The organism is Sphingomonas sp. SUN019, assembly GCF_024758705.1.
In the GTDB taxonomy this organism is placed as follows: domain Bacteria; phylum Pseudomonadota; class Alphaproteobacteria; order Sphingomonadales; family Sphingomonadaceae; genus Sphingomonas.
Genome location: NZ_CP096971.1, coordinates 1,586,419 through 1,643,204, shown reverse-complemented (window position 1 = coordinate 1,643,204; position 56,786 = coordinate 1,586,419). Strand labels below are relative to the sequence as shown.

The 56,786-nt window shown below is 66.2% G+C and carries 53 protein-coding genes (2 of these 53 only partly in view); 22 read left to right on the top strand and 31 right to left on the bottom strand.

Going from position 1 to position 56,786, the window contains the following annotated elements; translation table 11 throughout:
- The 6 genes from M0208_RS08005 to M0208_RS07980 form a co-directional block, all read left to right on the top strand.
- A protein-coding gene (locus M0208_RS08005; RefSeq protein WP_258891185.1) for a hypothetical protein crosses the window boundary here: on the top strand, nt 1-54 show its final stretch. It extends 354 nt beyond the left edge of the window; 54 of the gene's 408 nt are visible here — the last part of the coding sequence; its start codon lies off the left edge, out of view; it ends in the stop codon at nt 52-54.
- Between the two features lie 5 nt (nt 55-59).
- Complete coding sequence (locus tag M0208_RS08000; protein WP_258891184.1) at nt 60-1,205, top strand: acyl-CoA dehydrogenase family protein; 1,146 nt, start codon at nt 60-62, stop codon at nt 1,203-1,205.
- On the top strand, nt 1,202-2,269 hold the full coding sequence (locus M0208_RS07995; protein WP_258891183.1) for an enoyl-CoA hydratase/isomerase family protein: 1,068 nt from the start codon (nt 1,202-1,204) through the stop codon (nt 2,267-2,269). The genes M0208_RS08000 and M0208_RS07995 overlap by 4 nt, the downstream gene beginning before the upstream one ends.
- A 10-nt stretch (nt 2,270-2,279) precedes the next feature.
- Entirely contained in the window at nt 2,280-3,053 is a 774-nt protein-coding gene (locus tag M0208_RS07990; RefSeq protein WP_258891182.1) for an enoyl-CoA hydratase, read from the top strand.
- A gap of 161 nt (nt 3,054-3,214) precedes the next feature.
- Nucleotides 3,215-4,099 carry a 3-hydroxyisobutyrate dehydrogenase gene (mmsB, locus tag M0208_RS07985; protein ID WP_258891181.1) on the top strand — a complete coding sequence of 295 codons (885 nt, stop codon included), beginning with the start codon at nt 3,215-3,217 and terminating at the stop codon, nt 4,097-4,099.
- Complete coding sequence (locus M0208_RS07980) at nt 4,096-4,545, top strand: GreA/GreB family elongation factor (RefSeq protein WP_258891180.1); 450 nt, start codon at nt 4,096-4,098, stop codon at nt 4,543-4,545. Before mmsB ends, M0208_RS07980 begins: the two co-directional genes overlap by 4 nt.
- 225 nt (nt 4,546-4,770) lie before the next feature.
- On the opposite strand, the gene M0208_RS18480 is transcribed toward M0208_RS07980, so the two are convergent.
- Nucleotides 4,771-5,442: a hypothetical protein gene (locus M0208_RS18480; protein ID WP_309546991.1), complete on the bottom strand. Its 672-nt coding sequence runs from the start codon at nt 5,440-5,442 to the stop codon at nt 4,771-4,773.
- A 23-nt stretch (nt 5,443-5,465) separates the two neighbouring features.
- Nucleotides 5,466-6,740, bottom strand: coding sequence for a phosphoribosylamine--glycine ligase (purD, locus tag M0208_RS07970; protein ID WP_258891179.1), 1,275 nt, complete (start codon nt 6,738-6,740; stop codon nt 5,466-5,468).
- On the opposite strand from purD, the gene xseA reads away from it, so the two are divergent.
- The 5 genes from xseA to M0208_RS07945 are packed head-to-tail and all read left to right on the top strand — an operon-like array spanning nt 6,739 to nt 12,567.
- Nucleotides 6,739-8,109: an exodeoxyribonuclease VII large subunit gene (xseA, locus tag M0208_RS07965; RefSeq protein ID WP_258891178.1), complete on the top strand. Its 1,371-nt coding sequence runs from the start codon at nt 6,739-6,741 to the stop codon at nt 8,107-8,109. The genes purD and xseA overlap by 2 nt on opposite strands.
- Before the next feature lie 12 nt (nt 8,110-8,121).
- Entirely contained in the window at nt 8,122-8,322 is a 201-nt protein-coding gene (locus M0208_RS07960; RefSeq protein WP_258891177.1) for a DUF2093 domain-containing protein, read from the top strand.
- Nucleotides 8,319-9,134 (top strand): M23 family metallopeptidase, encoded by an 816-nt coding sequence (locus M0208_RS07955; RefSeq protein ID WP_258891176.1) that lies wholly within the window; start codon nt 8,319-8,321, stop codon nt 9,132-9,134. Before M0208_RS07960 ends, M0208_RS07955 begins: the two co-directional genes overlap by 4 nt.
- The gene (locus tag M0208_RS07950) at nt 9,131-10,582 is read left to right on the top strand and encodes a tetratricopeptide repeat-containing sulfotransferase family protein (RefSeq protein WP_258891175.1); all 1,452 of its coding nucleotides are present in this window, start codon (nt 9,131-9,133) and stop codon (nt 10,580-10,582) included. The genes M0208_RS07955 and M0208_RS07950 overlap by 4 nt, the downstream gene beginning before the upstream one ends.
- Nucleotides 10,579-12,567, top strand: coding sequence for a tetratricopeptide repeat-containing sulfotransferase family protein (locus tag M0208_RS07945; protein WP_258891174.1), 1,989 nt, complete (start codon nt 10,579-10,581; stop codon nt 12,565-12,567). The genes M0208_RS07950 and M0208_RS07945 overlap by 4 nt, the downstream gene beginning before the upstream one ends.
- A gap of 24 nt (nt 12,568-12,591) precedes the next feature.
- Here M0208_RS07945 and M0208_RS07940 read toward each other — a convergent pair whose 3' ends face one another.
- From M0208_RS07940 to M0208_RS07925, 4 genes are all read right to left on the bottom strand, one after another.
- Nucleotides 12,592-12,834, bottom strand: coding sequence for a hypothetical protein (locus M0208_RS07940; protein ID WP_258891173.1), 243 nt, complete (start codon nt 12,832-12,834; stop codon nt 12,592-12,594).
- Nucleotides 12,835-12,971: 137 nt separating this feature from the next.
- Nucleotides 12,972-14,480, bottom strand: coding sequence for a putative 2OG-Fe(II) oxygenase (locus tag M0208_RS07935; RefSeq protein ID WP_258891172.1), 1,509 nt, complete (start codon nt 14,478-14,480; stop codon nt 12,972-12,974).
- A 13-nt stretch (nt 14,481-14,493) separates the two neighbouring features.
- Complete coding sequence (locus M0208_RS07930; RefSeq protein ID WP_258891171.1) at nt 14,494-15,654, bottom strand: aspartyl/asparaginyl beta-hydroxylase domain-containing protein; 1,161 nt, start codon at nt 15,652-15,654, stop codon at nt 14,494-14,496.
- Nucleotides 15,655-15,765: 111 nt separating this feature from the next.
- Nucleotides 15,766-18,813: a TonB-dependent receptor domain-containing protein gene (locus tag M0208_RS07925; RefSeq protein WP_258891170.1), complete on the bottom strand. Its 3,048-nt coding sequence runs from the start codon at nt 18,811-18,813 to the stop codon at nt 15,766-15,768.
- A gap of 218 nt (nt 18,814-19,031) precedes the next feature.
- Here M0208_RS07925 and M0208_RS07920 point away from each other — a divergent pair, with 218 nt between their 5' ends.
- Entirely contained in the window at nt 19,032-19,580 is a 549-nt protein-coding gene (locus M0208_RS07920) for a hypothetical protein (protein ID WP_258891169.1), read from the top strand.
- Nucleotides 19,581-19,593: 13 nt separating this feature from the next.
- Here M0208_RS07920 and clpB read toward each other — a convergent pair whose 3' ends face one another.
- Nucleotides 19,594-22,173, bottom strand: coding sequence for an ATP-dependent chaperone ClpB (clpB, locus tag M0208_RS07915; protein WP_258891168.1), 2,580 nt, complete (start codon nt 22,171-22,173; stop codon nt 19,594-19,596).
- Nucleotides 22,174-22,365: 192 nt separating this feature from the next.
- On the opposite strand from clpB, the gene M0208_RS07910 reads away from it, so the two are divergent.
- Nucleotides 22,366-24,663 (top strand): TonB-dependent receptor, encoded by a 2,298-nt coding sequence (locus tag M0208_RS07910; RefSeq protein ID WP_258891167.1) that lies wholly within the window; start codon nt 22,366-22,368, stop codon nt 24,661-24,663.
- 58 nt (nt 24,664-24,721) lie between these two features.
- On the opposite strand, the gene M0208_RS07905 is transcribed toward M0208_RS07910, so the two are convergent.
- The gene (locus tag M0208_RS07905; protein WP_258891166.1) at nt 24,722-26,329 is read right to left on the bottom strand and encodes an acyl-CoA dehydrogenase family protein; all 1,608 of its coding nucleotides are present in this window, start codon (nt 26,327-26,329) and stop codon (nt 24,722-24,724) included.
- Nucleotides 26,330-26,530: 201 nt separating this feature from the next.
- On the opposite strand from M0208_RS07905, the gene M0208_RS07900 reads away from it, so the two are divergent.
- Nucleotides 26,531-27,304: a class II aldolase/adducin family protein gene (locus M0208_RS07900; RefSeq protein WP_258891165.1), complete on the top strand. Its 774-nt coding sequence runs from the start codon at nt 26,531-26,533 to the stop codon at nt 27,302-27,304.
- Between the two features lie 190 nt (nt 27,305-27,494).
- Here the strand turns inward: M0208_RS07900 and M0208_RS07895 are convergent, their stop codons facing one another.
- The 14 genes from M0208_RS07895 to rimP all read right to left on the bottom strand — a co-directional run bounded on the left by M0208_RS07895 (nt 27,495) and on the right by rimP (nt 41,064).
- Nucleotides 27,495-28,082 carry an urea carboxylase-associated family protein gene (locus M0208_RS07895; protein WP_258891164.1) on the bottom strand — a complete coding sequence of 196 codons (588 nt, stop codon included), beginning with the start codon at nt 28,080-28,082 and terminating at the stop codon, nt 27,495-27,497.
- The gene (gntA, locus tag M0208_RS07890) at nt 28,072-28,764 is read right to left on the bottom strand and encodes a guanitoxin biosynthesis heme-dependent pre-guanitoxin N-hydroxylase GntA (protein ID WP_258891163.1); all 693 of its coding nucleotides are present in this window, start codon (nt 28,762-28,764) and stop codon (nt 28,072-28,074) included. Before gntA ends, M0208_RS07895 begins: the two co-directional genes overlap by 11 nt.
- Nucleotides 28,765-28,887: 123 nt before the next feature.
- Entirely contained in the window at nt 28,888-31,242 is a 2,355-nt protein-coding gene (gene pnp, locus M0208_RS07885; protein ID WP_258891162.1) for a polyribonucleotide nucleotidyltransferase, read from the bottom strand.
- A 154-nt stretch (nt 31,243-31,396) separates the two neighbouring features.
- Complete coding sequence (gene rpsO / locus M0208_RS07880; protein WP_258891161.1) at nt 31,397-31,666, bottom strand: 30S ribosomal protein S15; 270 nt, start codon at nt 31,664-31,666, stop codon at nt 31,397-31,399.
- Nucleotides 31,667-32,671 (bottom strand): tRNA pseudouridine(55) synthase TruB, encoded by a 1,005-nt coding sequence (gene truB, locus M0208_RS07875; protein ID WP_258891160.1) that lies wholly within the window; start codon nt 32,669-32,671, stop codon nt 31,667-31,669.
- Nucleotides 32,672-32,676: 5 nt separating this feature from the next.
- Nucleotides 32,677-33,366 (bottom strand): site-2 protease family protein, encoded by a 690-nt coding sequence (locus M0208_RS07870; protein ID WP_258893197.1) that lies wholly within the window; start codon nt 33,364-33,366, stop codon nt 32,677-32,679.
- Between the two features lie 169 nt (nt 33,367-33,535).
- Nucleotides 33,536-34,105 carry a thymidine kinase gene (locus tag M0208_RS07865; RefSeq protein ID WP_258891159.1) on the bottom strand — a complete coding sequence of 190 codons (570 nt, stop codon included), beginning with the start codon at nt 34,103-34,105 and terminating at the stop codon, nt 33,536-33,538.
- A 31-nt stretch (nt 34,106-34,136) separates the two neighbouring features.
- Complete coding sequence (locus M0208_RS07860) at nt 34,137-34,664, bottom strand: acetyltransferase (protein WP_258891158.1); 528 nt, start codon at nt 34,662-34,664, stop codon at nt 34,137-34,139.
- Nucleotides 34,621-35,001 carry a 30S ribosome-binding factor RbfA gene (gene rbfA / locus M0208_RS07855; protein ID WP_258891157.1) on the bottom strand — a complete coding sequence of 127 codons (381 nt, stop codon included), beginning with the start codon at nt 34,999-35,001 and terminating at the stop codon, nt 34,621-34,623. Before rbfA ends, M0208_RS07860 begins: the two co-directional genes overlap by 44 nt.
- A 122-nt stretch (nt 35,002-35,123) precedes the next feature.
- Nucleotides 35,124-37,910 carry a translation initiation factor IF-2 gene (gene infB, locus M0208_RS07850; protein ID WP_258891156.1) on the bottom strand — a complete coding sequence of 929 codons (2,787 nt, stop codon included), beginning with the start codon at nt 37,908-37,910 and terminating at the stop codon, nt 35,124-35,126.
- Nucleotides 37,907-38,650, bottom strand: coding sequence for a DUF448 domain-containing protein (locus M0208_RS07845; RefSeq protein ID WP_258891155.1), 744 nt, complete (start codon nt 38,648-38,650; stop codon nt 37,907-37,909). The genes infB and M0208_RS07845 overlap by 4 nt, the downstream gene beginning before the upstream one ends.
- On the bottom strand, nt 38,631-38,861 hold the full coding sequence (locus tag M0208_RS07840) for a 4-oxalocrotonate tautomerase family protein (protein ID WP_258891154.1): 231 nt from the start codon (nt 38,859-38,861) through the stop codon (nt 38,631-38,633). Before M0208_RS07840 ends, M0208_RS07845 begins: the two co-directional genes overlap by 20 nt.
- Nucleotides 38,861-40,474, bottom strand: a complete 1,614-nt coding sequence (gene nusA / locus M0208_RS07835) for a transcription termination factor NusA (RefSeq protein ID WP_258893196.1) — start codon at nt 40,472-40,474, stop codon at nt 38,861-38,863. The genes M0208_RS07840 and nusA overlap by 1 nt, the downstream gene beginning before the upstream one ends.
- 2 nt (nt 40,475-40,476) lie before the next feature.
- A complete protein-coding gene (gene rimP, locus M0208_RS07830; RefSeq protein ID WP_258891153.1) occupies nt 40,477-41,064 on the bottom strand; it encodes a ribosome maturation protein RimP in 588 nt (195 codons plus the stop codon).
- Between the two features lie 223 nt (nt 41,065-41,287).
- Between rimP and M0208_RS07825 the strand changes: the two genes are divergently transcribed.
- Both M0208_RS07825 and M0208_RS07820 read left to right on the top strand, forming a co-directional pair.
- A complete protein-coding gene (locus tag M0208_RS07825) occupies nt 41,288-42,409 on the top strand; it encodes a PQQ-dependent sugar dehydrogenase (protein ID WP_258893195.1) in 1,122 nt (373 codons plus the stop codon).
- Entirely contained in the window at nt 42,406-43,593 is a 1,188-nt protein-coding gene (locus M0208_RS07820; RefSeq protein WP_258891152.1) for a PQQ-dependent sugar dehydrogenase, read from the top strand. Before M0208_RS07825 ends, M0208_RS07820 begins: the two co-directional genes overlap by 4 nt.
- Here M0208_RS07820 and M0208_RS07815 read toward each other — a convergent pair.
- Entirely contained in the window at nt 43,590-43,973 is a 384-nt protein-coding gene (locus tag M0208_RS07815) for a PaaI family thioesterase (protein WP_258891151.1), read from the bottom strand. The two genes, M0208_RS07820 and M0208_RS07815, sit on opposite strands and share 4 nt — an antisense overlap.
- A complete protein-coding gene (locus M0208_RS07810; RefSeq protein WP_258891150.1) occupies nt 43,970-44,416 on the bottom strand; it encodes a PaaI family thioesterase in 447 nt (148 codons plus the stop codon). The genes M0208_RS07815 and M0208_RS07810 overlap by 4 nt, the downstream gene beginning before the upstream one ends.
- A 93-nt stretch (nt 44,417-44,509) precedes the next feature.
- On the opposite strand from M0208_RS07810, the gene M0208_RS07805 reads away from it, so the two are divergent.
- Together M0208_RS07805 and M0208_RS07800 are read left to right on the top strand one after the other, a co-directional pair.
- Complete coding sequence (locus M0208_RS07805; protein ID WP_258891149.1) at nt 44,510-45,292, top strand: crotonase/enoyl-CoA hydratase family protein; 783 nt, start codon at nt 44,510-44,512, stop codon at nt 45,290-45,292.
- 73 nt (nt 45,293-45,365) lie between these two features.
- Nucleotides 45,366-45,638, top strand: a complete 273-nt coding sequence (locus M0208_RS07800) for a CsbD family protein (RefSeq protein WP_258891148.1) — start codon at nt 45,366-45,368, stop codon at nt 45,636-45,638.
- Between the two features lie 21 nt (nt 45,639-45,659).
- Here M0208_RS07800 and M0208_RS07795 read toward each other — a convergent pair whose 3' ends face one another.
- The 3 genes from M0208_RS07795 to M0208_RS07785 form a co-directional block, all read right to left on the bottom strand.
- Nucleotides 45,660-46,091: a thioesterase family protein gene (locus M0208_RS07795; protein WP_258891147.1), complete on the bottom strand. Its 432-nt coding sequence runs from the start codon at nt 46,089-46,091 to the stop codon at nt 45,660-45,662.
- Between the two features lie 150 nt (nt 46,092-46,241).
- Nucleotides 46,242-47,024, bottom strand: a complete 783-nt coding sequence (locus tag M0208_RS07790) for an SDR family NAD(P)-dependent oxidoreductase (protein WP_258891146.1) — start codon at nt 47,022-47,024, stop codon at nt 46,242-46,244.
- Nucleotides 47,025-47,135: 111 nt separating this feature from the next.
- The gene (locus tag M0208_RS07785; RefSeq protein WP_258891145.1) at nt 47,136-48,317 is read right to left on the bottom strand and encodes an acetyl-CoA C-acetyltransferase; all 1,182 of its coding nucleotides are present in this window, start codon (nt 48,315-48,317) and stop codon (nt 47,136-47,138) included.
- 80 nt (nt 48,318-48,397) lie between these two features.
- Between M0208_RS07785 and M0208_RS07780 the strand changes: the two genes are divergently transcribed.
- The gene (locus M0208_RS07780; RefSeq protein WP_258891144.1) at nt 48,398-49,060 is read left to right on the top strand and encodes a nitroreductase; all 663 of its coding nucleotides are present in this window, start codon (nt 48,398-48,400) and stop codon (nt 49,058-49,060) included.
- A 127-nt stretch (nt 49,061-49,187) separates the two neighbouring features.
- Here M0208_RS07780 and M0208_RS07775 read toward each other — a convergent pair whose 3' ends face one another.
- A complete protein-coding gene (locus M0208_RS07775) occupies nt 49,188-50,582 on the bottom strand; it encodes a DEAD/DEAH box helicase (protein WP_258893194.1) in 1,395 nt (464 codons plus the stop codon).
- A 295-nt stretch (nt 50,583-50,877) separates the two neighbouring features.
- Nucleotides 50,878-52,032, bottom strand: a complete 1,155-nt coding sequence (locus M0208_RS07770; protein ID WP_258891143.1) for an acyl-CoA dehydrogenase family protein — start codon at nt 52,030-52,032, stop codon at nt 50,878-50,880.
- 152 nt (nt 52,033-52,184) lie between these two features.
- Between M0208_RS07770 and M0208_RS07765 the strand changes: the two genes are divergently transcribed.
- Nucleotides 52,185-53,207, top strand: a complete 1,023-nt coding sequence (locus M0208_RS07765) for a fumarylacetoacetate hydrolase family protein (protein ID WP_258891142.1) — start codon at nt 52,185-52,187, stop codon at nt 53,205-53,207.
- Nucleotides 53,208-53,297: 90 nt separating this feature from the next.
- Here M0208_RS07765 and M0208_RS07760 read toward each other — a convergent pair whose 3' ends face one another.
- Both M0208_RS07760 and M0208_RS07755 read right to left on the bottom strand, forming a co-directional pair.
- Nucleotides 53,298-54,176 carry an ATP-grasp fold amidoligase family protein gene (locus tag M0208_RS07760; RefSeq protein ID WP_258891141.1) on the bottom strand — a complete coding sequence of 293 codons (879 nt, stop codon included), beginning with the start codon at nt 54,174-54,176 and terminating at the stop codon, nt 53,298-53,300.
- Between the two features lie 273 nt (nt 54,177-54,449).
- The gene (locus M0208_RS07755) at nt 54,450-54,806 is read right to left on the bottom strand and encodes a VOC family protein (RefSeq protein ID WP_258891140.1); all 357 of its coding nucleotides are present in this window, start codon (nt 54,804-54,806) and stop codon (nt 54,450-54,452) included.
- Between the two features lie 118 nt (nt 54,807-54,924).
- Here M0208_RS07755 and M0208_RS07750 point away from each other — a divergent pair, with 118 nt between their 5' ends.
- Entirely contained in the window at nt 54,925-55,368 is a 444-nt protein-coding gene (locus M0208_RS07750) for a hypothetical protein (protein WP_258891139.1), read from the top strand.
- Between the two features lie 60 nt (nt 55,369-55,428).
- Nucleotides 55,429-56,786, top strand: partial view of an alpha,alpha-trehalase TreF gene (treF, locus tag M0208_RS07745; protein ID WP_258891138.1) — the 5' portion only. It continues 283 nt past the right edge of the window; only the first 1,358 of its 1,641 coding nucleotides appear in the window; its start codon is at nt 55,429-55,431; its stop codon lies beyond the right edge, outside the window.

The following is a 56,786-nucleotide window of genomic DNA, read 5'->3' as shown; positions in this document are numbered from 1 at the left end:
GAGGCCGACGCGATCGCCTGGCTCGCCGAGCCGCAACTTCCGAAGACGGACTGACCCGAATGACCAACCAATTCGACCTGACCGACGACCAGCGCGAGATCCAGGAACTCGCGCGGCGCTTCACCGCCGATCGCATCACGCCGTTCGCCAGCGAATGGGACGAGAAGCGGCATTATCCGGTCGATGTGTGGAAGGCCGCGGGGGAACTCGGCTTCGGCGCGATCTACGTCGGGGAAGAATCGGGCGGGATCGGGCTCGGCCGGCTGGAGGCGGCGCTGATCATGGAGGCGATGGCCTACGGCTGCCCCGCGACCAGTGCGTACATCTCGATCCACAATATGGCGACGTGGATGATCGACCATTTCGGCGGGCAGGAGATCAAGGACCGCTTCCTCCCCAGCCTCGTGTCGATGGAGAAGATCGCGAGCTATTGCCTGACCGAGCCGGGGTCAGGCTCCGATGCCGCCGCGCTGAAAACGACTGCGCGCAGGGACGGCGATCACTATGTCGTGAACGGCACCAAGCAGTTCATCTCGGGCGCTGGCTATAACGACATCTACGTCTGCATGGTGCGGACGAGCGACGAGAAGTCGAAGGGCATTTCCTGCCTGGTGGTCGAAAAGGACTCGCCCGGCCTGTCGTTCGGCGCGCCGGAGCGGAAGCTCGGCTGGAACGCGTCGCCGACCGCGCAGGTGATCTTCGAGGATTGCCGCGTACCGGTCGAGAACCGCGTCGGCGCGGAGGGCGACGGGTTCCGCTTCGCGATGGCGGGGCTGGACGGCGGGCGGCTCAATATCGGGGCCTGCTCGCTCGGCGGGGCGCAGCGCTGTCTCGACGAATCGGTTCGATACACGAAGGAACGGCAGCAGTTCGGATCGCCCGTGGCGGATTTCCAGAACACGCAGTTCATGCTGGCCGACATGGCGACCGATCTGGAGGCGTCGCGCGCGCTGCTGTATCTCGCCGCGGCTAAGGTGAATGCGGGCGCGCCCGACAAGTCGCGCTTCTCCGCGATGGCGAAGCGGCTGGCGACCGACAACGGATCGTCGATCGTCGACCGCGCGCTGCAGCTGCACGGCGGCTACGGGTATCTGATGGACTATCCGATCGAACGCTTCTGGCGCGACCTGCGCGTCCATTCGATCCTGGAGGGGACGAACCAAGTGATGCGGATGATCGTCGGTCGCGAGCTGACGCGGCAATGACCGACGACCTGCTCGTAGCGATCGACGGTCCGGTCGGTCGTATCCGGCTCAGCCGTCCGAAGGCGATCCACGCGCTGACGACCGCGATGTGCGACGGCGTGCTGGCGGCGCTGGAGGCATGGCGCGGAGACGATGCGGTGCGCTGCGTCATGATCGACCACGCCCCCTCGCCGGATGGCGATCCAAAAGGCGCGCGCGGTTTCTGCGCGGGCGGCGACATCCGGATGCTCGCCGACAGCGGGGCGAAGGACGGAGTGGAGGCGCGCGCGTTCTTCCACACCGAATATCGCATGAACCACCGGCTGTTCACCTATGTGAAGCCGACGATCGCGTTCATGGACGGGATCACGATGGGCGGCGGCGTCGGCATCTCGCAGCCCTGTAAATACCGCGTTGCGACCGAGAACACGAAGCTGGCGATGCCCGAGACCGGGATCGGCCTGTTTCCCGATGTAGGCGGCGGCTGGTATCTGTCGCGGCTGCCGGGGCGCATCGGGCAGTATCTCGCGCTGACCGGGCACCGGCTGGACGGCGCGGAGTGCCTCGCGCTGGGCCTCGCGACGCACTATCTGCCGAGCGCGTCGCTGGATGAGGCGAAACGCCGGATCGGCGAGACGCCCGACGCGATCGACGCGGTGCTGGACGAACTGTCCGCGCCCGCGCCCGATGCGGCGATCCTTGGCGCGCAGGCCGAGATCGACCGGCTGTTCGCCTCGGACGCGCTGGAGGACATCTTCGCCGCGCTCGAAGCAGACGGTGGCGAATGGGCGGCGAAAACGCTGACCACCCTCAAAACCAAATCGCCGCAGACGATGAAGGTCTCGCTCCGCCTGCTCCGCGACGGCGCGGGGATGGCCAGCTTCGCCGACGAGATGAAACAGGAATATGCGGTCGGCGCGCGCGTCGTGCAGCGGCACGATTTCCTGGAGGGCGTGCGCGCGGTGATCGTCGACAAGGACAATGCGCCGCGCTGGGATCCGGCGACGCCCGACGGCGTGACCGACCACGTCATCGAACAGATTTTCGCGCCCTTGCCCGAGGACGAGGCGTGGACGCCCGCATGAGGATATACGCATGAGCTTTGAGACGATCCTGGTCGAACAGCGCGGCGCGGTGACGCTGGTCACGCTCAACCGTCCGCAGGCGCTGAACGCGCTCAATTCGCAGGTGCTGGCCGACCTGATCGCCGCGTTCGCCGCATTCGACGCCGACGACACGCAGGGCTGCGCGGTGCTGACCGGCAGCGAGAAGGCGTTCGCCGCGGGCGCGGACATCAAGGAGATGTCGGCGCAGGGCTTCGCCGAGATGTACGGCGCGAACTTCTTCGGCGGGTATGAGACGCTGACCCGGACGCGCAAGCCGGTGATCGCCGCGGTGGCGGGCTATGCTTTGGGCGGCGGGTGCGAACTCGCCATGATGTGCGACTTCATCCTGGCCGCCGACACCGCCAAATTCGGCCAGCCCGAGATCAAGCTGGCGGTCAGCCCCGGCATGGGCGGATCGCAGCGCCTGACGCGCGCGGTGGGCAAATCGAAGGCGATGGAGATGTGCCTGACCGGCCGCATGATGGACGCCGCGGAAGCCGAACGCGCGGGTCTGGTGTCGCGCATCGTCCCCGCCGCCGAATTGGTCGACGAAGCGGTGAAGACCGCTGCGACAATCGCCGCCATGGCCCCGCTGGCGGTCAAGGCGAACAAGGAAATGGTCAACGCCGCGTTCGAGACGGGGCTCAGCATGGGCGTGCAGTTCGAACGCCGTCTATTCCACGGGCTTTTCGGCAGCGCGGACCAGACCGAGGGTATGGCCGCGTTCGTCGAGAAGCGTGCGGGGCAGTGGACGGGGAAGTAACACCACCGTTCGTCCTGAGTAGCCGCTGAGCGAAGTCGAAGCGGCGTATCGAAGGACAGGTTGTTGCGCGGAAGCGGTGCTTCGATACGAGCCTTCGTTACGCTGCTGACGCAGCTACTCAGTCTCTACTCAGCACGAACGGAATTTTGAGGAACTCGGTTATGGCACGCGTTGGTTTCATCGGGCTCGGCAACATGGGCGGCGGGATGGCCGCGAACCTCGCGAAGAACGGGCATGACGTCCGAGCCTTCGACCTGAGCGAAGAGGCGCTGGCGAAGGCGAAGGCCGCGGGGTGCCTGCCGGTCGCGTCCGCCGCCGAGGCCGCGGATGGCGCGGAGGCGATCGTCACGATGCTGCCCGCGGGCAAGCACGTCGAGCAGGTCTATACCGAAAGCCTGTTCGGCAGTGCGTCGCCATCCGCGATCCTGATCGATTGTTCGACGATCGACGTCGCCACCGCCAAACGCGTCGCCGAGGCCGCCGCGGCGAAGGGCCTGACCGCGGTCGATGCGCCGGTGTCGGGCGGGATCGCGGCGGCGAATGCGGGCACGCTGACCTTCATGGTCGGCGGCTCGGCCGAAGCCTTCGCGCGCGCGGAACCGTTCCTGTCCAACATGGGCAAGGCGGTGATCCACGCCGGAATCAGCGGCGCGGGGCAGGCGGCGAAGATCTGCAACAACATGATCCTGGGCGCGACGATGGTCGCGACGTGCGAGGCGTTCGTGCTGGCGGAGAAACTCGGGCTCGACGCGCAGGCCTTCTACGACATCGCCAGCGTGTCGTCGGGGCAGAGCTGGTCGATAACCAGCTATTGCCCGATCCGCGGCGTCGGCCCGCAAAGCCCGGCCGACAACGACTATCAGGGCGGGTTCGCCGCGGCGCTGATGCTGAAGGATCTGCGGCTCGCGATGGAAGCCGCCGAGCAGAGCGGCACCCAGACGCCGATGGGGGCGAAGGCGCGCGAATTGTACGAGGCGTTCGCCGACGCGGGCCACGGCGGACAGGACTTTTCGGGCATCATCCGGACCCTCGGGCAGCGGACGTGAGCGTCGCGTTCCGGCGCGAGAGCGACGAGGAACACAAGGAACCGCGCTTCGAACTGCCGATCCCGGCGGGGCCGAATCTCGTGACGGCGGCGGGGTTGGCGCTGATCGACGAGCGGATCGCCGCGTTGGGGGCCGAGGAACCCGCCGACGACATCCGTCGCGACGAGATCGCGCGCGAACTGCGCTACTGGAACACGCGCCACGCTACGGCGGTGCTCGCGCCGACACCGCCTGCGGACGAAGTGGCGTTCGGCAGCGTGGTGCGGATCAGGCTCGACGGCGCGGCGCGGACGATCGCGATCGTCGGCGATGACGAGGCCGATCCGGCGGCGGACAGGATTGCATTCTCGGCTCCACTGGCGCGCGCGCTGATCGGGGCGGGGGAGGGCGACACGCTCGATTTCGCCGGGCGCGACGGCGCGATTGAGGTTTTGGGGATCGCTTAGCCACTAACCCTGACGAACCTTAAGCCGCCACGTCCCAGCGGTTAGCGTGAGAAGGTCAGATTCAGTTACCTGACAATCCTCCCCTGCAAGGGGAGGTGGCGCGCAGCGCCGGAGGGGTATCGCGCTATCGAGGGGGTTGTCACCCCTCCGTCAGCGCTTCGCGCTGCCACCTCCCCTTACAGGGGAGGATTGAAGTCGGTGCAAAACAACGTGGCTCTTTGTCGACTAAAGCCGCCCGAACACCGCCTCGAACCCCTTCACGTCGCCCGCCGCCAGAAAGCGCGCCTGTTCGATCCAGCGGTCGCGCGTCATGCGGCCGGTGAACGGCCCCAGCCGCGCGTCGATCGTCTCGGCCTGCGTCGCGTCCAGCGCGGCCATGTCGGCGACCGTCGTGACGCCCAGTTCGGCCAGCCGCGCCGCGACCTTCGGGCCGAGACCCTTCAGCAACGTGACCGGACGATCGCCCGGCGGCGGCCCTGTGGGAACCACGGGTTCCGGTTCGACGGGCGCCGGGGCCGGATCGGCGGCCGTGGCGGGGGAAGCGTCGAGCGGCGCGGCGGCGGGGATCGGTTCGTCGGCCAGCGGAGCGGGGGCGGCCGGCTCTTCGGCCGCCACGGCTGGCGACGGCGCGACGGGCGGTGTCACGGGGATCGGCGCAGCCTTTGGCGCGGGCGCAACCTCTGGCGCTGCGTCGGGCTCTGTGTGCTCCACGGCCCGATCGGCAACGGCGTCATCGCTCGCCTCGACCCGCTCGGTCTCGATCCGGCGCGCCTCGTTGCGCTGCCGTTGCAGCCGCACGCCCCACACGATGCCTGCGATGACGATCGCCGCCACCAAGGCGATGATCGCCAGTGCGCCGGTCGTGATCACCCCGGTGTCCGCAACTCTCGGTCCCATCAAACGCTCCTTCGCGGCTGGCCTTACCCTGCCGGTCCGTCCTGTCCAACCACCGCGCGCCAGCCGATGTCGCGGCGGCAGAAGCCGGTCGGGAAATCCAGCGCGTCGACAGCGCGATACGCCGCCGCCTGCGCGGTCGCCACGTCATGGCCGGTCGCAGTCACCGCCAGCACGCGCCCGCCCGCTGCGACGACGCCTTTCCCCTCCGCCTTCGTGCCCGCCTGAAACACCATCGCTCCGGTCGCCTCCGCCGCAGCGATCCCGCGCACCGCGCCGCCGGTTTCGGGGGCACCGGGATAGCCGTTCGCGGCCATCACCACGGTCAGCGCGACCGCATCGTCGAACGCCGGGGCCGGCAGGTCGGCCAGCCGTCCCTCCGCCACCGCCAGCAACGTTTCCAGCAGGTCGCCCGCAAAGCGCATCATCAGCACCTGGCATTCGGGATCGCCGAAGCGGACATTATATTCGATCAGCTTCGGTCCGTCAGCCGTCAACATCAGTCCGGCGTACAGCACGCCCACATAAGGCGTTCCCGCGCCCGCCAGCGCATCGATCGTCGGGCGGACGATCTCACCCAGCGCGCGTTCCTCCAGATCGGGGGCCAGCACGAACGCCGGGCTGTACGCGCCCATCCCGCCGGTGTTTGGGCCAGTATCGCCGTCGCCGACGCGCTTGTGGTCCTGCGCGCTGCCGAATGCGGCGGTCGTCGTACCGTCGCACAGGACGAACAGGCTCGCCTCCTCGCCCTCCAGGAACTCCTCCAACACCGCTTCGGCCGGACCATCGGCGAACAGATCGGCAATCGCGGCTTCGGCCTCCGCGCGGCTCATCGCGACCGTCACGCCCTTGCCCGCCGCCAGCCCATCGGCCTTGATGACGACGCGTTCTCCGAAATCGTCGAGCGTCGCCAGCGCACCGTCTTTCGACGTCACGCGGAAATAGCGCGCGGTCGGGATGCCGACGCGCGCGCACAGATCCTTGGTGAAGCCCTTCGATCCCTCCAGCTTCGCCGCCTCGCGGCCGGGGCCGAACACGGGAACGCCGATCGCACGGATATTGTCGGCCAGCCCGTCGACCAAAGGCGCTTCGGGGCCGATCACGACCAGCCCGATCTGGTGGCGGCGGCAGAAATCGATCGTCGCGCGGTGATCCGCCGGATCGAGCGCCGCGATCGTCGCGTGCTCGGCGATGCCGGGGTTGCCGGGCGCGGCGAAGAGCGTATCGAGGCGGTTCGATTGCGCGATTTTCCACGCGAGCGCGTGCTCGCGCCCACCCGAACCTATCAGCAGGACGTTCATGGCCGATCCCCTCTTCGACGTGCAGCCCGCGCGGCTGGTAGCCGAGCAGGTGCCGGGCGACAACGCCGCGGCGATGAGCGTCGGCGAACTGTCGCAAAAGCTGAAGCGGATTGTGGAGGGCGAATTCGGCCACGTCCGGCTGCGCGGCGAGATTTCGGGCTACAAGCGCGTCGCCTCGGGTCACGCCTATCTCGCGCTGAAGGACGACAGCGCGGTGATCGATGGCGTGATCTGGAAGGGGCAGGCGGCGGGTCTGGCGTTCCGCCCGCAGGACGGCGTCGAGGTGATCGTCACCGGACGGCTGACGACCTATCCGGGGCGATCGAAATACCAGATCGTGATCGAGCGTATGGAGCTGGCCGGCGCAGGCGCGCTGATGGCCTTGCTCGAAAAACTGAAGGCCGAACTGGCGGCGGAGGGGCTGTTCGCGCCCGAACGCAAACGGCCGCTGCCGTTCCTGCCGCGACGGATCGGCGTCGTCACCTCGCCGACCGGCGCAGTCATTCGCGACATTCTCCACCGGCTGGAGGATCGCTGTCCGACGCATGTGCTGGTCTGGCCGGTGAAGGTGCAGGGCGACGGGGCCGCGGCGGAGGTCGCCGCGGCGGTGCGCGGGTTCGATGCCCTGCCAGCGGCGTTGCGTCCCGACCTGGTGATCGTCGCGCGCGGCGGCGGCTCGATCGAGGATCTTTGGGCGTTCAACGAGGAGATCGTCGTGCGCGCGGTCGCCGCCTGCACGATCCCGATCATCTCCGCGGTCGGGCATGAAACCGATACGACGCTCTGCGACTATGCCGCTGATCTGCGCGCGCCGACCCCGACCGCGGCGGCGGAGATGGCGGTGCCGGTGCTGGCCGACCTGCGGCTGACAATCGCGGGCCATGCGCAGCGCGCCGAACGCTGCGCGCGGCGGCACGTCGAACGTGCGCGCGAACGGCTGACCGCGCTCGCCCGGTTGCTGCCGCCGCGCGACCGGTTGCTGGGGCCGCAGCGCCAGCGGCTCGACGATGCTGGAATGCGGCTCGATCGCGGGCTGGAGCGGCGCGTCGCGCGCGACCGCAGCCAGCTCGACCGGGCGGGCGGGGCATTGCGGCCCGCAGCGCTCCAGCGGCGTGTCGATAGCGCACGGCAACGGCTGATCGACGTCGGGCGGCTGCTCGATTCGGTCAATCCCGACACGATCCTCGACCGCGGCTATGCCCGCGTCACCGCGCGCGACGGCGCGACGTTGACCAGCGCGGCGGCGGCGCGGGCGGCGGGAAACCTGACGCTTCATTTCAAGGACCGCGAGACCGTTGACGCCAAGGTTGAGCGCAGCGCCAAGCCCGCCTATCCTGCCGCCAAGCCCGATCAACCGACCTTGCTGTAGAGACCCCGCGCGATGCTGATGTCCAACACCGACCGCCCAGCGCGGCTGCACTATATGGCCAACGGTTTCCGCGTGCTGGCGCCCGGCGACCACGTCGTCTGCGCCGCGACCGGCGCGCGGATCGCGCTGGAGGATCTGCGCTATTGGGACGTGGCAGGGCAGCGCGCCTTCGCCAGCGCCGCGCTTGCGATGGATGCGCTCGCCCCGCGATGAGGGTTCTTGCGGCGGCGGGCCTGCTGCTCGCGACGACCGCGGTCGCGCAACCCGCACCGCATTTCATACTGGAGGGCGTCGCCAATCAGGGTGGCGTGCTGCGCGGTACGGTGCCCGCAGGTACGATGCGGCTGACGTTCGACGGCCAGCCGATCCCGATCACCTCCGACGGCCGCTTCATCGTCGCCTTCGATCGCGATGCAGGGGCTGCGGCATCGCTGGTCGCGACCCTGCGTGATGGGCGGCCGATCGTGCAGACCCTGTCGGTCGCCCCGCGCGCGTGGCGGATCGAACGGCTGAACACGCTTCCCAAGGTGCCCGTCCCCAGCGCCGATTTCCAGCGCCGCCGCCCCGCCGAACTCGCGCAGATCGCCGCCGCACGCCTGAACGACAGCGCGTCGATCGGCTGGAGCCAACGCTTCATCTGGCCCGTAACGGGCCGCATCTCGGGCCTGTTTGGCTCACAACGCATCTACCGCGGCGAACCCGGCGCATATCACTCCGGTGTCGACGTGGCGCGCCCGGCCGGCACTCCGGTCGTCGCCCCCGCCGACGGCGTAGTGATCCTCGCCGCCGCCTCACCCTTCACGTTGGAGGGCAATCTCCTGATGATCGACCACGGCATGAACCTCAACACCGCCTTCCTCCACCTGTCGCGGATCGATGTATCGGTCGGCGAACATGTCCGGCAGGGCGAGCAACTGGGCCTGATCGGCGCCACCGGCCGCGCGACCGGGCCGCACCTGCATTGGGGCATGAAATGGCGCGACGCGCGGATCGATCCGTTGCTGAGCGCCGGGCCGATGCCGTGACCGCGGTCGACGATCGCAGCCGATCGATGCTGACACGCGCCGCGCAATTGTTTCGCGCGGGGCAGGATGACGCCGCAACTGCGGCGTATGAGGCGTTGCTGGCCGTATCTCCGGCGCTGCCCGACAGCTGGTATAATCTGGCGCTCCTCTATCGCCGTGCGCGGCGGTTCGACGATGCGCTGTCGGCCTACGCGCGCGCGCTGTCATACGATGTCGAGAAGCCCGAAGAGGTGCATCTGCAGCGCGGCGTGATATTCGCCGATGACCTCGCCTTGTCCGACGACGCGCGGCGCGAACTCGACGCTGCGCTTGCGCTGAACGACTCCTATGTTCCGGCGCTGCTGAACCTGGGCAATTTGCATGAAGATCGCGGGGATGGCCAGGCGGCGCGCGACGCGTATGACCGCGTGCTGGCCATCGACCCGGACAATGCGCTTGCGCTGTCACGGTTGATCGGACTGACTGACGCCGGTCCGGTGCTGGACGGTTTGCGGGCGCGTGCCGCTGCGCTGCTGATTGCGCAGGGTATGGACACGCTGGATCGCGCCGATCTGGGCTTTGCGCTTGGCGCGGCGCTCGACCGGACGGGGGACTATGACGCCGCGTTCGCCGCCTATGCGCAGGCCAATGCGGCGAGCGCGGCGGTCGCGCGGTCGGCGGGGAGCCGCTACGATCGCGCCGCGATGAGTGCGTTGGTCGATCGTCTGATCGACGCCTTTCCCGCGGCAGTTCCCGCCTTTTGCGATGACGGTGGTTCGGCGCCGTTGTTCATCTGCGGCATGTTTCGATCCGGATCGACGCTGGCCGAACACCTGCTTGCGCGCCATTCGCGTGTCGTCGCAGGGGGGGAGCTCGACATCCTGCCCGCCTTGATCGAGCGTCATGCCAGCCCTTATCCGCAGGCAGTCGCCAACGCCGATCTGGTGAAAATGCGCGAGGCTTATCGCGCTGCCATCAGTCGCCGATATCCTCCCGGCACGCAGCTGACCGACAAGCGCCCCGACAATGCGCTGCACATCGGCCTGATCAAACTGCTTTTTCCTGCCGCGCGGATCGTCCACACCGTGCGCGATCGGGCCGATACGTGCCTGTCGGTGTATTTTCTCCATGCCGGGCCTGCGCTCGCGTACGCTACCGATCTTGGCGACATCGCGCATTATCACGCCGAGCAGACGCGGCTGATGGCGCATTGGCGTCGATTGTATCCGGATGACATCTTCGATCTCGACTATGACCGGCTGGTTTCAAATCCCGCGGCCACACTTGAGTCGCTGGTCGATTTTTGCGATCTGGACTGGGAGCCCGCAATGCTGACGGCGCAATCCGACGATAACGCGGTGCGCACCGCGAGCAACTGGCAGGTACGACGGCCGATCTATCGGGAGTCTTCCGGGCGCGCGCGCCACTATGCTGCGCATCTCGGCGCTCTCGAAGGAACGAAGTTTTGAGCAGCAACGCCCCGCAGATACTCGCGCTGGCCAAATCGGGCGACGTCGCCGGGGCGATCGCCGCGGGAGAAGCTGCGCTGGAGACTGGCGTGCGCGATGCCGGGCTGGCGATGTTCGTCGGGATGCTGTGCTGTCGCCAAGGCGATTTGAGCCGCGGCGTCGCGCATCTGCGTCGTGCGGTGACCTTCGCGCCGGATCAGGCGATGCCCGCCGTCGAACTCGCGCGAGCATTGCTGTCGATGGGCGATAACGAGGCGGCGGCGGTGGCGGCGGTGCCGCTTGCCGATCCTAAAACACCGATCGGTCGCGAGATGCAGCGGATTTGCGCCCATGCGACCGTGCGGCTGGGCGACGCCGACGAAGCGGCTGCGATGTTCGATCAATTGGTCACAGCCGACGCCGCCGATTTCGAAAGCTGGCGCGGGCTTGGCGGTGCACGGCTGGTACAGGGAGATGCGGTCGGCGCCATCGCTGCACTGGAGAACGCGACCCGGTTGCGGCCGGCGATCGGCGGCGCGTGGACCGATCTGGCGCGCGCGCACAGCGTGTCGCTGGCCTTCGACGCGGCAGAGGACGCCGCGCGGCGCGCGGTCGCGCTGCAACCTGACGATGCGGCGGCGCAGCTCGAACTGGCACGTGCGTTGGCCGGATTGCGTGTTCTGGATGCCGCGCGCGATGCGCTTTCGGTCGCGCGCGCCAATGCGCCCGACAGATCGGATACGTTGTGCGAGATCGCCGACGTCGCGATGGTCAGCAAGGCGCTCTACATGGCCGAAGCCGACTATGGTCGCGCAATCGAACTGGAACCGACGTCAGAGCGTGCGTGGCTCGGCCTGGCGATGGTGCTGGAGCGCACCAACCGTGCGGCAGAGCTGCGCGACCTGGTGAGTGCGTGCGAGGCGGCGGGGCTGTCGGAGGATGTCGTCGCGCTACCGCGCGCGCGAGTCCTTCGCAGCGAAGGGAGGCTGGACGAGGCGATGAGCGCGTTGGCCCGCGTCCCTGCCGAGGTCGATCCAGTCGGGCAGGCGCAGTTGCAGGGCGACATCGCAGACCGGCTGGGCGACGTCGACACCGCCTTTGCCGCGTTCACCAAAGCCAATGCGTTGCTCGCCGAGTCCGCGATCGGCAGTCACGATCATGCCGAGGCGTATCGTGACACGTTTCGGAGGCTGACGCAGCTTGTCACGCCTGTCTGGTACGCCGGCTGGCGCGCCGCGCCCATGCCATCGGCGCGCCGTGCGCCGTTGTTCATCTTCGGTTTTCCGCGGTCCGGCACCACGTTGATCGATACGATGCTTAGCGGTCATGCCGACACGGTTGTGCTGGAGGAGGAGCCGGTGATCGATCGCGTGGCGGCGGCAGCCGGTGCGCTGGAACATCTCGGTCAGCTTTCGGACGCGGATATCGCGCGGCTACGAGCAGTCTATTTCGCAGAGGTCGATCGTATCGTGCCCGATCTCGGCGACCGGCTGATTGTCGATAAACAGCCGCTGGCGCTGGGCAGCACACCGGTTCTGCATCGCATCTTCCCTGACGCGCGCTTCATTTTCGCCGAACGACATCCGTGCGATGTGGTGCTGAGCTGCTTCATCACCAGCGCGCAGATGGACGCGAAGGTGGCGAATTTCTTCGACTTCACGAGCACGGCGCGGCTGTACGATCAGGTGATGGCCTATTGGTACGCCTGCCGCGACACGCTCGCGATCGATGTGTTCACGACGCGCTACGAACGACTGATCGCGGACCCCGAAGCCGAACTTCGCGCGGTAGCGATGTTTGCAGGGCTTGAGTGGGATCCACGCCTGATCGACCATCAGCGTAGCGCCAGCGCACGATCGTACATCGCGTCGCCCAGCTATGCGCAGGTGGCCGAGCCGATCTACATGCGCGCCAAGGGCCGCTGGCTAAGGTACCGGCAGCACATGGACCCCGTTCTTCCGATCTTGAAGCCGTGGGTCGAACGGCTCGGCTATGACCTCGGGTGACGCGCCAACGCGCTCACCCCACGGTCACCCGCCGATCTGGGGCTTGAACGCCTGTACGCGATCGACCGTTTCGCGCTGTTCGCGCTCCATCTGATCCCATTGCATCGCCGTCAGGCAGGTGCGCTTGGACTGAAGTCGGCTTCCGATGACCTGTTCGGTCCGGCAGATCATGCGATTGGGATCGCTGGTCTTCGATTTGTCGCGTTCTTTTGCCGCAACAGGACTGGCGACCACGGCCAGCGCGCATAGCAACACGATCTTCTTCATCGCCATTCCTTCCGAAGACGTCACCAGCATATAGGGTTGCTTACGCAACTACATCTCGAAAAGCGAGTCGTCGCAACTGCATTCCTGACGGCGACCGCGTCTGATCGTAACTCGGGACATGCGCTCGAACCAACACGTCATGTCACGTCGAAGGCGACCGTCAAGCGTTCCCCTGCGGGAAAGGGAAGCGTGCCGTGCCACATCGTCGACGGGAAGAGCACCAATCGCCCCGGTAGCGGATCGATCGTCTGCTGCGCGGGGAGTCCGGTTTCGAGCGACGCTTGCGGATGACCTAATGTGAGGCGGCCGACATCGGCGTCGGGCGAACGTGACGGCAGCGCGACGTAGAAAGCCGAGCTCAGCCAGCCCTCGGGATGGACGTGCGGATCATGACGCCCGCCGGCGCTCAACCGCACCGACCACGATCCCGCAAACCTTGGGTGACGCGGTATGCGGCCCAGCAGCGGATGCGCGGCGTCGCGCGGCGGCAGCGCGGCGATATAGTCGCGCACCGCATCGATCAGGCGCGCGCGCACCGCGGCGATGACCGGATCAATCCGCGACAGCAACGGCCCGTCGGTCTGCGTGCCGCCGCGAACTGATTGGTCGAGCGGTTGCGCACGGGTGACATGAAGCGCGCGAAGGGTATCGGCCAGTCGCGCAAATTCCGGCCAGTCGGTCCCGATGTCGATGATCCGCACCAGGCGGCTGTCGTCGAGCCAGGCATGGCGCGGATCGTCGAGCAGGCGCCACGCCAGCGACAGGTACGGCCATGCGGCGTCGATGCTGTGGGCCGGCAATCGACCGTGCAGCACGGCGATCCGTTCGGGCTGATGGCGACGCAACAGGTGTCGCAGCCAATGGACCGTGACGGTCGGATCGCCTAGCGGATCGAGCGCGTCGAACGCCGCATCCGCTGCATCCAGTCGCCCTTGTTCGGTCGCCGCCATCGCGGCGAGCGCGCGGATCGGCGGTTGATCGCCGCACCACGCGCGCGCCTCGTGCAGTGCGGCGTTCGTGGCCGCATCATGCCTTGCACGAAGGAGCGCCGATATCTTCAGCTGATGCAGCCGCCAATCGGTCGGCGCGCCCGCGATCGCGGCGTCCAGCACTGCCAGCCAAGTCGGATCGCCTGCGGCATGACGCATCCGCAGCAGCGCGCCATGTCCGGCGAACCAGCCGGGGTGATTAGCAAGCATCGCGGCGAGCAATGCATCCGCCGCCGTGTGATCGCGCGCGGCGTCTAGTGCGGCAGCGTGGCCCAGGATAACGTCGCCGTCATTAGGCGCGAGCGCGCGCGCTCGCGCATACCAGTCGAGGCTGTCCAGCCCGGCTTCCGCGGTGGCGCGCGCGCGCGCATGGATCAGGACCGGGCTGTCCGGCGTTAGCGCGACGGCGCGATCTAGTGCCGCGAGAGCAGGGGCGAGATCGCCGATCGCGCGGTGCAGCAGGCCAAGGACATGCCACGGCGTCGCGGCGTGTGGCGAGCGTTCCACGGCCAGCGTCACGGCCTTCAAGACGTCCTCCTCTCGCCGCGCCTCCAGCGCGGCGACGCCCAACGCGCTCGCTTCGTCCGGCGAAAGCGTCCGGGCCGCCGCCGCGGTCAAAAGCAGGTCGACGTTCGGGTTGGTCACCGCGCGCTGCATGTCCAATGCCGCATCACAAAGGTGCGCCGTCCGCGCTTTCGTCGGCTTCCATCAGCCGCTTCACCGCGGCGCGTTCGGTCGCGTCGAGCCCCGGATGCCAGGTGTCTATGATGAAAACGACGCGCGGCACGTCGCCGTCGTTCGCGGCCTCATGTTCGATCGTGTCGTCGAACACGAATGCTTCGCCCGGGCGCCATTCGCGGCGTGTCGCGCCGACCCGGAACCAGCAATGGTCGGGGACGACCAGCGGCAGATGACAAACGAGCCGCGTGTTGGCGATGCCCACGTGCGGCGGAATGCGAGTGTGCGGTTTGAGCAGCGAAAACATCGCGTTCGGGGATCGCCCACCGACATGAGGCTGTTCGATCTCACGCAGTATCGCCATCGTCTTCGGGCATCGCGCGGCGTTCGCCGTCACCTCCCTCCCGCCCTGCAGAAGGTGGAAGGCTGTCCAGTCGAGCGAGTTGTTCAGCGCCGCCCACTGCCGCACCGGCAGGTCGGCCGCATATTGGACATAGGGTTCGGATCGCGCCGATGTTTCATGCTGAAGCGCAAGGAATTCATCGCGAATATCGTCGGTCGCCGCCTCCAGCGTGGCCAGCCACGGAAAGTCGGCGCGATCGTGGAACTCGCGCTCGATCAGGCCTGGATAGTGATAGTGCGTCGGCTCCGAATGATAGACGCGGGTCTGGCGCAGCGCATTGGATGTGAAGCGAGCAAGGCGTAGGCGTACGGAGTTCGGAACGCCGCCGTCACGGTCCACGACATTCATCCATTCGCCCGATACGCGCGTGCGATACGCTTCGCCGACCTGACGCGCATGATCGATCAGTCCGCGCAGGCTTTGCGCTACCGGTTCGTCATCGCTCAATTGCGCCAGCGCGCGAAGATAGAAGCGTGCGGCCTCATCGGCGTCGCCCTTTCCTTCCAGCAGACGGGCACGGCTCATCAGCGCCATGAAGTGGAGCGGGTCGACGCGTAGCGCGTCGGAAACGGCGTCCAGTGCGCCCCGTATGTCACCCCCGGCGCGGCGCAGCGCGGCGAGTTTCAGCCAGCTGTCGATTCGTCCGGGTGCGGCGGCGACCACCTGTTCGAGCAATTGGCGAGCGGCGGCAATATCCCCGCGTGCAGCGGACTGATCCGCCTCGCGCTCCGTCAGATCAACGTCACTCACGCATTCGCCTCCGGCCTTCACCATGACCATGCCGTGAAGGACCGGCCCGGCACAAACGAAAACGGCGGGCCTTGCGGCCCGCCGTTCCGTTTTTCGTTTCGGTAATACCGATCAGAAGTCGAGCGTGACGCCCGTGTAGATGTAGCGGCCCAGCGTGTCATACACCTGCGAATAGGTGTTGCCGTTGCCGAGCGACTGGCCGTTGAGCGGCGGCTGCTTGTCGAGCACGTTGTTCGCGCCGACCCGGAACGTGAACGTATCCGCGACCGGCACGGTCAGCGCCAGATCGAAGTAGTTCTGCTTGGCCAGGCGCGCGTTGCCCGGACGGTTGCCGACGGCGCCCGCAACCGGCCCGGTGGGGCTGCTCAGGTTGGTGTTAGGCGACGAATCGTCGTTGTCGACCGCGGAGAAGTAACGCCACGCGCCCGAGATGCTCGGACCGGCCGGCGACGTGTAGGTCACGCGAACCTTGTGACGCCATTCGGGGTTCGGCGTGCCGCACTGCGCACCGAAATAGCCGACGCAGTCGAAGCGCGACGGCCCGACCTGATCGGTGACCAACTGATCGAGCCAGGTACCGACCATGCTGACACCAAAGGTGCCGATGCTGCCGATTTCCTGAGTGTAGCCGACCGTAACGTCGATGCCCTTCGTCGAAAGACGACCGGCGTTCAGGTTGGTGTCGGTCACGAAACCGTCGGCGCGATCAAGACGGCCCGAAGCACCGCGATTGATCAGGCCGCAAAGCGTCGGATCGCCGGTCGCGAGGCACTGCGACAGGATGGTGTCGGCGCCAAGGATGCCGATCTGATTGTCGATCCGGATGTTGAAGTAATCGACGGTCGCCTGGAACCCGCGCAGGAACGAAGGCGTCAGGACGACGCCGGCCGTGAACGAGTTCGCGATTTCCGGCGTCAGGTTCGGGTTGCCGCCGAGCAGGCCGTTGTACTGCGATGCAGGATTGGCGGCGATGTTGCCGAACTGGGCAGCGGTCAAACCGGTCAGCGCGCACTGCGCCTGGGTAAAGCCGTTGACCAGGCCGCCGACAGCGGGACCGGCGCAAGGATCGGTCACACCGTCAAGCGCGATGCTCTGTGCCGAGAACAGTTCCACCGCGTTCGGCGCACGGGCGGAGCGACTGTAGCTGACGCGCGCCGTAATGTCGCGCACCGGCGAGAAGGTGGCTTCCGCCTTCCACGTATCGGTGTCGAACTGGTTGCTGACACCGTTGCCGGCGGTTTCGTACGCCGAACGACGATATCCGCCGCCGACAGTCAGGTTGTGGAAGAACGGACGATCCTGAATCAGCGGCAGCGATGCTTCGACGAACGCTTCCTTGACGTTGAACCCGCCGCGGACCGGCGTGGTCGCGCCACCCTGGCCCGCACCGTCACCCGACAGGAAGTTCGAGTCGACCTCGAAGTTCAGCTGCGAGTTGCGATACTCGGCACCGACGTTCAGCGCGAAGCCCTCAGTCGCGAGCGGGCTGACGATGCCATATTCGCTGCCAAGGAACGTGAACGAGGCGTTGGCGATCTGCTCGGTCGTCTGACCGCGCGAGAAAAGCGGCAACTGCAGATAGTTCAGCGCCGCTGCAGACACTCCACCAGTGGTGAAGATGTTGTAGGGGACGCAGAGCGGATCGGTACCGTCGACGACCGAGCGGCAGGTCGGCGTGCCGTTGACGTTCACAACGTCGATCGCACGCGCTGAGCGAGTGATCGAGAAATCGTTGCGATACGTCTGCGCGAAGTTCACGCGGCTGTACTGATAATATGCGTCGTAGCTGATGCCCTTGGCCACATCGCCGCGCGCGCCAAAGACGCCGCGGTAGGTGGTGTGCTGCAGATCGTCCTGGCGCCCACCACCCTCGACGTTACGACGGCCGATGTAGAGGTTGGCGCGCGTTACGCCGGTCGAATCGACGAACGTATTGGTCGGGTTGCAGACGATGCCGAGCTGCTGTGCGGACAACAACGGGTTGTCGCAGTTGATCGTGCTGGTGTTGAAGAACAGGCCCGACGGCGCGATCTGGGCGACCGTGCGGTCGTCCATGAACATGAACTCCATGTACGGCTTGAATTCATCCGACACGTCGTAGTTCGCGAAGAAGCCGGCGGTGTAGCGTTCGTCGGGACGCTGATAATAGTTGGTCGGCGCGAAGTTGAACAGCACCTGGCCAGGCACGAACTGGTTGCCCTGGACGTTGTAGTAAGCGCCCTGGATATAGAACGAACCGGGAGCCGACGTGCCCGAGCCGCCGCAATTGTACTTGCGTCCGCCAGCAGCGACCGAAGTCGCCGTCGTGGATGCCAGCGAGCATGCCGAATAGTCGCGACGATCCTGCGTGATCGCGTTGATCTTGCGATAGCCGCCGTAGGCGGTGATGTGGCCACGGCCGTCGTCAAATCCGACGCCAAACGACGCGGTGACATCGACCGTGCCGCCATCGGCCACGGAGCCGTCCGGGCGACCGAACCCGCGCGCATCAAGCGCGTCGGTAACGTCACGGCCGGCGCGGTTCTGGTGCTGGTAGAAGCTGTATTGACCGTCGAGCTTGAAGCCCTCGAAATCGGTATCCATGATGAAGTTGACGACGCCGGCGACGGCGTCCGCACCATAGACCGACGACGCGCCGCCGGTCAGCACGTCGACGCGCTTCAGCAATGCCGACGGGATGATGTTGATGTCGGCGAACGGCGAACGCGGGTCACCGGGAACGAGGCGACGGCCGTTGACCAGCACCAGCGTGCGCGATTCGCCCAGACCGCGGAGGTTGAGGGTCGCGGTGCCAGTAGCGCCATTCGAGATCGATCCGCCCTGGCCAGCGAACACCTGCGGCAGCGCGTTGACGAGATCTTCGATACGGGTCGTGCCGGCCAGCTTCACTTCGGCGGCGCCGATCGTAGTGACGGGGCTGGCCGATTCCAGTTCCGGGCGCGGGATGCGCGAACCGGTGACGATGATGTCGCCGCCCGAACGATCGTCGGTCTGCGTGCCGTCGCTCGAGTCGGTCGGCGGCGTGGCCGACGACGGATTGGTGGTGGCCGGCGAGATCGGCGCTTCCTGCGTCGTCTGGGCGTAAGCCGTCGATGCGGCGAACACGGCGCCCGCGATCGTCGTCGACGCGAGTAGCCGCTTGCGGAATAGATTCATCATTCGATCCCCTTTAGATCCATCGGTGCACGCCCAGTCGTTGCTGACGCGAGTACCCTGCCAGCCTGCTACGCGAAGGAAGAACCGGCGATCAATCGCCGTTCGTGCGTCGCAGCATTTTCAAGCCCCCGATGTAACAAATAAGCCACAGGTCGGGGGTCGACTTGCCGGCCACGTTGCCGATAACCTGACGGCGTAATTTTCATGCGCGTGGGGCAAATATGACAAATCATCGATCGAAGCTGGTCCTGGCGCTGGTGACGCTCGCCATGCCGGTCACGGCGGCGCAGGCGCAGGACAAGCGCGCCGTGCCGACCGTGATGCAAAAGGTGCTGGATTGCCGGGCGTTGACCGATTCCGCGGCGCGGCTCGCCTGCTACGACGCCGGCGTAGCCGCGCTGGAAAGTGCGCGCGCGGGCGGCGAGGTGGCGGTGTTCGATCGCGAGGACGTGCGCAAGACGAAGCGGGGGCTGTTCGGATTCAGCCTGTCCGACCTTCCGATCTTCGGAAAACGCGACAAGGAGAATGCGGAGGAGGAACGCGACGAGGTCAAGGAGATCACCGCCACGATGAAGGCGGTTACGCGCAATTCGGCGGGCGGCTTCATCGTGACGCTTGAGGACGGCGCGCGCTGGGAGCAGACCGACTCCACCATGCTGGGACGCTCGCCGCGCGTTGGTGAGACCGTGACGATCAAGCGCGCCGCGCTTGGCAGCTACAAGATGAGCTTCAAGACCGGACCTTCGGTCAGGGCGCGCCGGACCGGGTGATCCGGCGCGCGGGCTACCGAACCGCCAGCGCCAGTTTCCCGTCGCCCTCTTCGACACGCACCGTCGCGCCATCCTTCACGTCGCCGCGCAGGATCATGTCGGCGAGGGGGTCTTGCAAATAGCGTTGCACCGCGCGTTTCAGAGGCCGCGCGCCATAGACCGGATCGTAGCCGACGCGGCCGAGCCAGGCGCGGGCGGCCTCGGTCAGGTCGAGCGTGATCTTGCGATCCTTCAGCAATTTCCCGACGCGCGCGACCTGGATGTCGACGATCGGGGCCATATGCGCCTGGCCGAGCCGGTGGAACAGGATCACCTCGTCGAGCCGGTTGAGGAATTCCGGGCGGAAATGCGCGCGGACGATCTCCATCACCTGCGGTTCGACGCTCTCGACGTCCTGCCCTTCCTCCAGGTTCGCGAGATATTGCGAGCCGAGGTTGCTGGTCAGGATGATGAGCGTGTTGCTGAAATCGACCGTGCGGCCCTGGCCGTCGGTCAGGCGGCCGTCGTCGAGCACCTGCAGCAGCACGTTGAACACGTCGCCGTGCGCTTTCTCCACCTCGTCGAACAGAACGACTTGGTAGGGGCGGCGGCGGACCGCCTCGGTCAGCACGCCGCCTTCCTCATAGCCGACATAGCCCGGCGGCGCGCCGATCAGCCGGGCGACGGCGTGCTTCTCCATGAATTCGCTCATGTCGATCCGGACCATCGCGTTCGGATCGTCGAACAGGAATTCGGCCAGCGCCTTGGTCAGTTCGGTCTTGCCGACGCCGGTCGGGCCGAGGAACAGGAACGAGCCGAGCGGGCGGCCCGGATCCTGTAATCCCGCACGCGCGCGGCGGACGGCGGTGGAAACGGCGCGCACCGCATCGGACTGGCCGATCACGCGCTTGCCAATCGTTTCCTCCATCGCGAGCAATTTGTCGCGTTCGCCCTGCAGCATCCGTTCGACCGGGATGCCGGTCCAGCGGCTGACCACGCCGGCGATATCGTCGGCGGTCACTTCCTCGCGCAGCATCGCGCCCTTGGTCGCGCCGGCCGCGTCGTCGAGCTGCTTCTGAAGCTGCGGAATCGTGCCGTAGGAAAGTTCGCCCGCGCGGGCGAGGTCGCCCTCGCGCTGCGCCTGTTCCAGCGCGGTGCGCGCGGCGTCGAGCTGTTCCTTCAGCTTCGCCTCCGCACCGATCTTGTCCTTTTCGGCCTGCCAGCGTTGCGTCAGTTCGGCCGATTGCTGTTCGAGGTTGGCGAGTTCGCCCTCCAGATTGGCGAGCCGGTCGACCGATGCGGCATCGGTTTCCTTCTTCAGCGCCTCGCGTTCGATCTTTAGCTGGATGATGCGGCGGTCGAGGTTTTCGATCTCCTCGGGCTTGCTCTCCACCTCCATGCGGATGCGGCTCGCGGCCTCGTCCATCAGGTCGATCGCCTTGTCGGGCAGGAAGCGATCGGTGATGTAGCGGTGGCTCAGCGTCGAGGCGGCGACGATCGCGCCGTCGGTGATGCGGACGCCGTGGTGTAGCTCGTAGCGGTCCTTCAGGCCGCGCAGGATACTGATCGTGTCCTCGACCGTCGGTTCGCCGACGAACACGGGCTGGAAGCGCCGTTGGAGCGCGGGATCTTTTTCCACATGTTTCCGGTATTCGTCCAGCGTGGTCGCGCCGACGCAGTGGAGTTCGCCGCGGGCGAGCGCGGGCTTCAACAGATTGCCCGCATCCATCGCGCCTTCGGATTTCCCCGCGCCGATCAGCTGGTGCATCTCGTCGATGAACAGGACGATGTCGCCCTCGGCCGCCTTCACCTCGTCGAGCACGCCCTTCAACCGTTCTTCGAACTCGCCGCGGTATTTCGCGCCCGCGATCAGGCTGCCGAGGTCGAGCGACATCAGGCGGCGGCCTTTGAGCGTATCGGGCACGTCGCCGTTGGCGATGCGCAGCGCGAGTCCCTCCGCGATGGCGGTTTTCCCGACGCCGGGTTCGCCGATGAGGGCGGGGTTGTTCTTCGTGCGGCGGGCAAGGATCTGGATCGTGCGGCGGATTTCCTCGTCGCGGCCGATGACCGGATCAAGCTTTCCGTCGCGCGCCGCCTGCGTCAGGTCGCGCGCGAATTTCTTCAGCGCGTCGTAGCGGTCCTCGGCCCCGGCCGTGTCGGCGGTACGGCCCTGACGAAGCTGGTTGATCGCGGCGTTCAGCGCCTCGGGCGTTGCACCTGCCGCCTTCAGCGCCTTGCCCGCGGTCGTGTTGAGCGACAGCGCGAGCGCGACGAGCAACCGTTCGACCGTGACATAGCTGTCGCCAGCCTTCTGCGCGATCTGCTCGGCGGAATCGAGCACGCGTACTGCATCATTGTCGAGTCCCGGCGTCGACTGTGCGCCCGATCCGCTGACCGCGGGCACTTTCGCCAGCGCGAGATCGGTCTCGACAACCGCGCGCTTCGCGTCGCCGCCGGCTGCGGCGATCAGCCCCGCGGCCATACCTTGTTCGTCTTCCAGCAGCGCCTTCAACAGATGCTCGGGCGAAATCCGCTGATGATTCATGCGGATCGCTACGGTCTGCGCCGACTGGAGAAAGCCCTTTGCGCGATCGGTGAATTTTTCGAGGTTCATGGATGGTCCTTGTACGTCCTTGCGCGATCAGATGGTGTTGTATTTCGGCAACACAAGGGGCCGGGTACGCTGTCTTTCGTTCGTCACCACCGAGTCGTCGCTCCGTCATCGAAACAGACACGGTTTGAAACAATCCCGGCCTAGCGCGGCGGCAGCGGGGATCGCTGCGATCGCCCGGCAGGGGATAATCCGATGAAGCGCCTTTCGATCGCCGCCTTGCTCCTGTCCACGGCCTGCGCATTCCCGCTGACCGCGATGGCCGCGCCGGATGCGCCTGCGCCCACGGCCGAGTCCGAGCCCGCGGTGCCCGAGGATATCGTCGTGATCGGCGAAGGGCAGACGCGACAGGTGCAGCAGCTTGGCGTGCAGGATTTCGAGCTGCTGGTCCCCGGGACCAGCGCGCTGAAGGCGATCCAGAAACTGCCCGGTGTCAATTTCCAGTCGGCCGACGCGTTCGGTGCGTATGAATGGTCGCAGCGCGTATCGATCCGCGGCTTCAACCAGAATCAATTGGGTTTCACGCTGGACGGCATTCCGCTGGGCGACGGATCGTATGGCAACACCAACGGACTGCACGTCAGCCGCGCGATCAGTTCGGAGAATATCGGGCGTGTCGCGGTGTCGCAGGGGTCGGGCGCGATCGGGACGCAGGCGACGAACAATCTGGGCGGGACGATCGAATTCTTCTCCTCCGACCCGAAGCCGGTCGCCGCGCTCACCGTCAACGGGACGTATGGCAGCGACGAGACGGTGCGCGCGTTCGGACGCTTCGACACCGGTGAACTGGGGGCGGGTGGCCCGAGCGCGTATTTCTCCTACGGTTATCTCGATACCGACAAGTGGAAGGGGTTCGGGTCGCAGCGCCAGCATCAGGTGAATGTGAAGGCGGTCGCGCCGGTCGGCGCGTTGCGGTTCGACGCGACGTTCAATTTTTCGGACCGGCGCGAACAGGATTATCAAGACATGTCGCAGGACATGATCCGGCGGCTTGGCTATCGCTGGGACAATATCACCGACGATTTCCAGAAGGCCGTGCTGGTCGCCGATGTCGGCGCGAATACCGGCTACACCGGCGCGGCGAAGCTGAATCCGGCGGCGGGCACGACCTATCCTGCGCCGTTCGCCAACGCCGATGACGCCTATTACGATGCGGCGGGGTTGCGGACGGACTATCTCGCGTCGGTCGGGGTGCAGACCGAAAAGGAGTCGAAGGTCCACGCGTCCTTGCGCGGTTACTACCACGACAATCATGGTCGCGGCATCTGGTTCACGCCTTATGTACCGTCGCCGTCGGGTGTGCCGATCTCGGTCCGCACGACCGAATACGACATCCACCGCAAGGGCGTGTTCGGCGATGTCGGCAGCGATCTCGGCGCGTTCGGCGACGTGACCGTCGGCGCGTGGTACGAACGCAACGATTTTCGCCAGGCGCGGCGCTTCTACGGACTGGACAGCCGGACGACGCCGACGCGCGATGCGCTCGATTTTCCGACCATGCCGTTCTTCACGCAATGGGATTATCGCTATCAGACCGACACGTTACAATATCACGTGTCGGACAAGCTCACCTTCGGCGACCTGACGATCGACCTGGGGTGGAAAGGGTATGATGTCCGCGCGACCGCGACGCCGCTGACCGCGGGCAGCCTGGCGTCGGGCAAGATCAAGACGACCGACTGGTTCCAGCCGCGCGCGGGCTTCACGTTCCGCGTGACCGATGGCGCGGAACTGTTCGGCGGGTTCAGCCAGGTGACGCGTGCGTTCACCGCGTCCGCAACCGGCGGGCCGTTCGCGACGACGCAGATCGGGTTCAACCAGTTGGGCGATTTGAAGCCCGAACAGTCGGATACGTATGAACTGGGCGGGCGGCTGCGGCGCGGCATCTTCACCGGATCGCTGGCGGGTTACTACGTCGACTTCCGCAACCGGCTGCTGGGCTTTGCGAACGGCGCGGGGATCGTCGGGAACCCCGCGATCCTGCGCAACGTCGGCGGGGTGCGATCGTACGGTGTGGAGGCGACCGGGCAGGTGCGCCTGCCGGGCGGGTTCGGCGCGTTCGGTTCCTATGCGTACAATGATTCGAAATATCGCGACGACATCCTGAACGCGGACGGCAGCCTGTTCGGCGGCGTCTCGATTCGCGACAAGACGGTGGTCGATGCGCCGAAGCACATCGCGTCGGGTGAGATCACCTATGACAGCGACCTGTTCTTCGGCCGGGTCGGCGGGAATTACATGAGCCGCCGGTTTTTCACCTACAGCAACGACCGGTCGGTGCCGGGGCGCGTCCTGTTCGACGCTTCCGCCGGGGTTCGCCTGACGGTCGCGGGGGATCGGAAGGTCGAGCTGCAGGTCAACGGCACGAACCTGCTGGACAAGGATTACGTCGCGACGATCGGGTCGAACGGCTTCGGCAATTCGGGCGACAACCAGACGTTGCTGATCGGCGCGCCGCGGCAGGTGTTCGTGACGTTGAAGGCGGGGTTGTAACGCGGGGATCGCGCGCGGAGGATGACGGTCCGTTTCAGCACGTCGGACCGTTCACGCGTCAGTTGCGGCGCTGAAGCCTGCCCCGCGCGATCACCTGCGCCTGGATTTCCGCTGCACCTTCGAAGATGTTGAGGATCCGGGCGTCGCACAGGATGCGGCTGATCTCATATTCCAGCGCATAGCCGTTACCGCCGTGGATCTGGAGCGCGGCATCGGCATTCGACCACGCCGTGCGCGCGCCGAGCAGTTTCGCCATCCCGGCCTCGACGTCGCACCGCTTGCCGCGATCCTTGGTGCGGGCCGCGGCGTAGGTCAGTTCGCGCGCCATCACGGTATCGACCAGCATCATCGCGAGCTTGTCCGACACGCGCGGGAATTCGATGATCGGCCGGCCGAACTGCGTGCGGTCGCTGGCGTAGCGAAACGCGAGGTCGAACGCGCGACGGCCCACGCCCACCGCGCGCGCCGCGGTCTGGATACGCGCGCCTTCGAAGGTCTGCATCAACTGCTTGAAACCCGCTCCCTCGTGTCCACCCAATAGGGCGTCGCTGGGGGCCGCGAAATCGTCGAACTGGAGCGCATATTCGCGCATCCCGCGATAGCCCAGCACCTCGATCTCGCTGCCGGTCAGGCCCTGGTCGGGGAATGGATCGGACTCGCCGCCACGCCGTTTCGGGACCAGCAGCATCGAGAGGCCGGCATAGCCCGTGTCCGGCAGCGTGCGCGCCATCAGCGTCATCAGGTCGGCGCGGGCGGCGTGCGTGATCCAGGTCTTCGCGCCGTCGATCCGCCAGCCGTGTTCGGTCCGCGTCGCGCGGGTCGAAAGGCTGGCGATGTCCGATCCGGTGTCGGGCTCGGTGAAGACGGCGGTCGGCAGTGTTTCCCCGCTGGCGATGCGCGGCAGCCAATACGCCTTTTGTTCGGGCGTGCCTCCCAGCATGATCAACTCGCCGGCGATCTCCGAACGGGTGCCAAGCGAACCGGCGCCGATCCAGCCGCGCGACAATTCCTCCGTAGCGACGCACATCACGAGCTTGCCGAGGCCAAGCCCACCGAACTCCTCCGGGATGCAGATGCCGAACGTGCCCATATCGGCCATCGCCTGGACCAGATCGTCCGGAAGGAGAGTATTCGCAAGATGCCAGTCATGCGCCCGCGGAACGATCCGCTCGTCGGTGAAACGGCGATATTGGTCGCGGATCGCGTCGAGCATGTCGTCGCCCAGGCGATCGGAAGCGGATACGCCGTCGCGCAGGAGCGCCACCAGCCGCCCCCTGGTCCGGGCGGTGTTGCCATCGACGAGGAACGATCGGACGGCGGGGTGCGCCGCCAGTTCGCGCGCGCGATCCTCCAGGTTCAGAGCGAGCGGGCGGAAGAATTCATTCTGTCCCATCGGTACGCCGCCGATGAACTGGGCGAGCGTCTCGCCGAGCGCGATGCGCACGATCAGATCCTCGACCTCGTGCGCTTCGCGCGCGATCGTTAGGGTTTCATGCCACGTCGCGAGTGATTCCAGCGCGGCGGCGGCGGTCGCCACCCAGGCATAGCCGTGTGCGACATGCTGCTCGGCATCGAGGCTGGACGTAGCGAGCCGTGTCCGCAGCGATTCCAGCGCGGCGTCGGCATAGCCCGCCGCTTCTCGAACAGCGTCCCGCACATTCTCCATTCGCTTTCTCTCCGGCGCTCTTTCACGGGGCTATTGCAACAGCGCGCCCGCTGGCAACCCGCCAGTCGGCCGGGTGGCGGCTGCTTACAAGACCGTCTTGCTCCGGCGCATCGCACGATGAGCCGCGGGGTATCGGCCGTAGCTTGTTCGGCCTCGTCCCGTCCGGTATCCTGCCCGGCAAATCAGACATGGAGAGCGGACATGGCCACGCTGGCATCGGTCGAGATGACACCCACCTACGTCCCCGGCGAATGGGAGGCGCGGGTCGATCTGGCGGCGGCGTACCGGCTGGTCGCGCTATACGGCTGGGACGACCTGATCTTCACACATCTGTCGGCGCGGGTGCCGGGGCCGGAACATTATTTCCTGATCAACCCCTACGACATGATGTTCGAGGAGATCACCGCATCGTCGCTGGTGAAGATCGACGTCGAGGGACAGCCGGTGGGGCACACCGACCACCCGGTGAACCCCGCGGGCTTCACGATCCACTCCGCGCTGCATATGGCGCGCGAGGATGCGGCCGCGGTGATGCATCTCCACACGCCGCATGGCCAGGCGGTGTCCGCGATGGAGTTCGGCCTTCTGCCGCATACGCAGACCGCGATGATCGCGGGGCACGACGTGGCGTATCACGACTATGAGGGCATCGCGACCGACCTGGAGGAGCGCGAGCGGTTGGTGCAGGATATCGGGACTAAGACCGTTATGATCTTGCGCAACCACGGCACGCTGGCGGTCGGCGACAGCGTCGCGTCGTGTTTCCTACGGCTGTATTTCCTGGAACGCGCGTGCGAGGCGCAGGTGCTGATGCTGTCGGCGGGGCGCGAGAATCTGAACAATCCGCCGCAGGGCGTGGAACATAAGGTCGCCGGACAGAGCAATCCCGAGGGCATGGGGATGCTGGCGGAACGGCTGGCCTGGCCTGCATTGTTGCGGAAGCTGGACCGGATCGATCCGGGGTTCCGAGATTGAGGTATGTGCCGTTCGATAGACTGGGGGCAAATAGTTTAGGTAGTGGACAGGATGATGTTCGCGTCACTTGCTCCCGCTCATTTTGAGGAGCCATTGAGCTTGTCGAAATGGCGTCTCGAAGGACACGGACGGTCCTTCGAGACGGGGCTTCGACAAGCGAAGCCCCTCCTCGGGATGAGCGGGTCAGCGACTACGCGGCCGTCACCTCATAATCGATCGGCTTGAAGCTGCCGTTGTTGGATTGCAGCGCCGAACACGCGGTCAGGCCGACGATCAAATCCTCGTGCGCGCGAAACACGACGCGGTCGCCGGCGCGGCTGAGCGGGGGATCGACACGTAGCTGGCCGGTCACGCCGTCGACCGGGACATTCATGAATACATTGAACGCGACCGGGATCATGTCCTCGGTCACGCCGTATGGCGCGAGCGCGGCGGCGAGGTTGCCGAAGCAGCCGCGGTGCGGATCGGTGTCGCCATAGATGATGCGGAACGTGTCCTTCGAACACGGGGTCAGCAGGAAATCGTGGCGGCCGACGTCGTCGCGCTCGATCTCCAGCAGGACGCGGCTGCGGTTCGAATAGAGTTTGTCGCCGGTCGTCAGGTAGATGCGGTTGGCGTAGTCAAGCGTGCGGCCCGACGAGATGACCTCTCGCACGTCGTCCTTCGCGAATGCCAGCAGGTCGGCGACCTGTTCGCCGGTGGGGTCGATGACGGTCAGCGTCGCGCCCTTGGGCACGTCGAACGCGACGCCCGAGCGCGGTTCGATCCTATGCGACATTCTGGACCTCGCGCGCGCTGAACGGACAGCGCCAGTCGTCGCCGACCAATCGCCCGCTGTATTGGCGCGCCTCGCTCGTGCTGCCGTGGCGCGAAAGCATCGGGTTTGCCGCGCCGGCCAGCTTCACGTCGCGCGCAACGATCGCCTCGCGCAGGGGTTCGTAGCGTCCCTGTGCGCGCAACTGTTCGAACTGATCGTGCAGGTTGAAGACGAGCGCGGGGCGTTCGAAACGGCGTGCGGGGCGGCTGGCGTGCGGATGAAGGCCGACGACGAAGAACGCCTCGCCGCCGAACGACAGTGAGAAATGCGGCGAATCGGGGTCGGCGCTGACCCGAGGATCGGGTTTCTGGCCGAGCCAGTCGTCCTTGTCGCTGAGCGACTGGACGCGTTGCCACAGGACGTCCTCGAACGCAGGCTCGTCCAGCGCGGGGTCTTCCTCGAACAGCACCACCAGCGACTGGAACAGCGTCGGCGTTGCGCGGTACGATTGCGCGAGGTCGAGCAGGTTCGGATAGATGCGCAGATCGTCCCAGCCCGAACGGATGTCGCGCGCGACGACGAAACGCATCTGCTCATTCCCCAATGCGGATTTCGCGCCAACGCATGGGAACGCGCGGTCCTCGACGAACGCGCGAAAGGACTGGGCGAGCGGATGCTCGATATCGTTGGCGGGTAACAGCATGTAGCCCCAACGGGCCGCGCCGCGGATCGGTCCCGTTACGGAAGCGATTCAAATCTCGATCAATACGAAAAGGGGCCGGGCGTTGCCGCCCGGCCCCTTCGTCATCCCCTCCCAAGGATAGTGTTAGTCGCGGTCGTTGGTCAGGAACGCGGGCGCGAACTCGGGCGCGGGGCCGTCGTCCTTTGCACCTTCCGAACGCTCGCGACGCGGGCCGCGGTCGCCGTTGCCGCCGCCGTCACGCCGCGGGCCGCGGTCACCGCCGCCACCGCCGCTGCGCGGGCCACGGTCACCACCACCGCCGCCGTCACGCCGCGGTCCGCGGGGGCCGCGATCGCCACCCTCACGCGGTTCGCGTGCCGGGCGGGTGTCTTCCAGCTCTGCGCCGGTTTCCTGATCGACGACGCGCATCGACAGGCGAACCTTTCCGCGCGGATCGATCTCGAGCACCTTGACCTTGACTTCCTGGCCTTCGGACAGCGCGTCCGAGACCTTTTCGACGCGCTCGTTCTTGATTTCCGAGACGTGGACCAGACCGTCCTTGCCGCCCATGAAGTTCACGAACGCACCGAAATCGACCAGATTGACGACCTTGCCGTCATAGATCTTGCCGACTTCCGCTTCCTCGACGAGGCCCTTGATCCACTTGATCGCGGCCTCGATCTGCGCGCTGTCGGACGACGACACCTTGATGACGCCCTCGTCGTCGATGTCGACCTTCGCGCCGGTGGTGGCGACGATCTCGCGGATCACCTTGCCGCCGGTGCCGATGACTTCGCGGATCTTCGACTTGTCGATCGAGAAGGTCTCGATCCGCGGCGCGTGCGCCGACAGCTCGGTACGCGTCGACGACAGCGCTTTGGCCATTTCGCCCAGGATATGGTCGCGGCCTTCCTTCGCCTGGTGCAGCGCGACCTTCATGATCTCTTCGGTGATGCCGGCGATCTTGATGTCCATCTGCATCGTGGTGATGCCTTCGGACGTGCCCGCGACCTTGAAGTCCATGTCGCCGAGGTGATCTTCGTCACCCAGGATGTCGCTGAGGACGGCGAATTCCTTGCCCTCCAGGATCAGGCCCATCGCGATGCCCGATACGGGGCGCTTGATCGGCACGCCGGCATCCATCAGCGCCAGCGAACCGCCGCAGACCGTCGCCATCGACGACGAGCCGTTGCTCTCAGTGATGTCCGACGTCACGCGGATCGTGTACGGGAACTCCTCCTTCGTCGGCAGCACCGGGTGCAACGCGCGCCATGCGAGCTTGCCGTGGCCGACTTCGCGACGCCCCGGCGCGCCGAAGCGGCCGACTTCGCCGACCGAATAGGGCGGGAAGTTATAGTGCAGCATGAAATGCTGGTAGGACAGACCGCCCAGACCATCGATCATCTGTTCGCTGTCGCGCGTGCCGAGCGTGGTGGTCGCGATCGTCTGCGTCTCGCCGCGCGTGAACAGCGCCGAGCCGTGCGCGCGGGGCAGGAAGTGCACTTCGGATTCGATCGGGCGGATCTGCGTCGTGGTGCGGCCGTCGATGCGCTTGCCGGTCTTCAGGATCGCGCCGCGGACGATGTCCGCCTCCAGCTTCTTCACCAGTTTCAGGCTGGCGAGATACGCCTGCGGATCGCTGTCCTTCAGGTCGGCCATGCCGTCGCGCGCCTTGGCGCGGGCGTCGTTGATCGCGGTCTGGCGTTCCTGCTTGTCGGTCAGCTTGTACGCCTTTTCGAGATCCTTCCCGATCAGCTTCTTCAGCGTCGCCTTGACCGCTGCCTTGTCGTCCTGGGTCTTCAGTTCCCACGGCTCCTTGGCGGCCTGCTCAGCCAGTTCGATGATCGCGTTGATCAGCTTCTGGCAGGCCTTGTGCGCGAACATCACCGCGCCGAGCATGACGTCTTCCGACAGTTCCTTGGCTTCGGATTCGACCATCATCACCGCGTCGTGCGTCGCGGCGACGACCAGGTCGAGATCGCCCTCTGCGACCTGCTCGTCGGTCGGGTTCAGGATGTAGTCGCCGTCGATATAGCCTACGCGCGCCGCGCCGATCGGACCCATGAAGGGCACGCCCGACAGCGTCATCGCCGCCGACGCCGCGATCATCGCGAGGATGTCGGGCTCGTTCTCTCCATCATACGACATCACCTGCGCGATGCAGTTGATCTCGTTGTAGAAACCTTCGGGGAACAAAGGGCGGAGCGGACGGTCGATCAGGCGGGAGACAAGCGTCTCCTTCTCGGTCGCGCCGCGTTCACGCTTGAAGAAGCCGCCGGGGATGCGCCCCGAGGACGAGAACTTTTCCTGATAGTGAACGGTCAGCGGGAAGAAATCCTGGCCTTCCTTCACCGATTTGGCGGCGGTCACCGCGCAGAGCACGACCGTCTCGCCGAGCGTGGCGATCACCGCGCCGTCGGCCTGACGGGCGACCTTGCCGGTTTCGAGCGTGAGGGTCTGTCCGCCCCACTCGATGCTTACCTTCTTGGTATCGAACATGTATTTTCCTTCGTCCGGCGGCCAGATGCGCGCCGGTTCCTGTGTTGCGGGCTAGCCGGCCCGCGGCGGTGTGAAGCGAATTGTCGCTTCCATGCCCGTCACGCCGAATTGCCGACGGGCAGATACGAAAAGAGCGCCCGAAGGCGCTCTTTGGTTACTTGCGAAGCCCCAGCTTCGCGATCAGGGCCAGATAGCGGTCGCCGTCCTTGTGACGGAGATAATCCAGCAGGCTGCGGCGCTTGTTGACCATCATCAGCAGGCCGCGGCGCGAGTGGTTATCCTTCTTGTGACCCTTGAAATGCTCGGTCAGGTTGCGGATCCGTTCGGTCAGGATCGCGACCTGGACTTCGGGGGAACCGGTGTCGCCTTCGACGCGGCCATGTTCCTTGATAAGCGCATCCTTGCGCTCTGCAGTGATCGTCATTCAGTCTTCCTTCGACATCGGGAGGTTGAAACCGCGAATAACGACGACGTTACCGTCGTTGACCTCGACCAGCGCGACGGGGGTATTGCCCGCACACGCGAAATATTGGCCGTCATCCGTGGCGATCCCGACCAGCACGCGCCCCTGTCGGAGCGCCCCTGCCTGGTCGGGATCGAGGGACAGAGCCGGGATGTCGTCCAGCCCCGCCCTCAGCGGCAGGAGTATGTCTTCAATCGCGCGGGCCTTAGCGTGTTCGGCCAGTTTGTCCAGCGTAATCGCGTGCGCGAGGCTGAACGGACCGGCCTTCGTGCGGCGAAGGTAGGTGACGTGGCCGACGGTGCCGAGCGCCAACGCGATGTCGCGCGCGAGGGAGCGGATGTAGGTGCCTTTGGAGACATGCGCGGTGAGGGTGACGCCTTCTAACTCCTCCCCGGAACGGGGAGGGGGACCGTCGCAAAGCGATGGTGGAGGGGCAGCCCCAAGCGGTGCGCCCGCGACTGCCCCTCCACCGCTTCGCGTTCCCCCTCCCCGTTCCGGGGAGGAATAAAGCGAGAAGATTGTCACCCCACGCGTCGCCAGCACCACCTCTTCCCCCGCCCGCGCCAGATCATACGCCCGCGCGCCATCCACCTTCAGCGCCGAGTACGCCGGCGGCACCTGTTCGATCGCACCGGTGAAGCGCGGCAACACTGCCTCGACCTGCGCCAGCGTCGGCCGCACGTCGCTGGTCGCGATCACCTTGCCCTCGGTATCCAGCGTATCGGTCTGTTCCCCGAACCGAACCGTGAAATCATACATCTTGTCGCTGTCGAGCATCCGCCCGGCGAGCTTCGTCGCTTCACCCAGCGCGATCGGCAGCACGCCGGTCGCCAGCGGATCGAGCGTGCCGCCGTGGCCGACCTTGAACTTCCCATAACCGCCGTCACGCAGCGCCCGCTTCACCGCGCTGACGCCCTGCGTCGAACCGAGTCCGAACGGCTTGTCGAGGATGATCCAGCCGTGCACCGGAGTCAGCTGAACAGATTGGCGAACGACAGGTACGCACGGACCAAAGCATCCGCGGGCGGGCCGACGATGTGCTGGACGACGCTGGCCCCGGGCCAGATCATCGGCAGCACGACCAGCAGCAGGATCAGGATCGGAAAGGCGAACCGCGCCAGTTTCTGCCACTGCGGCACGAGCGGCCGGGGCAGCAGGCCCTCGACCACGTGCCCGCCATCGAACGGCGGGATCGGCAGCAGGTTGAACACCGCGAGGAAGACGTTGATCAGCAGGAAGTTGATGAGGTTCGCCCACAGGAACCCGGCGACCCCCTGCGGCGGGCCGCCGAACGATTGCCCCGCGACGACGCCGATCACGACCGCGGTCACAGCGGCGAGCGCGAGGTTCATCCCCGGCCCGGCCAGCGCCACCGCCATCATCCCGAAGCGCGGATTGCGCAGGCGTTCGGCGCGTACCGGCACCGGCTTCGCCCAACCGAACACCGGCGCTTTCGCGATCGCCAGGATCAGCGGCAGAATGACCGTGCCGACCGGGTCGACGTGGCGGATCGGGTTGAACGTCAGGCGCTTCTGCTCCGCCGCGGTCGGATCGCCCAGCGCGCGCGCGGCAAGGCCATGCGCGACTTCGTGGAAGACGATCGCGATCACCAGCGGGATGATCCACACCGCGGCGGCATAGACGACATTGTCGGGGGTCATCGCGCGGAGATAGGCCGAGGCGGCGTCTTCCGCCAGCACGGCGTTCAGTTCGTATGTCGCACCACCCCGGCGAAGGCCGGGGCCCAGTTTCTACGATCTCGATAATGTAGCGCCGGACCTACCAACATCCGTCTCGCCGCTGGGCCCCGGCCTTCGCCGGGGTGGGCAGTCAGGTGCGCAACGCCTCGACGAAATGGCGCCGGCACAGCGCCACGTACAGGTCGTTCCCGCCAATCTCCGTCTGGGCACCCTCCGCGACCGGGCGGCCATCGGCGTCGACGCGCAGGTTCATCGTCGCCTTGCGCCCGCACGCGCATACCGATTTGATCTCGATCAGCGCATCGGCCAGCGCCAGCAACCGCGCCGATCCCTCGAACAACCGTCCCTGGAAATCGGTGCGCAAGCCGTAGGCGAGGACGGGGATGCCGTGCGTATCGGCCAACCGCGCAAGTTGATCGACCTGCGCGGCGTTCAGAAACTGCGCCTCGTCGACCAGCACGCACGCCGGGTTCGGCTGCGCGAGCACGCACGCCGCGATATCGGTCGCGGCGTCGAACGTCGTCGCGGCCGCGGACAACCCGATCCGCGACGTGATCGTCCCCGCCGCAAAACGATCGTCGAGCGCCGCGGTGAACAACATCGTGCGCATGCCCCGCTCGCGATAGTTGAAATCGGCCTGCAGCAGATTGGTCGATTTGCCCGCATTCATGCTGGCGTAGTAGAAATATAGCTTGGCCATCAAATGATCCTGCCGCCGGTCGCGGCGCTGTTCAATCGCGGAACAGCATCACTACCGCGGGGCGCTTGGCGGCACCTGCGACGATCGCCTCGCGCGTAAACCCGGCGCGGGCATAGGCGCGGCGGGCGCGGTAGTTGGTGATGTCCGGGTCGATCGCGACCTCCGGGACGCCGTGTTCGCGCAAATGGCGGGCGAGGACGCGGAGGAACGCGGTGCCGTGGCCGCGGCCGAGCATCGTCGGCTTGCCGATGAACGTGTCGATCGCGCGCGCGCCGGGTGGCAGATGCTGGAACTGCGGCTGCGGCCAGGTGTGGACCGCATAATGCTGCGCGTAGGCGAAGGGTTCGCCGTTGTGTGCGACGATCAGCATCGACATCGCGGGTTCGTCCATGTCCTCGCGCAGCAACCCCTCCTCGCGCGCGGGATCGCCCCACCATTTGCGCGCCGCGGGCGTAGCGAGCCAGCGGCGAACCATCGGCAGGTCGCTCCAGGTCATCGCCCGGAAGCTGTACGGCTCAGCCGAGATCGCGGGAAACTTCGGGGCGACGGAGCAGGGCATCGATATGACTCCCCTCGTCGAAGCTTTCGTCGGCGAGGAATTTCAGTTTCGCGGCATATTTATTCTGCACGCGCGCGGCGACCTCGCGCTGGAGGTAGGCGGTGTTGGTGCGCAGCGCCTTCAGCACCGCGTCCTCGTCCTTGCCGAGCAGCGGCTTCACGAAGACCGTCGCGTGGCGCAGGTCGGGCGACATGCGGACTTCGGTGACGGTGACCATATGCTTGGCGAGCGTCTCGTCATGCACGTCGCCGCGCGCGAGGATTTCGGACAGCACGTGGCGCACCTGTTCGCCGACGCGCAACACACGGACCGATCGTTCCTGGGGTTCTGATTTCATGACGCGGCCATCCTATCGGGCTGCGTCACCCCAGCGAAAGCTGGGGTCTCAGGCCGCGAGCGAGACGGCGGCGTCGCGCCCGCGGCTTGAGATGCCAGCCTGCGCTGGCATGACGATTACAGTTACAACGTGCGTTCGCGCATCTCGACTTCGAACGTTTCGAGGAAGTCGCCCGGCTTGATGTCGACGAAGTTCTGCGTGAACGTCACGCCGCATTCCAGCCCGGCGCGAACTTCCGCCACGTCGTCCTTGAAACGGCGCAGCGAGGCGATTTCGCCCTGGTAGATGATGACGTCCGCCCGCGTGATGCGCGCCTTCAGCGCCTTGCGGATGACGCCCTCGGTGACCAGCAGACCGGCGGCCTTGCCATGCTTGCCGGCCGAGAAGACCTCGCGGATTTCGGCGCGGCCGACGACCGTTTCGAACGCCTCGGGGCCGAGCTCGCCCGCCATGCCGGCGCGGATCTCGTCGATCAGGTCGTAGATCACGTCATAGTACTTCAGCGCGACCTTGTGGCGTTCGGCGATCTCGCGCGCCTTTGCGTTGGCGCGCACGTTGAAGCCGATGATCGGCGCGCCCGATGCGCCTGCCAGCGTGACGTCGCTTTCGGTGATGCCGCCGACGCCCGAATGGAGCACGCGCGCCTTGATCAGGTCGGTGCTGATCTTGTTGATCGCACCGACGATCGCCTCGACCGTGCCCTGCGTATCCGCCTTCACGACCAGCGGATATTCGATCGCCTGCTTGTCCTTCAACGCGGAGAACATCGATTCCAGGCTGGCCGGGGCCGATGTCGTGCGCTTCTGCGTCAGCACGCTCTGGCGATATTCCGCCACTTCGCGCGCGCGGGCTTCGTTCTCTACCACCTGCAGCGGATCGCCCGCCGACGGTACGCCCGAAAGCCCCAGCACCTCGACCGGCATCGCTGGCCCTGCTTCCTTGATCTGCCGACCCTTGTCGTCGACCAGCGCACGGACCTTGCCGCTCTCCGCGCCGATGACGAACACATCGCCGACCCTGAGCGTGCCGCGGTTGACGAGCACGGTGGCGACCGGGCCGCGGCCCTTGTCCAGCTTCGCCTCGATCACGGTGCCTTCGGCGGCGCGATCCGGATTGGCCTTCAGTTCGAGCAGTTCGGCCTGCAGGTTGATCTTCTCGATCAGCGTGTCGAGCCCGAGCTTCTTCAGCGCGGAGACCTCGACGTCCTGCGTGTCGCCGCCCATCTCCTCGACGACCACCTCATGCTCCAGCAAACGCTCGCGCACGCGCTGGGCATTGGCGCCGTCCTTGTCGATCTTGTTGATCGCGACGATCATCGGGACGCCCGCAGCCTTGGTATGATTGATCGCTTCGATCGTCTGCGGCATCAGCCCGTCGTCGGCCGCGACCACCAGCACGACGATGTCGGTGATGTTCGCACCGCGTGCGCGCATGCCCGCAAACGCCTCATGCCCCGGCGTGTCGAGGAACGTGATTTGCGACTTGTCGGCCAGCGTCACCTGATACGCGCCGATATGCTGCGTGATCCCGCCCGCTTCGCCGCGCACCACGTCGGTGCCGCGCAACGCGTCGAGCAGGCTGGTCTTGCCGTGATCGACATGGCCCATGATCGTGACGACCGGCGCGCGCGGTTGCAGCGCCTCGTCGGTGTCCGCCTCTGTATCCAGCGCCAGATCGATGTCCGAATCGGACACGCGGACGATGTTGTGGCCGAATTCGGTGACCAGCAGTTCGGCCGTATCCTGATCGATGACTTGGTTCATCGTGACGGGCGAGCCCATCTTGAACAAAGTCTTGACCAGGTCCGCACCCTTTTCGGCCATGCGGTTAGCGAGTTCTTGGACGGTGATCGCTTCGGGCACCTGGACGTCGCGGACCTGCTTGACCTGCGCCTCGCGCGGGCCGCCGAAGTGGCGCTTTTCCTTTTCGCGCGCGCGCTTCAGCGCGGCGAGGCTGCGCGAGCGCGCGCCATCGTCGCCCAGCGCGCGGTTGACGGTCAGCTTGCCGCCGCGGCGTTCGTCACCCTTGCGGTCGCGCTGTTGCGGACGCGCGGGCGTTGCGTTGGCGCGCGGCGTCGCCTGACCGCTGGGCAGCGGGCGCGATCCACCAGACGATGCAGCGGTGCTGGCGGCTGCGGCCGGGGCCGCCTCGACTGGCTTGGGCTGAGGCCGCGGAATCTCGGGCCGGGGAACGGGCGAAAAACGGCGCGGCGCGGGCATCGACGGATCGCGCGCGAGTTCCACGACCGGCGCGGGCGCGGCGACAGGCTTGGCCGGGACGGGCGCGGGTTCGGGTGCTGCGGCGACGGCGACGGGCGCTGCCTCGATTACGGGCGCAGCGACGGGTGCATCGGTGACCGGCTCCGGCGCGGCGGCCGGGGCGACGGGGCGGAAACCGCCCTGGCGCGGACCGGTCGTCTGCACGGTGATCGGATCGGGCGCAGGCGTTGCGGCGACCGGTTCGGGTGCGAGTGCCGGAGCCGCAGGTGCATCCGCCTCGGTGCGCTTGTCTTCGGCGCGACGCTTGTCTTCCTCGACGGCGCGGTGGCGATCGGCTTCCTCACGGCGACGCGCGTCTTCCAGCGCATGCATCCGCTGTTCTTCGGCTTCGCGCAGCAGCTTGGTCTGGCGTTCCTGAGCGGACAGCTGCGAATCAGCGGCGGCGCGCTGCGGCGACGGCTGCGGGGCGGGGGCGGGCGGCGGTGCGACCGGTTCGGGCGCAACGACGGGCGCAGCCTCTGGCACGGTCCCTTGCGGGCCGAGTACGCGGCGCCGCTTCACTTCGACCACCACCGTGTTCGAACGGCCGTGGCTGAAGCTCTGCTTCACCTTGCCGGTCTCGACCGTGCGCTTCAGCCCCAATGGCGCGCGCATTCCGAGTTTCGGCTTGTCGTTGTCGGTCTCGCTCACTCAAATTCCTCGTGCGTCGTCACGGCCGGTTCAATCATCGGCGATTGCCCGGAAAGTCCGGGCGCCGATGCGCCTTGCGAGGCCGTTTCGCAAGGCACAGAGTTCAGGTCAGGGCCGATAAAATGCCGCCACCGATCGAGCGCTTCGCCCAATCGCGCGGCCGCCAAGCGGTCGATAACGCCGATATGTACCACATTCTCGCGGCCCAGCGCCAACGACAATATGGTGCGACCGGCGGGCAACGCCAACCCCCGAAGATCGGAGCCTTGCGTATCGGAGCCGACTCGCCACGCCTGCGCCAGTTTGCGCGCGCCGTCCTCGGCCGCATCGGCGGCGTGATACAGTGCGTGAAGCTGGCCCGAGCGCGCGGCGTCGGCGATCTTGTCCGAACCCGTCAGGACAGTGCCCGATCGCGCCTCGAGACCCAGCCGGTCGAGCGCGTTGCGGGTCAGCGCGGCGGTGATCAGGTCGGGCAAATCGGCGGGAATCGCGAAATCCCCGGTCTTGAACGCACGCGACAGCGCGCCCTTCAGCTTGCCCTTGGCGAGCGCGGTTTCCAGTTTCGCACGCGTGACGCCGATCCACGCGCCACGGCCGGGCGCCTTGGCGCGCACGTCGGGCAATACCTGACCATCGGGCGACAGCGCCAGCCGGACCAGCGCCGCGGGGGAGGCGCGGTCGCGGGTCAGGATGCAGGATCGGGTAGGTCCGTCTAGGGTCTCATCGGGGGAGGTCCGCATGAGCGTCCTCCCGCGTTTTAGGGGCGTCGCGGTCGGCGATCAATTGGCCGCCGGCGCCGTAATTCTCGGTCGACACTTCCTCGATCACGATCTGCACCGCAGCCGGGTTCTTGCCCAGCCGCGCGACCAGCGAGGACGTGACGTCGGCCACGATCCCCGCCTTCTGCTCCTTCGAAGTGGTCCCTGAAATCCTGATCGAGACGAACGGCATCAGGCTTCTTCGCCCTCCGCAGCCGCATCGGCCGTGGCCGGTTCATCTTCGAACCAATGCGCTCGCGCGGCCATGATGATCTCGTTGCCCTGTTCTTCGGAGAGGCCGTATTCCTGCAGCACGCCGCCCTTGTGCTCGGGGCGCTTGGGGGCGTCCTCGTTGCGGCGGCGCGGTTCGACGCGCTTCTTCTCGATCAACTCGTCGGTCGCCAGGTCGGCGAGGTCGTCGAGCGTCTTGATGTTCGCCTTGCCGAGCGTCACCAGCATCGCTTCGGTGATGTACGGCAGTTCGGCCAGCGCATCCTCGACGCCGAGCGCGGTGCGCTCCTCGCGGTTCTTCTGCTCCTTGCGATCGAGCGCCTCCTGCGCGCGGCTCTGCAATTCCTGCGCGAGGTCTTCGTCGAAGCCCTCGATCCCGGCCAGCTCGTCGAGCTCGACATAAGCGACCTCTTCCAGCGCACCGAAGCCTTCGGCGACCAGCAGCTGCGCCAGGGTCTCATCGACGTCCAGCTCGCCCTGGAACAATTCGGTGCGCTCGGTGAATTCCTTCTGCCGCTTGTCGCTCGCATCCTGCTCGGTGAGGATGTCGATCGCCTTGCCGGTCAACTGGCTGGCGAGGCGCACGTTCTGCCCGCGGCGGCCGATCGCCAGCGAAAGCTGATCGTCGGGGACGACGACTTCGATCCGATCCTCTTCCTCGTCGATCACGACGCGGCTGACGTTGGCGGGCTGCAGCGCGTTGACGACGAAGGTCGCGGTGTCTTCGGACCACGGGATGATGTCGATCTTCTCGCCCTGCATTTCCTGCACGACGGCCTGCACGCGGCTGCCCTTCATGCCGACGCACGCGCCGACCGGATCGATGCTGCTGTCATGCGAGATGACGCCGATCTTGGCGCGCGAACCCGGATCGCGCGCGGCCGCCTTGATCTCGATGATGCCGTCGTAGATTTCGGGCACTTCCTGCGCGAACAATTTCTTCATGAAATCGGGGTGCGCGCGGGACAGGAAGATCTGCGGCCCGCGGTTTTCGCGCACGACCTTCAGGATCAGCGAACGGATGCGGTCGTTGACGCGGACGACTTCGCGCGGGATCTGCGCGTCGCGGCGGATGACGCCCTCGGCTCTCCCTAAGTCGACGACGACATGGCCGAATTCGACGCGCTTGACGACGCCGGTGATGATCTCGCTCGCGCGGTCCTTGAACTCTTCATACTGGCGCTCGCGCTCGGCGTCGCGGACCTTCTGGAAGATCGTCTGCTTCGCCGCCTGCGCCTGGATGCGGCCGAATTCGATCGGGGGCAGCGGATCGACGAGATAGTCGCCGACGACCGCGCCCGCCTGCAGCTTCTGTGCGCCCTTCAGGTCTACCTGCTTGTAGAGATCGTCGACTTCCTCGACCACTTCTACGACGCGCCACAAACGGAGATCGCCGTTCGACGGGTCGAGCTTCGCGCGAATGTCCATTTCTTGACCGTAACGCGTGCGCGCGGCGCGCTGGATCGCATCCTCCATCGCTTCGATCACGATCGCGCGATCGATCATCTTTTCGGTCGCGACCGAATTGGCGATCGCGATCAGTTCCGCGCGATTGGCGGTAACGCCGGTGGCCACCATTATTTCAGTTCCTCTGCTTCGACGTGCCCTTCGGATTCCGGGAACGCCTCGTCTTCAAATTCTTCTTCGTCCGCGCCTTCTGTCGAAAGCGGGGCGGTCGCGGCGAGCAGGCGGTCGGTCATCACCAATTTGGCGTCCGCCACCTGCGAAAAGTCGATCGTCATCGGCTTGTGCTTGTTCACGTCGACCGTGATCGCGCTGCCGTCGACGCCCGCCAGATTGCCCGAAAGCTGCTTGCGGTCCTCGATCGGTTCGACCAGCCGGATACGCGCCTCATGACCTTCCCAATCGGCGAAATCCTTGAGGCGCGTCAGCGGGCGGTCGATGCCGGGGCTCGACACTTCGAGGCGATACGCCACGTCGATCGGGTCGCGACCGTCGGCCTCCAGCGCGTCGAACACGTCGGAAATGCGGCGCGACAGGTTTGCGCAATCGTCGATCGTCAACTGCCGCGTATCGGGGCGTTCGGCCATCACCTGCAACGTCGGATCGGACTTCCCGCCCTGCATCCGCACGCGCACGAGATCGAAACCGAGCGCGCGCGTTTCGGGTTCGATCAGGCGGGTGAGATTTGCGATGTCGGTCAAGCAAGTATCCGGGCATGAGTTGTTGCCGCCGCGGAGTGGAACCCCGCGACCTCTTCACCGTGACGATGTAGAGATAGCGAGGTGTATGTAACCCGGGCGGGCGCGTTCCACAAGCCTTGTCCGTCCGGCAACGGTGCGCAACACTTCGTCGCGCGCTTCGGCGGAACAACTCCGGCATGACGGCGGTATTTGTCATGACCTCAATCGATTGGGAACGCCCGTGATCCGACCCGCCCTGTTCGCCGCCAGCCTCCTCGCCGCCACCGCCTGCACCGCGCAGGGGACGCAGCCCGCCGCGACCGGCGGCGCAAAACCGTTCGCCGAAACCGTCGTCGCCGATTTGGATTCGCCGTGGGCGATGACGTTCCTGCCCGACCGCACGATGCTGGTGACCGAGAAGGAGGGGCAGCTGCTCCACGTCTCGGCCGACGGAAAGAAAGTGCGGACGATCACGACGCTGCCGGTTGATTCGGCCGGGCAGGGCGGATTGATGGACGTCGTCCTTGCGCCCGATTTCGCGACCTCGAAGCGCGTCTATCTAAGCTATTCGGCGGCAGGGCCGGGCGGCAAGGGCGTGGTGCTGGCACGAGGTACTTTGTCTGGCGCTGCGGGGGCGGAGACGCTCGGCGGGATCGAAACCCTGTTCCGCGCGACGCCGTTCGTCGAGGGCAACGGCCATTATTCGGGCCGCATCGCATTTTCGCCCGACGGGAAGTATCTGTTCTTCACCAACGGCGAGCGGCAGAAGTTCGATCCTGCGCAGGATCCCAAGGCGACGCTGGGCAAGTTGCTGCGGCTGACCCCCGACGGCAGGCCCGCGCCGGGCAACCCGCTCGCCGCACAGGGTTTCCGGCCTGAGGTGTGGAGCTACGGTCACCGCAACCTATTGGGCATCGCGTTCGATGCGCAGGGCAATCTGTGGGAACAGGAGATGGGGCCGAAGGGCGGCGACGAGGTCAACCTGATCGTCGCAGGCAAGAATTACGGATATCCCAAGGCGTCGAACGGCAGCCATTACGACGGTCGCGACATTCCCGATCACAAGCCCGGCGACGGGTTCGAAGCACCGAAGGTCTCATGGAATCCGGTGATCTCGCCCGGCGGACTGATGATCTATTCGGGCGGCCTGTTCCCGGCGTGGAAGGGTGACGCGTTCATCGGTGGATTGTCGTCGAAGGCGCTGATACGCGTGGATATTGCCGGAACCAATGCGACGAAGGGTGACCAGTTCGACATGGGCGCGCGTATTCGAGAGGTGGAGCAGGGGCCGGAGGGCGCGATCTATCTGTTGGAAGACGGCGGCGATTCGCAGGGGCGGTTGATTAAACTGACGCCGCGGGGATGAGGCGCGCTTGGGGCCTTGTCTTTGCGTCGATGATCGCGCTTTCGGGCTGCGGCGGTGACGACGGCGGCATGACGCCCGGCCCCGCGCCGACACCAACGCCATCACCGACCCCCGCGCCGACACCCAGCCCCTCGCCAACGCCGTCCCCGACACCCACGCCGAGCACGACCAGTGTCACGCGGACTTCTGTGGCGTTTTTCCAGAATCCTTGGGCGATGGTCTTCCTGCCCGACGGCCGCCTGCTGGTGACGGAGCGACCGGGGCGACTCAGGATCGTGACGACCGTGGGCGTGGCCTCGGCCGCGGTAACCGGCGTGCCGAGCGTCGTCGCGGTCGGTCAGGGTGGTTTGCTCGATGTGGCGCTCGACCCCGCTTACGCTAGCAACCGCCGCGTCTATCTCAGCTATGCCGAGGCCGGGACCGGCGGCACCGGGCTGGCCGTCGCGCGCGGCGAGTTGACGCTGGACGCGGGCGGCGGGCGACTGGACGCGGTGCAGGTGATCTGGCGGCAGACGCCCAAGCTGAACGACGACCGTCACTTTGGCGGACGGATGGCCTTTTCGCCCGACGGAAAATTGTTCATCACCGCAGGCGAACGGCATCAGGGCGCGCCGGCGCAGGATCTGACCGGCACCTTGGGCAAGATCGTCCGTATCAATCCCGACGGGTCGATCCCGACCGACGGTCCGGTCGTGGCGACCGCGGGTGCACGATCGGAGATATGGACGCTCGGCCATCGCAATCCCTACGGCCTCGTCTTCGCGCAGGACGGGCGCCTGTTCCAGAACGAGATGGGGCCGACCGGCGGCGACGAATTCAACCTGATCACGCGCGGCGCAAACTATGGCTGGCGCATCGTGTCGGAGGGCGACGATGGACAGGTGTTACCGCGGCATTCCACCCGACCCGACTTCGCCGCGCCGCTGGTAAGCTGGACCCCTGTGATCGCGCCGGGCGGGATGATCCAGTATCGCGGCACGCGGTTCGTGGGCTGGAATGGCGATTTCCTGCTGGCCGGGTTGGGATCGCAGGGCCTCGTCCGCGTACGCGTCACCGGCTCGACCGCTGCCGAAGTCGCGCGCATCCCGCTCGGCGCACGAATCCGTGAGGTCGAGGAGGGGCCGGACGGCACGATCTGGGTGCTGGAAGACGGCGGCAATCTGGTCCGCGTCGATCCGAATTAATCCCGCACGATGAGATAGTTCATCCGCGCCGCGGCGATCGGTTTCGCGCGGTCGTCCTGCCACGCGAAGGCCTCGACATTGGCGACGCGCGTGCCGAGCCGGGTGATCGTTCCCGCGGCGCGCGTCGGGCGGTCGCGCCCGCCGCGCATGAAATCGATCGTGACGTTGATCGGCTTGATCCGTCCGCCGCCTTCTTCGGCCAGAGCATGTTGAAGCGCGGCGATGGCGGCGACTTCCAGCAGCCCCGATATCGCGCCGCCCTGGAGGAAGCCCGGCCGACCCATCACGGCCTCGGCGAATGGCATCAGCAGGACAGGCGTGCCATCCTCGGCGCGTTCGACGGTCGCGCCGAGGAGGTCGGCGTAGGGTGGCAGCTTCACGGCGTCACCTTCGGATATTGGCCGCTAGGGACCATGAAGGTCGCGGCGACGTGCGCGATCGGATCGTCCGGGTCGCCGTCATGCGCCAGCCCACGCGTGAACGCGATCGATCGCGTGACGCGCAGGCACTCCGCGCGGCCGATCACGGTACGGCCGGGTGTCGCGGGCCGAAGGTAGTCGATCCGCAGGTCTAGCGTGGCGTGCGGTGCAAATCCCTTCAGCCGCACCCACACCGCCAGGCTGGTCGCCATATCCATCAACGCGATGATCGGCCCCGACGCGATCACGCCGCTGTCGGCGTCGCCGATCTGTTCTTCGTTGTACGGCAGCGCCAGCTCGATCCAGTCGTCGCCGCGTGCGTGATAGGTTATGCCCAGCCGCCCGCCGTGGCCGCCGAACATCACGTCCCCGCCGCCCGCGCGCAATTTCGTCACGTCGATCATCGCCGCGGCTCTACACGTCCGTCGCTGCGGCGCAACATTGCCCGACCCGGCGCGGCGCGTTAGCGATAGATGCAAAGCACTTGGGAGAGAGCCATGAACGATCGCGTCAGCATCACCGTAGCGGACGGCATCGCCGACGTCCGCCTGATCCGCGCCGACAAGATGAACGCGCTCGATCCGGCGATGTTTGCCGGAATCGTCGATGCGATCGATCGGCTTGGCGGCATGAAGGACGTGCGCGTCGCGGTGCTTTCCGGCGAAGGGCGGGCGTTCTGCGCCGGGCTGGACATGGCGTCGATGGCGGGCGGGGGATCGGGCAACGATCTCGGCGCGCGCAGCCACGGCGACGCGAACACCGCGCAGCAGGTCGCATGGGGCTGGCGCAAACTCCCGATGCCGGTGATCGCGGCGGTGCACGGCGTCGCGATGGGCGGCGGGTTCCAACTGATGTCGGGGGCGGACATCCGTATCGCGCACCCCGCGACGCGGATGTCGATCCGCGAGACCTATTGGGGGCTGGTGCCCGACATGGCGGGCGTCGCCTTGTGGCGGACGCTAGCGCGCGATGACTTGCTGCGCGAACTGACCTACACCGCGCGGGAGTTTTCGGGCGAGGAGGCGCTGGGCTACGGCCTCGTCACGCGGCTGTCGGACGATCCGCGCGCGGCGGCGCTGGCGCTGGCGGCCGAGATCGCGGGGCGCAACCCGCACGCCATCAAAGCATCGAAGCGCCTGTTCAACCTCGCCGCCGACGCCGACGCCACCACCGTGCTGCGCGCCGAGAGCGACGAACAGATCGCGCTGATGCTATCGCCCAATCAGGTCGAGGCGGTGCGCGCGGCGATGGAGAAGCGTGCGCCCGCATTCGTCGATTGATCGCAACGCTGCACGGCACAAAAGCCGTGCTGGATAGTTACGCCGCGGTATCAATCAACGAAGGACCAATCCGATGACCGATTACGCAACCGGCGCGACCAACTCCACGGTCGGCAGCATCAAGGAAACCGTTGGTGCTGCGACCGGCGACCGTTCGCTGCAGGCAGGCGGCGTGGTCGATCAGATCAAGGGCGCGGTGCAGAAGGGGCTGGCCCCCGGCGTCGATGGCCAGCCCGAGGTGGTCGGCAAGGCCAAGCAGTTCGCCAAGGACCGCCCGTGGGCGACCGCGGCGCTGGTCGGCGTCGTCGGCATGGCGATCCTGAATACGCTGCGCGGCAAGCGTTGAGCTTTACGGGTGCGCGATGGCTCAGCCCTCGCGCACCCGCAATTCCTCCAGCCGGTGACGAAACGCCGTCGGCAACGGCTCTCCCGGTGACGACGTCATCACGATCACCGTGTCACAGGTCGCGATGATCTTGCCTGACTGAAACATCGCGGCCAGGATTTCCCAGCTGCGATTGCCGATCGCGCCGATTCCGGTCGCGATCTCAACATCCTCGGGATAGCTGCCCTCCGCGATGTAGTTGATCGTGCTCTGCGCGACGACGCCGCGGAACCCGCGTTCGCGGTTCATCGATCCCATCCGCTGATTGAACCGCACCCGCGCATTCTCGAACAAGGCCGCGAAGGCGACGTTGTTGAGATGCCCCATCGGATCGAGATCCTGGAAGCGCGTCTGCATCGTTTCGGTCGTCGGGTACGATGCGGGCAGAAGACGCCAGGGGGCGGGGCGGGGCATGAGGTAAATCCTACCAAACGTCATCCCCGCGAAAGCGGGGACCCATCACCGGAACGCGCAATACACCGGCGCGTGGAGTCTGCGGCGACCGCGGGTTATGGGTCCCCGCTTTCGCGGGGATGACACATCAATTTGCGTGCAAGCGCGGTATCAGCGCGGCGCCATCCGGATCGCGCCGTCCAGCCGCACGTCCTCGCCATTGAAATAGCCGTTCTCGACCATCAGCAATGCCAGCGCGGCATATTCCTCCGGATTGCCGAGCCGCTTCGGGAACGGGACCGACGCCGACAGCGCGTCCTTCACCGGCTGCGGCGCGGCGGCCAGCAATGGCGTGTTGAAGATGCCGGGCAGGATTGTGTTGACGCGGATGTTCTCGCCCATCAGGTCGCGCGCGATCGGCAGCGTCATGCCGACGACGCCGCCCTTCGACGCGGAATACGCCGCCTGGCCGATCTGCCCGTCCTCCGCCGCAACGCTGGCGGTATTGACGATCGCGCCACGGTCGCCGTCCTCGGTCGGCTCCAGCGTCATCATGCCCGCCGCCGATTTGGCGATGCAGCGGAACGTGCCGACCAGGTTGATCTGGATGAGCCAGTTGAACGCATCGAGCGGGAAATGCTTGATGCTGCCATCTTCCTTGCTGCGGCTCGCGGTCTTGATCGCATTGCCGGTGCCCGCGCAGTTGATCAGGATGCGTTCCTGACCGTTAGCGGCGCGCGCCTTTGCGAAGCCCGCATCGACCGATGCGTCCTCGGTAACGTTCACCTTGCAGAACACGCCGCCGATCTCGCCCGCGACCTTCTCGCCCTTTTCCTCCTGCAGGTCGAAGATCGCGACCTTCACGCCCTTGGAGGCGAGCAGCCGCGCGGTGGCTTCGCCGAGGCCCGATGCGCCGCCGGTGACGACCGCGGAAATGGTATTGTCGAGTTTCATGTCAGATGTCCCCTCAAATAAACCGTCACCCCAGCGAAAGCTGGGGTCTCAAGCCGCAAAGCGTGCGCTCGCGGCACGAGGCCCCAGCCTTCGCTGGGGCGACGCGGCGGCTCAGGCCGCCGCGTCGCAATTTTCGATGATGGTCACGTTTGCGACACCGCCGCCCTCGCACATCGTCTGCAGCCCGTACTTCCCGCCACGACGACGCAATTCGTGAACCAAAGTCGCCATCAGCTTCGTGCCGCTCGCACCCAGCGGGTGCCCCAGCGCGATCGCGCCGCCGTTGACGTTCAGCTTGTCCGGGTTCGCGCCGGTGTGCTTCAGCCACGCCATCGGGACGGACGCGAAGGCTTCGTTCACCTCATACAGGTCGATATCGTCGATCGTCAGGCCCGCGCGCTTCAGCGCCTTGTCGGTCGCGAACAAAGGTTCTTCCAGCATCACAACGGGGTCGCCTGCAGTCACGGTCAGCGTCTTGATCTTCGCCAGCGGCTTGAGATTGTATTTCTTCAGCGCTTCCTCGCTGACGATCAGCACCGCCGATGCGCCGTCGCAAATCTGGCTGGACGAGGCCGCGGTCAGCACGCCGGTCTCGCTCAGCTTCTTCACGCCCGCCATGCCCTCGGCCGACGCGTCAAAGCGGATGCCTTCGTCGCTGGTGTGCTGTTCGGCACCCTTGGGCGTGTCGATGTCGAGCGGCACGATCTCGTCGGCGAATTTCCCCGCCTGCGTTGCGGCGACCGCCTTGCGGTGGCTCCCGAGCGAATAGTCGTCGAGCTGTTCGCGGGTGAAGCCGTATTTCTTGGCGATCATCTCGGCACCCATGAACTGGTTGAAGTTGATCCCCGGATACTTCTCCTCCAACCCAGGCGACTTGTTCTTGCCGAGCCCGGCGTCGTAGAACAGCTTGTAGGTCGACCCCATCGGCACGCGCGTCATGCTTTCCACGCCCGCCGCGATCACCACGTCCTGCGTGCCCGACATCACCGCCTGCGCGGCGAACTGGATCGCCTGTTGCGACGATCCGCACTGGCGATCGATCGTCACCGCGGGCACGCTTTCAGGCAGTTTCGACGCCAGCACTGCGTTGCGGCCGACCTGCCCGGCCTGTTCGCCGCCCTGGCTGACACAGCCCATCACGACGTCCTCGATCGCTTCGGGCGGGATGCCGCTGCGTTCGACGATCGCATCGAGCACCTTCGCGCCGAGATCGACCGGGTGCCAGGCGGCGAGCTTTCCGCCGCGGCGGCCGCCGGCGGTGCGCACCGCGGCGACGATATAGGCTTCGGGCATCTTCCGACTCTCCATAACAGATGTTATCCCGGCATCCTGTTACGCAAAACGCCGGGTTCGGCAAGAGGGTGGAGAGACGGATGGATGTCAGTGAAGCGGTGCGTGAACGGCGCTCGGTGCGCGGGTTCCTCGACACGCCGGTGGACGTGGTGGTGCTGAAGGAACTGGCGCTGAAATCGGCGCGTGCGGCGACCGGCGGCAACATCCAGCCGTGGCACGTCGACATCGTGACGGGCGCGAAGATGGACGAACTGAAGGCAATCATGCGCGGCAAGCTGGAGCGGCGCGAGAAAGAAGAGCCGGGCTACCAGATCTATCCGCTCGAAATGTCCGACACGATCAAGGGCCGGATCTTCGGCGTCGGGGAGGAATTGTACGGCCACTTGGGCATCCCGCGCGAGGATAAGCGCGCCCGCGCCGCATGGTTCGCGCGCAACTTCCAGTTCTTCGGCGCCCCCGCGGCCTATTTCGTCACGGTCGACCGCCGGATGGGGCCGCCGCAATGGTCCGATCTGGGAATGTACCTGCAGAATCTGATGCTGCTGGCGGTGGAGGCGGGGTTGGCGACGTGTCCGCAGGAATGCTGGGCGGTCTATCCGAATACGATCGAGGCATTTCTGGGGACGCCGCCCGAACGGATGCTGTTCTGCGGCGTTGCGATCGGGGTGGAGGATCGCGAAGACCTCGCCAACCGGACGCGCGCGAAACGCGCGCCGGAGCAGGAATGGCTGAGCGTCCTGTAACCCAAATCCTCCCCTGCAAGGGGAGGTGGCGCGTAGCGCCGGAGGGGTGTCGACCTCTCGATAGCGCGACACCCCTCCGTCAGGCTTCGCCTGCCACCTCCCCTTGCAGGGGAGGATCGTAGAAGGCTTACCGCCCCGCGGATGCGCCGCCGGGACGACCCTGACCACCGCGGCTGCGGCCGCCACCGCCGTGGCCCCCGCCGCCGCCCTGACCGCCACCGCCGCCACGACGGCTGGCGTTGGCATACTGCCGCCCACCGCTCGTCGCCTGCGGCGAATGCGATGCACGCGGACGCGCAGGTCCGCGCTGCTGACGCGGACGATCCTCGCGCGGGGCGGGATCGGCGCCGATCGCCTTCACGCGCGTCGCCTTGATCGCGTCGGCACGACGCATGAAGTCGTCGGGCAGCGCCTCGACCGGCACCTTCTGGCGCGTGGTCTTCTCGATATCGCGCAGGTACGGCTTCTCGTCGTCGGCGCAGAAGGCGATCGCGATGCCGCTGGCCCCGGCGCGCGCCGTCCGCCCGATGCGGTGGACGTATTGCTCGGCGACGTTCGGCAGTTCGAAGTTGATGACGTGACTGACGCCCGACACGTCGATGCCGCGCGCGGCGATGTCGGTCGCGACCAGGATCGTCACCTCGCCCGACTTGAACGCGGCCAGCGCGCGCTCACGCTGCGGCTGGCTCTTGTTGCCGTGGATCGCGTTCGCGGCGATGCCGTTGCCCGCCAGCAGCTTCACGACGCGGTCCGCGCCATGCTTGGTGCGGGTGAAGACCAGCGCGCGCTCGACCTCGTTATCCTGCAGCACCATCGTGAGCAGCGCCTGCTTTTCCGACTGGTTGCAGAAGATCACCTGCTGGTCGACGCGCTCGGCGGTGGTCGCTGCGGGCTTGATCGAGACGGTCGCGGGCTCATGCAGGAACTGCGACGCCAATTCGCGGATCGCGACCGGCATGGTGGCGGAGAAGAACAAGGTCTGACGCTTGCGCGGGACCATCCGCACGATCTTCTTCAGCGCGTGGATGAAGCCCAAGTCCATCATCTGGTCGGCTTCGTCGAGCACAAGGATCTCGACCATCGACAGGTTCAGGAAACCCTGTTCGACGCAATCGATCAGCCGGCCCGGCGTGGCGACCAGCACGTCGACGCCGTGACGTACGTCGTTGCGATTCTTGTTGATGCTGGTCCCGCCGAACACGGTCGCGACCGACAGTTTCGAGAACTGGCCATAGCCGCGCGCGCTTTCCGCGATCTGGCTGGCGAGTTCGCGCGTGGGGGCCAGCACGAGCATCCGGCAATGCGTCGGCAGGACGCGCTTGCCCTGTTCGGCCATGCGCTGGATCGACGGCAGCACGAACGCGGCGGTCTTGCCGGTGCCGGTCTGCGCGATGCCAAGCAGATCGCGACCCTCCAGCAACAGCGGGATGCTGTCCTTCTGGATCGGGGTAGGTGTTTCATAGCCCTTGGCGGCGAGCGCGCGGACCAGAGGTTCGGCCAGGCCGAGTTGTGCGAAAGACATGAAATTGGAATCCGAATAGATGCCGGGCACGCGCGCCAACGACACACGAACGGCGGGGGAATATGACACCCCGCGTGATAGGGAAGCCCGTGGAATCGACCGAGGCGGAGCCGGGGCTGTTACACCCGATCACGCTGCATACGCCTCGATGAAGCGGCGTTTGCATGGTGCGATGCAAAAAGTCAAGGCGTTGCGGGGACAGGCCGACTGCCGGATCGGGTTGTCGCCGTCCGCCGTCTGGCCTTGGCGCTCGCTCAAGCGATCGGCGCGGGCGTAGCCGCGCCTTCGCCTGCGACTACAGCTTCCTCGCGATAACCTCCTTCATGATCTCGTTCGTGCCCCCGTAAATCCGGCTGACCCGCGCCCCGCGCCATGCGCGCGCGATCGGATATTCGTTCATGTAGCCGGCACCGCCGTGGAGCTGGAGGCATTTGTCCATCACCTCCCATTGCAGGTCGGTGTGCCACAGCTTCGCCGCGGCCCCCTCCTCGTTGGTCAACTCGCCCGCCAGATGGCGCTTGATCGCCCAGTCGAGATGCGCCCAGCCCACCTGCAGCTTCGCCTTCAGATCAGCGAGCACGAACTTGGTGTTCTGGAAATCGAACACGGTGCCTTTGAACGCTTTCCGGTCCTTGGTGAATTCGACCGTCTCGTCGAACGCCTTCTGCGCCGACGCCTGCACGCCGACCGCGATCGACAGCCGTTCCTGCGGCAACTGGCTCATCAGATAGATAAAGCCCATGCCCTCTTCGCCCAGGCAATTGGTGATCGGCACGCGGACGTCCTCGAAGAACAATTCCGACGTATCGGCCGAATCCTGCCCGATCTTGTCGAGCTTGCGCCCCTTCTTGAACCCCTCCCGGTCGCTTTCGACCAGGATGATCGACATGCCCTTATACGCCGGTTGCGCGGTCGGATCGGTCTTCGCCACGACCAGCGTCAGATCGGTGTTCTGGCCGTTCGTGATATAGGTCTTGCTGCCGTTCAGGACGTAGTGATTGCCGTCTTTCTTCGCGGTGGTGCGGATCGATTGCAGGTCGCTGCCCGTGCCCGGCTCGGTCATCGCGATCGCGGTGACGATCTCGCCCGAGACCATCTTGGGAAGCCACTCCTTCTTCTGCTCCTCGCTGCCGTAATGCTCGACATAGCCGGCGACGATGTCCGACTGGAGCGAGAAGCCCGCGGGGACGCCCGCATAGGCCATTTCCTCGTTGACGATCGCATTGTAGCCGAAATCGAGCCCCAGCCCGCCATACTCCTCGGGCGCGGTCGGGCACAGCATCCCGATCTCGCCCGCCGCGCGCCAGAACGACTTCGGCACCAGCCGGTCCTTCTCCCACTGGTCGACGTGCGGCACGCCGTCCTTCATCAGGAAGCTGCGCACGGTCTGGCGGAACGCCTCGTGATCCTCGTTATAGGCGAAGCGGCCGGGCAGCGTGTCGAGCGACATGGATATATCCTGTTGATGTTTCGTCCGCTTGTCGCGGGCGGGCCGCAGAGGGTCAAGTAACTTTTGTTATGGCCGCGCCGGTCCCCTACGCGACGCCTTCCGCGCACGCGATCACAGGTCTAGGGTCGGTGCAGGACAAAGAGAGGAAGCGCATGAAACTGGCCAGCCTGAAACAGGCCGATCCAAAACGGGGGCGCGACGGCAAGCTCGTCGTGGTGTCGGACGATCTGGCGTGGTGCGCCGATGCGAGCCATATCGCGCCCACATTGCAGGCCGCGCTGGACGATTGGGCCAATATCGCCCCCGCGCTGGAAAATCTCGCGACCGATCTGGCGCATGAGATGATTCCGATGCGCCGCTTCCACGAACGCGACGCCGCCGCGCCGCTGCCGCGCGCGTATCAATGGGCCGACGGATCGGCCTACGTGAACCATGTCGCGCTGGTGCGTCAGGCGCGCTCGGCGGAGATGCCCGACAGCTTCTGGCATGACCCGTTAATGTATCAGGGCGGATCGGACGGGTTCCTGGGGCCGCGCGACGACATTCCGCTGGCTGATGAGGCCTGGGGCTGCGACCTAGAGGCGGAGGTAGTGGTCGTCACCGGCGACGTTCCGATGGGCGCGAAGCGCGAACAGGCGCTGGATGCGATTTTGCTCGTCGGCCTGACCAACGACGTGTCCCTGCGCAACCTGATCCCCGGCGAACTGGGCAAGGGCTTCGGCTTTTTCCAGTCCAAACCCGCCAGCGCGATGTCGCCGGTGTTCGTCACGCCCGAAAGTCTGGGCGACTGGTGGAAGGACGGAAAGCTCCACCGCAAGCTGATGGTCGACCTGAACGGCCAGCCGTTTGGCCGCGCCGAGGCGGGCGAGGACATGACGTTCGACTTCGGTACGCTGATCGCGCACGCCGCGAAGACGCGCAAACTCGGCGCAGGCACGATCATCGGCTCCGGCACCGTTTCGAACCGCGACGCCGACGGCGGCCCCGGCAAGCCGATCGCCGACGGCGGCGTCGGCTATTCCTGCCTGGCGGAGGTCCGCACGATCGAAACGATCAACACCGGCGCGCCCGTGACGCCCTTCCTGAAGGCGGGCGACACGGTGCGAATCTGGGCGGAGGATGACCGGCATCATCCGATCTTCGGGGTGATCGAACAGACCGTGGCGAGGATGTGAGGCGGTCTCTAGGCCGACCCCGCGCAAAATGGGGATGACCGCTGTCGGTGGAAATCGGCGTTTTCGGTTATTACGAGGCGCGATCGTTACTTACGCTCGTGCTGCCGCATTGATTTTGCTTCCGATAGCGGTTTGACACGCCGCGAGGGCCGTTGTCTCGAGCCATAACCGGCCCATTTCACCGTCGAGTTCCGGCGGGTCAAAGACGTCCAGCCCTGATCCAGGATAAAAACTGATTTCGCCGAAAAGTGGCTGGTCACTCGGTTGGTAAAAATCAACTCGTGCAAAACTGAAGCCTTCCGCCAGATGTTCGGCTGCGGCCGCCATTGCCAGGAGGGCCGTTGGTCGGCGCACCGATGGCGCGTTGTTCGCGATCGCGCGCCAATTCATATCGTGCATCACCCAGCGATGGTTGCGTTCGCGACCGAGGTGAACCTGAACGTGCGTCGCCTGCCCGCCAAACACGTAGATCTTGTAGTCGATCGGCAGATCGGAGCCGTTCCCGATCATGGGCTCGATCAGCAGCCCCCGCGGAATGTGGGCGTAGAGCCACTCGTCCAGCCACCAACCATAATCGCGGGTCATCCATCTCGCGGACGAAAAGCGCGCGGCGCTCCAGTCTGACGGCCCGTGACGGACGAATACGTTTTGATTGCAGCCATGGCGCGATTTGACGACCACCGGACATTCCCACGGAAAATGCCTAGGTAGCAAATCCCCCGACCATAGCATCGGGATGACCCATTCGCGTCCCAATTGAGCGGCCACAACCGATTTGACCGCTACCTTGTCGGCCATCGCGGGCATTCGGGGGTCGCGATCACGCAATTTGCGAAGCTGGACCAGCTCGGTGAATAGCGTGGGATTTGCCAGATTGGGCAGGCGATTGTGCCGCCAGAGATATGTCAGAGCTACACGCAAACGTGCACTCTGATCGCCGGGGCGGTCGTTTTGCGGAAAGAAATTCATCCCGGCCAACCATGTTACGAACTACATTGTTCCACCTGCGAACCGAGCGCAACAGCGTACTTCAGCCTCTATCGTTGATGACCGCAAACGGGCGTTGCGAAAGCGCTGAGCGCACGGCTTTCCTACAGACCGGCACTCGTATTACTTCCCGCAGGACAACCAAATGTCGCGCCTTTCACATCGTCGGCCAACGTGACGCGAAGGGCGCGTTTCGTCTGAACTTGTGTGAACTTTGACCTCGCCCGACCCGCTTTCATGCCGTCTTGACGGCCATCAATCCATAACCCGCCCGATCCGCACCAGCACCCCGCTCGGATCGCTGACTGCAAACTCATATGTGCCCCACGGCTTCAAATGCGGGGATCCCGGTTCGATGATCAGGTCGCGCACGCGGTCGGCCACCGCATCGACATCGTCGACGTACAAATACAACCCGAACGGATTGTCCTCCACATTCGCAGGCCAGCCGTCGACGCGGGTCAGGTGCAGGTGCCAGCCGCGGCCGTCGGACAGGATGCGGTAGTGGCCGTAGTCGCTGTCGACGCTGAAGCCGAGCCGCCGATAAAAGGCTTCGCTCGCGTCGAGATCGCCGCTCGGCACGATCGCGACCGTCATATGCGCATGCGTCATCATCGCCTCCGTCCATCGGTACGCGCATCATCCCCCGAATGACCGGTTCGCCCGCGCCTCGAACCGCGATTATGCGCGGTGTCGGCGTCGCGCGCCACCGACTCCGGGAGAATGACCGATGCGCCCGATCCTGATCGTCGCCCCGCTCGCCGCCGTCCTCGCAGCTATCCCGATCGCCGCCCCCGCCGCGATGACGCCGCGGGGCAAGGCGATTGCGGTCGCCTGCGCCGGACCGGTCGTGACCGAGGGCCGCGCGATCGCCAGGGCCGATGGGCTGAAACATGGCCAGCACCCCAAGGCGTGCTTCGGAAAGATGCAGATCTACGACGGCCCGGATTCGCAGTTCGTCGTGACGGCCCCGTCCGCCGCCTGTCGCGGCGGTCAGGCGATCGACGTCTACGGCCGGTCGCGCGCCGGATCATGGTATAGCTATTTCGAGAAACCGGTGTGCGGCGCGTCGCTGTCGATCGGGCCGAAGGATCCGTGGGGCGACTGGATGCTGACGGTCGACGGCAGGCATTACGACAGCAAGGGCGCCTATTACGTGCCGGTCGATTATTGATCTGCGCACCACCGGAAACCGCGCTTTCCTACAGACGGCGACCTGTGCTTTGGTGCGGCGATGACCGAGAATGCGCCTTTCGCCGATCCTGTCCGCATCGATGACGGCGTGGGGCGTGCCGGAAAAACGCGCCAGCGTCTCAACATTCTCAACATTCGTTTTCTGCAATCGTTCGCGGTGCTCGCGCTGGCCGGGTGTGCGACCGTCCCCGCGACGCCGCCGGTCGCGTCCGCGGCGCAGGTCGCGACGCCCGCCGACACCTACGGCGCATTGTTTGCGGCGGTGCAGGAGCGGCGTATCTTTCCCGACGGCAAGACCTTCGTCGACGCGACGCCGCGTCGCCCGGTCGCAGCGATCATGCGCGATTACGCCGCGGGGGATTTCGCGACTGATGACGCCTTGCGGGCGTTCGTGCTCGTCAATTTCGACGTGCCGTCCGACCGCGCCGCCCCCGCGGACGCCGCCCGCCCTCCGCTCGCCGAGCATATCCGAGTGCTCTGGCCGCAACTGACGCGTCCGCCGGTGCAGCCCGGCCCCGGTTCGACCGCGCTTCCCCTGCCGCGGTCGTTCGTCGTGCCGGGCGGACGGTTTCGCGAGATTTATTACTGGGACAGCTATTTCACGATGCTCGGCCTGCGCGCGGACGGGCAGGATGCGCTGATCGAGGGGATGATCGACGATTTCGTATCGCTGGTCGAACGCTACGGCCATGTCCCGAACGGCGCGCGGACCTATTATCTCAGCCGTTCGCAGCCGCCGTTCCTGTACCTGATGATGGGTCTGTCGCGCGCCACGGACCCTGCGGTGAAGGCGCGGCGGCTGACGGCGCTGCGGCGCGAACACGCGTACTGGACCACGCCGGAACGCAGCATCATTACCCCCGACGGGGCCGAACTCCAGCACTACTGGGATGCGCGCGAGACGCCGCGCGACGAATCCTGGCGCGAGGATGTCGAGACCGCGAAGGCGAGCGGACGGCCGCTGCCCGAGGTCTATCGCCACCTGCGCGCGGGCGCGGAAAGCGGCTGGGATTATTCCTCGCGTTGGCTGGCCGACGGGCGAACGCTGACGACGATCGACACGACCAATATCGTGCCGGTCGATCTCAACAGCCTGCTCTGGGGGCTGGAGCGCGCGATCGCCGACGGCTGTCGCGGGGCGGGCGATGCGGCGTGCGTCGACCGCTTTGCCGCGCTGGCCGCCACCCGCGGGCGCGCGATCGAGAACTGGCTGTGGGACGATGCGGGCGGGCGCTACGGCGACTGGGACATGAAGCGGCAGAAGGTGCGCCCTGGCATCACCGCGGCGACGGTCTATCCGCTGTTTGCCGGTCTTGCCCGGCCCGATCGCGCGGCCCGCGTCGCGACGACGATCGCGCGCGATTTGCTCGCTCCGAACGGCCTGCGCACGACGACGGT

Excerpts from the sequence above, each read along its gene's own strand:
- M0208_RS08000 (WP_258891184.1), top strand. The coding sequence starts at position 60 with ATGACCAACCAATTCGACCTGACCGACGACCAGCGCGAGATCCAGGAA.
- M0208_RS07995 (WP_258891183.1), top strand. The coding sequence starts at position 1,202 with ATGACCGACGACCTGCTCGTAGCGATCGACGGTCCGGTCGGTCGTATC.
- M0208_RS07990 (WP_258891182.1), top strand. The coding sequence starts at position 2,280 with ATGAGCTTTGAGACGATCCTGGTCGAACAGCGCGGCGCGGTGACGCTG.
- mmsB (WP_258891181.1), top strand. The coding sequence starts at position 3,215 with ATGGCACGCGTTGGTTTCATCGGGCTCGGCAACATGGGCGGCGGGATG.
- M0208_RS18480 (WP_309546991.1), bottom strand. The coding sequence starts at position 5,442 with ATGGGACCGAGAGTTGCGGACACCGGGGTGATCACGACCGGCGCACTG.
- xseA (WP_258891178.1), top strand. The coding sequence starts at position 6,739 with ATGGCCGATCCCCTCTTCGACGTGCAGCCCGCGCGGCTGGTAGCCGAG.
- purD (WP_258891179.1), bottom strand. The coding sequence starts at position 6,740 with ATGAACGTCCTGCTGATAGGTTCGGGTGGGCGCGAGCACGCGCTCGCG.
- M0208_RS07960 (WP_258891177.1), top strand. The coding sequence starts at position 8,122 with ATGCTGATGTCCAACACCGACCGCCCAGCGCGGCTGCACTATATGGCC.
- M0208_RS07955 (WP_258891176.1), top strand. The coding sequence starts at position 8,319 with ATGAGGGTTCTTGCGGCGGCGGGCCTGCTGCTCGCGACGACCGCGGTC.
- M0208_RS07940 (WP_258891173.1), bottom strand. The coding sequence starts at position 12,834 with ATGAAGAAGATCGTGTTGCTATGCGCGCTGGCCGTGGTCGCCAGTCCT.
- M0208_RS07935 (WP_258891172.1), bottom strand. The coding sequence starts at position 14,480 with ATGCAGCGCGCGGTGACCAACCCGAACGTCGACCTGCTTTTGACCGCG.
- M0208_RS07925 (WP_258891170.1), bottom strand. The coding sequence starts at position 18,813 with ATGATGAATCTATTCCGCAAGCGGCTACTCGCGTCGACGACGATCGCG.
- M0208_RS07920 (WP_258891169.1), top strand. The coding sequence starts at position 19,032 with ATGACAAATCATCGATCGAAGCTGGTCCTGGCGCTGGTGACGCTCGCC.
- clpB (WP_258891168.1), bottom strand. The coding sequence starts at position 22,173 with ATGAACCTCGAAAAATTCACCGATCGCGCAAAGGGCTTTCTCCAGTCG.
- M0208_RS07910 (WP_258891167.1), top strand. The coding sequence starts at position 22,366 with ATGAAGCGCCTTTCGATCGCCGCCTTGCTCCTGTCCACGGCCTGCGCA.
- M0208_RS07905 (WP_258891166.1), bottom strand. The coding sequence starts at position 26,329 with ATGGAGAATGTGCGGGACGCTGTTCGAGAAGCGGCGGGCTATGCCGAC.
- M0208_RS07900 (WP_258891165.1), top strand. The coding sequence starts at position 26,531 with ATGGCCACGCTGGCATCGGTCGAGATGACACCCACCTACGTCCCCGGC.
- M0208_RS07895 (WP_258891164.1), bottom strand. The coding sequence starts at position 28,082 with ATGTCGCATAGGATCGAACCGCGCTCGGGCGTCGCGTTCGACGTGCCC.
- gntA (WP_258891163.1), bottom strand. The coding sequence starts at position 28,764 with ATGCTGTTACCCGCCAACGATATCGAGCATCCGCTCGCCCAGTCCTTT.
- pnp (WP_258891162.1), bottom strand. The coding sequence starts at position 31,242 with ATGTTCGATACCAAGAAGGTAAGCATCGAGTGGGGCGGACAGACCCTC.
- rpsO (WP_258891161.1), bottom strand. The coding sequence starts at position 31,666 with ATGACGATCACTGCAGAGCGCAAGGATGCGCTTATCAAGGAACATGGC.
- M0208_RS07870 (WP_258893197.1), bottom strand. The coding sequence starts at position 33,366 with ATGACCCCCGACAATGTCGTCTATGCCGCCGCGGTGTGGATCATCCCG.
- M0208_RS07865 (WP_258891159.1), bottom strand. The coding sequence starts at position 34,105 with ATGGCCAAGCTATATTTCTACTACGCCAGCATGAATGCGGGCAAATCG.
- M0208_RS07860 (WP_258891158.1), bottom strand. The coding sequence starts at position 34,664 with ATGCCCTGCTCCGTCGCCCCGAAGTTTCCCGCGATCTCGGCTGAGCCG.
- rbfA (WP_258891157.1), bottom strand. The coding sequence starts at position 35,001 with ATGAAATCAGAACCCCAGGAACGATCGGTCCGTGTGTTGCGCGTCGGC.
- M0208_RS07845 (WP_258891155.1), bottom strand. The coding sequence starts at position 38,650 with ATGCGGACCTCCCCCGATGAGACCCTAGACGGACCTACCCGATCCTGC.
- M0208_RS07840 (WP_258891154.1), bottom strand. The coding sequence starts at position 38,861 with ATGCCGTTCGTCTCGATCAGGATTTCAGGGACCACTTCGAAGGAGCAG.
- M0208_RS07820 (WP_258891152.1), top strand. The coding sequence starts at position 42,406 with ATGAGGCGCGCTTGGGGCCTTGTCTTTGCGTCGATGATCGCGCTTTCG.
- M0208_RS07810 (WP_258891150.1), bottom strand. The coding sequence starts at position 44,416 with ATGATCGACGTGACGAAATTGCGCGCGGGCGGCGGGGACGTGATGTTC.
- M0208_RS07805 (WP_258891149.1), top strand. The coding sequence starts at position 44,510 with ATGAACGATCGCGTCAGCATCACCGTAGCGGACGGCATCGCCGACGTC.
- M0208_RS07800 (WP_258891148.1), top strand. The coding sequence starts at position 45,366 with ATGACCGATTACGCAACCGGCGCGACCAACTCCACGGTCGGCAGCATC.
- M0208_RS07795 (WP_258891147.1), bottom strand. The coding sequence starts at position 46,091 with ATGCCCCGCCCCGCCCCCTGGCGTCTTCTGCCCGCATCGTACCCGACG.
- M0208_RS07790 (WP_258891146.1), bottom strand. The coding sequence starts at position 47,024 with ATGAAACTCGACAATACCATTTCCGCGGTCGTCACCGGCGGCGCATCG.
- M0208_RS07785 (WP_258891145.1), bottom strand. The coding sequence starts at position 48,317 with ATGCCCGAAGCCTATATCGTCGCCGCGGTGCGCACCGCCGGCGGCCGC.
- M0208_RS07780 (WP_258891144.1), top strand. The coding sequence starts at position 48,398 with ATGGATGTCAGTGAAGCGGTGCGTGAACGGCGCTCGGTGCGCGGGTTC.
- M0208_RS07775 (WP_258893194.1), bottom strand. The coding sequence starts at position 50,582 with ATGTCTTTCGCACAACTCGGCCTGGCCGAACCTCTGGTCCGCGCGCTC.
- M0208_RS07770 (WP_258891143.1), bottom strand. The coding sequence starts at position 52,032 with ATGTCGCTCGACACGCTGCCCGGCCGCTTCGCCTATAACGAGGATCAC.
- M0208_RS07765 (WP_258891142.1), top strand. The coding sequence starts at position 52,185 with ATGAAACTGGCCAGCCTGAAACAGGCCGATCCAAAACGGGGGCGCGAC.
- M0208_RS07760 (WP_258891141.1), bottom strand. The coding sequence starts at position 54,176 with ATGAATTTCTTTCCGCAAAACGACCGCCCCGGCGATCAGAGTGCACGT.
- M0208_RS07755 (WP_258891140.1), bottom strand. The coding sequence starts at position 54,806 with ATGACGCATGCGCATATGACGGTCGCGATCGTGCCGAGCGGCGATCTC.
- M0208_RS07750 (WP_258891139.1), top strand. The coding sequence starts at position 54,925 with ATGCGCCCGATCCTGATCGTCGCCCCGCTCGCCGCCGTCCTCGCAGCT.